The organism is Lentzea sp. NPDC004789 (genome assembly GCF_053601075.1).
The window spans coordinates 162,803-218,567 of sequence record NZ_JBSGBE010000007.1 but is presented as its reverse complement, the minus strand read 5'-3'; the positions used below and the strand labels follow the sequence as shown (position 1 = coordinate 218,567).

Here is a 55,765-nt window from a genome sequence, read left to right as displayed (position 1 = left end):
GTCAACTCGTTGCCGTACAAGGGCATTCCGGCTTCGAGGCGCAACGTGTCGCGGCAGCCGAGCCCGCACGGCCTGAGCTCGTGCGCCTCGCCCGCGGACAGCAGCGCGTTCCAGACGGCGGCGGCGTCGGCGGGCGCGAGGAACAGCTCGAAGCCCTCCTCGCCCGTGTAACCCGTGCGGGCCAGCAGCGCGTCGACGCCCGCGACCTTCGACGGGTAGGACGCGTAGTACTTGACCGTCGAGAGGTCGGTGTCGGTCAGTCCGGAAAGGATCTCCACGGACTTCGGACCCTGGATCGCGATCAACGCGTAGTCGGTGGACTTGTCCGTCACAACGGTGTCGAACCCGGCCGCGCGCTCGACGAGGGCGTCGGCGACCACCTGGGCGTTCGAGGCGTTCGCGACGACCATGAACTCCTCGTCGCCCAACCGGTACACGATCAGGTCGTCGATCACACCGCCGTCGGCCTGCGTGATCATCGTGTAGCGCGCCTTGCCGACCGCGAGCGCCGAGATGTGGCCGACCAGCGCGTGGTCGAGCGCCTCGCCCGCCTGCGGTCCGGTCAGCACGATCTCACCCATGTGCGTGAGGTCGAACAGGCCGGCGGTGGTGCGCACGGCGTGGTGCTCAGCGAGCTCGCTGGAGTAGCGCAGCGGCATCCGCCAGCCCGCGAAGTCGGTGAACATCGCGCCGAGCTGCTCGTGCTCGGCGTTCAGAGGCGTGAGGCGGGACATCAGAACGCTCCTCCAGGGTGCGCCGAAGAGCCGGACGGGGCCGGCTGAGGCAACAGAAGAATGACACGGTCCATCAGAGACTCCTCATCTGAGCGAGCCTCCCCCTCTGTCATGAGCCTGAGAGCTTCGCCACCGGAGTGGCTTGCACCGTGGGCGAGGCCGATGGGCCTGCTTTCCAGAGTTGCCTTCGTCGTGCGGTATCTGTGCCTGAGAGATTCCGGGGAGGAGTTGCTCCTTCGGCGCTCCGACTCAACGGAGCTCTCCCGCGCGACATCGACGGCCGTGTTCAGTTGGTAGCCCCAGACGCTAGCAGGCCAAACGTCACAGCGGCACGCCCTGCGCCGTCTTCTCGACCACCTTGCGCTCCGCCCAGAACGACAGGAACGGGATCGTCCCGGCGAGCAGCACGAGGGCGGTGCCCTTCATCGACCAGCGCAGCTTCAGCGCCAGGTCGACGGAAATCACCAGGTAGATGGCGTAGAGGAAGCCGTGGATCGGGCCGACGACCTTCATGAACTGGCCCATGTCCGCGGCGTACTTGAGCACCATCGCCACGCACAACAGCAGCAGGAAGACACCGACCACGTAAGCCATGACCCGGAACCGGGTCAACGCACCCTTCATCTGCCCGCCTTCGTTCAGCGACCGTCCCGCGCGTTGAGGTCCGCGAGCATGCGGTTGTAGGCCGCGAGCTCCGCGTCTTCTTCGTCGTCGAACTGCTCGACAGGCGCGGGTTTGACGGCGTCAACGGTAGTCACCGGCGTCGCGGCGGGTCCAACCGGCTCCGGTGCGGAGAGAGGCTCGTCACGGCGCTGGCGCGCCAAGCGGCGGAAGCGCCACACCATGAAGGCCGGGAAGAGGCCGAAGAGCGGCCACTGGAGCACGTAACCGAGGTTCTGGAACGTGCCGCTGGCGGACTCGAAGCGCTGCCACTGCCAGTACGCGAGCCCGCAACAGGCGATCAGAGCGACCAGGCAACCGAGCCCGATCAAGATTCGCTGGGGGGTGAGGAGGCCGCGCACGACCTCAAGACTACTTGGGTGAGGCCTCCGACAAGGAGGCCGACCCGGTTGGGGGTCCGGGGGCTCGCCCCCGGCTGGGGTGTGAGGGCTCGGCCCCCACAAGACACGCGGAACGATCGAGGTGAGCGATTTCCGCGAACAAGGGGGCCCCAATCGTGGAGCCCCGTTCCTACTACGCCACGCCGTCCCGGCGCTGCCTCTGCAGACGTGCGACGCACCAGGCAGCGGCGGAACCGCGGCGAAGGTGCTGGAGAACCGTCATCGGACCCAAGCGCCGTCCGAGGTCGGCAGGCGTGAGCCCAGCCGCGCGGTAGTCGAGCGCGCGCTGGTCCAACGGGCTGATGCCCGCGTCCCACCACTGCTCGGCCTCGGCGACGTCGCCCACCAGCTGCCAGTAGCTCGCCGCGGCGGCGAGCAGTGCCTCGGGTGCCTCCGGCGCCCGCTTGCGCATCGCGGCCACGTAGGCCGGATCCGCCGAGTCGACCTTGACCAAGCCACGCGACCCGCCCTTGTTGCCTCCCCGCTGCACGGGGATGCCGGGCGCCGAGGGGGGAGCCTCCGCGAGCCACGCGTTCTTGATCCGGTTCACCTCCTGCATCTCTGCGTCATCAGACCGTTCAGCCGCCCACTGCTTCAACAGCTCGTGGACCCCGGAGTCCTCGACCATCCATGCCTCCTCGTCGGTCGGGGATCGGCCATTGCAGCGGAAGGTATTCGGTAGGTCTGACAATCGCCAGACCCTGAATCCCCAGAACACCCGTTACCAGTGCGTGATTGGCCTCATTCCACCCATCCGGCTCAACGCGAATGGCCGAGGATCACCCGCTGTCACTAGCTGATCGGGGTGGCCGTCCCGAAGAGGCTCCTGATGAAGGTGATGATCGACTCCGCGCCCTGCCGCAGCCAGCCGAGCACCGTCTGGACCGCGGCAGCGGACTCCTGGGGCCGGGTGATCAGGAGGAACAGCACCAGCGCGACGCCCGCCAGCACTAGCACCTTCTTGAGGTTCACAGGTACCTCTCCGTCCATGTCGGTCACAGGTGGGGCGGCGGACCGCCCGTGTCACTCGACATGGTCCCTCATTCACCCGTGCGATGAACAACGACCACGCCCAACTGGGGTCAGGATCCACCAGCCACGCACGCCTGCGCGACGGGGAATGTCACCCGAATGGCGGCTAAAGAGGGCGATGTGCAGCGCCGATGTCCTGGGCACGAGGTGAACACGGACACCCTCGCATCCCACAGCTTGGACCAGACACTGTTGCACCGGGCCTCACCCGGATGCCGACCACCCGGCATCACGCTCTGTCACCCCGTCGTGTCCTTATTAATGCGCACCCAGGCATTCATCCAATAACTCCTGACCGACGCAGTTCCATAATTTGGGCATCCGCCACACCCATGTCGGCAAGCACTTCCCCGGTGTTCGCGCCGGTCGAAACCGGAGCCGTCGGAACCGACGTCGGGGTGCGGTCGAAGCGGGGCGCCGGCGCCGGGTGCTGGGCGCCGGAGACGTCCACGAACGTGGCCCGCGCCGCGTTGTACGGATGCCGCGTCGCCTCCTCGGGCGTCAGCACGGGTGCCAGGCACGCGTCGGTGTCCCGCGCGAGGTCGGCCCACTCGTCCCTGGAACGGGTCTTCACCGCCGCCGCGATGCGTTCCCGCAGCTCAGGCCAGTTCGCCGGGTCGTCGCGCGACGGCGCGTCCGCCAGGCCCAGCACGCGCACGAGGTCGGCGTAGAACCTCTCCTCCAACGCCCCGACGGCCACGTACTTCCCGTCCGCGGCCTCATAGATGTCGTAGAACGGCACGCCGCCGTCGAGCAGGTTCTCCCCGCGGCCGCCCTGCCACATGCCCGCGGACCGCATCCCGTGCAGGAACGTCGTGAGCAGCGCCGCCCCGTCGACCATCGCCGCGTCGACGACCTGGCCGCGCCCGGAACGCTCCCGTTCGTACAGTGCGGCGAGCACGCCGACGGCCAGCAGCAGCCCTCCCCCGCCGAAGTCGCCGAGCAGGTTGATCGGGAACGACGGTGGGCCACCGGCGCGTCCGAGCGGCTCCAGCGCGCCCGCGACGGCGATGTAGTTGATGTCGTGCCCGGCCCGGTCGGACAGCGGCCCGTCCTGACCCCAGCCGGTCATGCGCCCGTAGATGAGGCGCGGGTTGCGCGCGAGGCACTGCGCCGGACCGATGCCCAGCCGTTCGGTGACGCCCGGCCGGAAGCCCTCCACCAGCACGTCCGAGCGTTCGACCAGCCGCAGCACCAGCTCGGCGCCCTCGGGCCTGCGGGTGTCGATCGCGACCGAGCGCCGGTTGCGGGTCAGGAAGTCGCCGGGGACCGTCGGGCGGCTCCCCGGTTTGTGCACCTGGATCACCTCCGCGCCGAGGTCGGCGAGCACCATGCAGCCGAACGGCGCGGGCGCGAGGCCGGCGAGCTCGACGACGCGAAGTCCCGCGAGAGGCCCACTCACAGGGACCTCGCGATGATTTCCTTCATGATCTCGTTCGTGCCGCCGAAGATCCGCTGCACGCGGGCGTCGGACCAGGCACGTGCGATCGGGTACTCGTTCATGTAGCCGTAGCCGCCGAAGAGCTGCACGCACTCGTCGACGACCTTGCCGAGCCGGTCGCTGGCCCACCACTTCGCCATCGCCGCGGTCGGCACGTCCAGTTCGCCGCGCAGGTGCTTCTCGATGCACTCGTCGATGAACGCCCTGGTCACGGCCGCCTCGGTGGCGCACTCGGCGAGTTTGAACCTGGTGTTCTGGAACTTGATCAGCTCCTTGCCGAACGCCGTGCGCTCCTTCACGTACTTCAGCGTCACGTCGACGGCGGCCTCGATGCCCGCGACGCAGCAGACGCCGATGATCAGGCGTTCCTGCGGCAGCTGCTGCATGAGCTGGACGAACCCGAGGCCCTCCTGCTCGCCCAGCAGGTTCGCGACGGGCACGCGCACGTCGTCGAAGAACAGCTCGGCGGTGTCCTGGCCCTTCATGCCGGCCTTGTCGAGCACGCGGCCGCGCCGGATGCCGTTCTCCACCACGATCAGCGAGATGCCCTGCGCGCCCTGCGCCGGGTCGGTCTTCGCGACCACGATCACGAGGTCGGCCTGCACGCCGTTCGTGATGAACGTCTTCGAGCCGTTGACGACGTAATCGTCGCCCTCGCGGATCGCCTTCGTGCGGATGCCCTGGAGGTCGGAGCCCGCACCGGGTTCGGTCATCGCGATCGCGCCGACGTACTCGCCGGACGCGAGCTTGGGCAGCCAGCGCCGCTTCTGCTCCTGCGAACCGTAGGAGTTGAGGTAGTGGGCGACGATCCCGCTGTGCACGCTGTTGCCCCAGGCGCTGTCACCGGCGCGCGCCTGTTCTTCGAGCAGCACGGCCTCGTGCGCGAACGTGCCGCCGCCGCCTCCGTACTCCTCGGGGATGCTCAGGCACAGCAGGCCGAGGTCGCCGGCCTTGCGCCACAGGTCCCGGTCGACCTGCTTCTGCTCGGCGAAGCGTTCCTGGTGCGGCGCGACCTCCTTCTCCATGAACGTGCGGGCGAGCCCGCGCAACTGGTCCAGGTCGCTGTCCATCCACCGCGATCGACGCTCTGCCATGCGTTCCACACAACCACCGGGCAGTGATCCACGCCATGACCGGCGCGCCAGGCCGTCCCCCGAAAAAGTGAGCAAAAATCCCACCCCGGTCGTCCAGACTGCACGGCATGCAGATCCACCAGGTCACGCCGGACGAGTGGCGGCTGTGGCGCGACATCCGCCTGGAGGCGCTGGGCAGCGATCCCGAGGAGTTCGGGTCGGCGCTCGCGCGCGAGCAGGAGTTCGGTGAGGACGAGTGGCGGGCGCGTGCCGCGGAAGGGCTGAAGGTCGTCGCACTCGATCCTGATCCCGCCGGCCTGGTCGCCGCCACCGCGGAACCCGACGGGCTGTACCTCTACTCGATGTGGGTGCGGGAGTCGCACCGCGGCCGCGGACTGGGAGAAGCCCTGGTCAGCGCCGTGCTGACGTGGGCGGCAGCGGAAGGCTGGAAGGTCGTGCGGCTGCGCGTCTGGGAGGACAACCTGCCCGCGCGGCGCCTTTACAAGCGGCTCGGGTTCGTCGAGTCCGAAGACCCGGAACGGATGGAGTTCCGGGTGAGCTAATCGGTCACCCTTCACGGTCATGGCCAGCTCCACCGCGCGGTCCTAGCGTGGGTGCCATGAGCGAAGCCTTGATCTTCGACGCGGTGCGCACGCCGCGCGGCAAGGGGAAGCGCGGGTCGCTGCACAGCGTCAAGCCCGTCGCGCTGGCCGCCGGGGTGCTGCGCGCGCTGTCCGAACGCAACTCCCTCGACACCTCCGCGGTGGACGACGTCGTGTTCGGCGTGGTGTCACCGCTCGGCGAGCAGGGCGGCGACATCGCCCGCACCGCCGTCCTGGCCGCCGGGTGGGACCAGCGGCCGGCGGGGGTGCAGCTCAACCGCTTCTGCGCGTCCGGCCTTGAGTCGGTGAACCTGGCCGCCGCCAAGGTCGCCTCGGGGTTCGAGGACCTGGTGGTCGCGGGCGGCGTCGAGTCGATGTCGCGCGTGCCGATGGGGTCCGACGGCGGCGCGTGGGCGATCGACCCGCAGACGAACTTCGACCTGTCGTTCGTGCCGCAGGGCGTGTCGGCCGACCTGATCGCGACGCTGGAGGGCTTCTCCCGCACGGACGTCGACACGTGGGCCGCGCGGTCGCACGCCCTCGCGTTCGAGGCGCAGAAGAACGGGTTCTTCGAACGCTCGGTCGTGCCGGTCGTCGACCAGAACGGCACCGTGGTGCTCAAGGAGGACGAGACGATCCGTCCTGAGTCCACTGTGGAGTCGCTCGGCAGGTTGAAGCCCAGCTTCCAGTTCCACGGCGACCTCGGTTACGACACCGTGGCGATCGACCGCTACCCCACCGTCGAGCGCATCGACCACGTGCACACGCCGGGCAACTCGTCGCAGATCGTCGACGGCGCGGCGGCGATGCTGATCGGGTCGGCGGCCGCGGGCAGGGCGCTCGGCCTGACGCCGCGCGCCCGGATCGTCTCCGTCGCGGTGGTCGGCACCGAACCGACGATCATGCTCACCGGGCCGGCGCCGTCCGCGCGCAAGGCGCTGGACAAGGCCGGGCTCTCGGTCGAGGACATCGACCTGTTCGAGGTCAACGAGGCGTTCTCGTCAGTGGTGCTGAAGTTCCTGCGGGACATGGACATCCCGGAGGACAAGGTCAACGTCAACGGCGGCGCGATCGCGCTCGGCCACCCGCTGGGCGCCACCGGCTGCATGATCCTCGGCACGCTGCTGGACGAGCTGGAGCGCCGGGACCTGCGCCGCGGCCTGGCCACGTTGTGCGTCGGCGGCGGCATGGGTATCGCGACGATCATCGAGAGGGTCTGAGATGCCGTTCCACTACGAGAAGGACTCCGACGGCATCGTCACCCTGACGATGGACATGTCCGGCTCCGCCAACGTCATGAACGACGAGTACCGCGAGCTGATGGGCGACGCCGTCACGAAGCTCGAAGGCGACGACATCACCGGCGTGATCATCACGTCCGCCAAGAAGACGTTCTTCGCCGGCGGCGACCTGAACGTGCTGATCGCGATCACGCCGGAGAACGCGGCCCTGGCGCTGGAGGGCGTCGAGGAGCTCAAGTCGCAGCTGCGCCGGTTGGAGAAGCTGGGCAAGCCGGTCGTGGCGGCGATCAACGGTTCCGCGCTGGGCGGCGGGTTCGAGATCGCGCTGGCCTCGCACCGCCGGATCGTGCTGAACGACGACGGCATCCGCGTCGGCCTGCCGGAGGCCACCCTGGGCCTGCTGCCCGGTGGCGGTGGCGTGACGCGCATGGTGCGGCTGCTGGGCGTGCAGAAGGCGTTGCCGTTGCTCATGGAGGGCAAGCAGCTGCGGCCGGAACGCGCGCTGCAGGCCGGAATCGTGCACCAGCTGGTGTCGTCGCGCGAGGAACTGCTCTCCGAGGCCCGCGCGTGGGTGCTGGCGAACCCGGCTCCGGTGCAGCCGTGGGACGTGCAGGGCGCCGGCGTGCCGGACCTGAAGTTCGGCGACCCCAACAGCTACGGGTTGCTGGGTGCGGCTCCTGCCGTGCTGCGCAAGAAGTCGCACGGTGCCTACCCGGCGCCGGAGAAGATCATGGCGGCGGCGGTCGAGGGTGCCTACGTCGACTTCGACACGGCGCTGAAGATCGAGGGACGCTACTTCGTGGAGCTGGCCTCCGGTCAGGTCTCCAAGAACATGATCACGGCGTTCTGGTTCAACCTCAACGAGGTCAACGGCCGCGCGTCGTCGTCAGGCAAGCGCGTGGCCAAGCTGGGCGTGCTGGGCGCGGGCATGATGGGCGCTGGAATCGCCGAGGTGTCCGCGAAGGCCGGTATCGAGGTGGTCCTGAAGGACGTGACGCTCGAAGCGGCCCAGAAGGGCGCAGGGGGCCTGGAAGGCATCACCCCGACCGACTCCGACGACGACCTCGCGGGCTGCGACCTGATCATCGAGGCGGTGTTCGAGAACCGCGAGCTGAAGAACAAGGTGCTGGCCGCCGCGGAGGCACAGGCGCTGCCGGACGCGGTGATCGCGTCCAACACCTCGACGCTGCCGATCACCGGGCTCGCCACGGCGGTCCCGGACGCCGAGCGGTTCATCGGCCTGCACTTCTTCTCGCCGGTGCCGAAGATGCGGCTCGTCGAGATCATCCGCGGCGCGCGGACGTCCGAGGAGACGTTGCAGCGGGCGCTCGACTACGTGCGGCAGATCGGCAAGACGCCCATCGTCGTCAACGACTCGCGCGGCTTCTACACCTCGCGGACGTTCGGCACGTACGTGGTCGAGGCGATCACCATGCTGTCCGAGGGGGTCGCGCCGGCGTTGATCGAGAACGTGGCGCGCAAGGCCGGCATGGCGGTCGGCCCGCTGGCGGTGTCGGACGAGGTGACGCTGTCGTTGCAGCTGAAGATCCACGACCAGACGCTCGCCGACGACCCGTCGCTGGTGTCGGACAGCCCGGCCTACGACCTGATCCGCGAGCTGGTGTCGTTGGGGCGCACCGGAAAAGCCGGCGGAGCGGGCTTCTACGAGTACCCGGAGGGCGGCAAGAAGTTCCTGTGGCCCGAGCTCACGACCCGGTACGTGAAGGCCGATGCCGGGGTCTCCGAGCAGGACGTGCGGGACCGGCTGCTGTTCGTGCAGGCGCTGGAGACCGTGCGGTGCCTGGACGAGGGCGTGCTGACCTCCGTGGCCGACGCGAACATCGGCTCGATCTTCGGGTTCGGGTTCGCGCCGTGGAGCGGTGGCACGTTGCAGTTCATCAACTCCTACGGCGTGCAGGCGTTCGTGGAGCGGGCGGACTACCTCGCGGACACCTACGGGGAGCGGTTCCGCCCGCCCGCCTCGCTGCGGGAACGCGACAGGTTCTAGGCGCGGTAGGAGCCGGGTGAGGACCCGGTCCACCGCTTGAAGGCCCGGTGGAAGGCGCTCGCCTCGGAGAACCCGAGGCGCAGCGCCAGCTCCTCCACCGACTCACCGCCGCGCACCAGCGACGCCACCGCCTGGTCGCGCAACAGCTGCTCGCGCACCTCGCGGAACGACGTCCCCTCGGCGGCCAGCCGCCGCCGCAACGTGGGCGCCGAGACCCCCAGCCGTGCCGCGACGGCCTCCAGCCCGCTCACCCCGCTGCCGAGCAACCGGCGCACGTGCCCGGCCGTGTCCGCGCCGTAGTCCCGACGCGACAACAACTCCGCCGGCGAATGCCGCAGGAACCGGCGCAGCGCCGCCTCGTCCTGCACCACCGGCATGCGCAGGAACCTCGGGTCGAACGAGATCGCGGTGGCGGGCGCGCCGAACGCCAGCGGACACCCGAAGATCAGGTGGTATTCAGCGGCGTGCGCCGGTTCCGGATAACCGAACTCGGCCTCCCGCAACGGAATCCGGCGTCCGATCAGCCACGACGAGAACCGGTGCCACAGCACGAGCAGTGACTCCGTCAGAAAATGATCCGGGTCGCCGGGCACCTCCAGCGAAAAGCGACCGTCCGCGAGCGACAGGTGCAGCGGCTCGTCGAACAACGCGTAGAACGCGAGCCCGCGCCGCAACGCCGACTCGAGGTCCGGACAGTGCACCGCCAGCAGGCACATCATCGCGAACGTGCCGCGCTTCGACGGCCGCGGCCCGAACCCCATGAACTCGTCGTCGAGAACTTCCCACAGCGTCTGGATGAACTTCGTGTACTGGGCGGGCGTGACCCGCGCCCGGTCGTCCGCGAGCAGACTCGCCGGAATGCCCGCACCGGCCAGCACCTCGGACGGCGAAGGGCACGCGCGCAGTGCCGCGCGCACGTAGTGGATCGCCACGGTCCGGGTGTGCACGATCCAGCCTAAAACGCCACCGGCGGTGACGCGGCTCCGGGGAGAGTTGGAGTCGCGTCACCGCCGGCAGAAGGCCCACCCAGTGAGCCGTGCTCCTCACCAACGGGGCTTCCGCACGCCCATCGGCAAGGGACGATGTTGTGTCCTACGTCAACATTATGTGGTCTAGACCAGAAAAGTCAATAGTGCGAACAGAGCAGGTCCGAATCAGATGTTTCAGGCTTGTTCCAGCGGTGCTACGGCAAAACCCGCGGAGAAGCGCTGACACCAGATCACCACACTCCGAATGGACGACACATCCACACCTGAAGGAATTTCGTAGACCTGGTCGCCACGATTTCCCTTCAACTTGCCGAGACTGGTAAATCCCTGACCAAAGCTTTTCTCCGGCGCGCCCGCAGGATGCGGCGACAGGTAAACGTACAGGTCAGGCCCATCACTGGTGTTGAGCGCGGCGAACTGCACCGAGTGTGCACCACCCGGCAACTTGATCAGACTCGCCTTACCGGTGGTCGCATGCTCAAGCGACCGCCACTCACCCGCCGCGACCTCCTTCGGCGATTCCACGACGGGCGCCGCGACCGCGGAAGACGTCGAAGTCGTCGCAGAGGTGGACGTGGACGTGGGCACGAGCAGCGCTTCGTGCGTTTCGCGGACGGTCAGCAGTCGCCACGGCTGGAACAGGTACAACCCGACCCCGAGCGCGACCACCAGCACGACGGCGACGGGAACCAGAATTCGACGTTGCGGCATACCGAAAATACTGGTCGAAACCGGACCGAAAAGTCCTTACGGAGTTGTTAGGGTCCTGCCCGTGGCGACGCAGGCGAGGATCGGCCAGGCCGTGCTCGGTGTCCTGATGATCGGCTGCGCCCTGACGGGCCTCTTCCCCAGACCCGTACCGCTCCTCTTCGCCATCGCAGCAGTAGGCACGGCCAACGCCGCGTTCCCACTGATGCGCACCTTCGGCTCCGCCCTTCTGGGCGGCGTGGCGGCCGCCTCCATCGCCCTCTCCTCGGTCCCGTTCGTCACCTGCTCCTCAGAGCGCTTCACCGAGGTATTCACCTGCACGGGTGACGCTCCGACGTGGCATTTGACCGGAACCGTGCTGGTGGCAGGCCTTTCCGGGGCCAGTTTGGTACTCGCCCGGATCACAGATCAGTGACAGCGATCACTCAACCGAGGACATCAAGGAGCCGATAAGGCATCCAGGCGAGCGTTCTCCTGCGACCGGCCCAGCCGGTAATCTGCGAGAGGCGTAATCGCCTGGATTCCAACCGTGAGCATCAAGGAGGACTCTGTGCGCGCACTGTGGGCCGCGGGTGGTTCCGCCGTGCTCGGGTCCGCGTTCCTGGGGGTGCTGGTGGGAATGGCGATCCACGGCGTGTCCGACGCGCCCCCGCCGAACCGAACACCCGCCTCCACCTGGATCAGATCGACCCCGAACTCCACTCCGAGCTCATCCCCGGAGAGCTCGACCTCCCCTGCCGGCGAACCACCGAGCTCCAGCTCGACCCCGGCAACGCAGCAACCCCAGAAGAGGACCACCACCCCACCCCCGGCCGCGACCAACCCGGCCGCCCCGCCCCCACCGGCGGCAACCACCACGCCCCCGCCGGAGACGTCGGGCTGGCCGTGCAGCCCGCTGAACCCACTGCCACCGCCCACCTGCAAGAACATGGGCAACTAGCCGCGCCGTTCCGCGAGGTGGCGAGCACCGGCGGGCGAAGCGCGACGAAGACCGCAGACAAGCCGCGCCGGTACCCCCAACGGCGCAGCCAAGCCGTACCGCCGAGCCAACCCGGCACCCCAGACCCCGCGAAGGCGAAACCCAGCCGTACCGCTGCACACTCAGCGGCACCCCAACCCACCCGCGAAGGCGAAGCCGAGCCCGTCTAGCAACAGGGGTGCCATCAACCCGCGTAAGGCGCTGGCCGGTCCTTGATCAGATTGGCGGGGTCCGGGCCGGAGCCCCGAAAGCCCTAAAACCCGCAAAGGCAGCGCCCTCAGGCAGACTCCCGCCGAACCAACACAGTAGGCAACATCTGCTTCTTGGTCTTGACCGTCTCATCCCGAAGCAGCTTCATCAAATGCTCGACCATGTGCTTGACCTGCGAATCCGAGTCCTGCCGCACCGAAGTCAACGGCGGCGAAGTGTGCTCCGCAATGGCCACGTGATCGTCGAACCCGACCACCGCGACATCCTCGGGAACCCGCCGCCCGGCCTCCTGCAACGCCTCCAACGCCCCAGCCGCCATCAAGTCGGACGCCACGAACACCGCATCCAGCGACGGCACCTTGGCCAGCAACGCCGCCATGGCCTTCCGTCCACCCTCGCGGGTGAACCCGCCGTCTTCGGTGACCTTCAACGCCCCCTTGTCATCCAGACCAAGAGCAGCCTTGAACCCGTTCAACCGATCAATGGCGGACAGCTCGTCCAGCGGCCCGGAAACGTGCACGATCTTCCGCCGCCCGAGCGACTTCAGGTGCTCGGTGGCCAGAACAGCGCCGCCCTCGTTGTCGTTGTCGACGAGGTGCATGCCCCGCAACGACCCCCACGGCTTGCCGGCGTACACGACCGGCAACGGCAGCTTCTTCACGACGGAGACCAGTTCGTCGTTGCGGTGCGGCGCGAACATCAGCGCTCCGTCGACGTGGCCGCCGGCGAGGAACCGGTGTGCGCGTGCCTGGTCGTCCGGTGAGTGCACGAGCATCAGCACCATCTGCACGTCGGCGTCGGCCAGCGCACGCGCGCCCGCGCGGATCAGGCGGGCGAAGTGCGGGTCGTCGAAGATCTTGGGCTCCGGCTCGGAGAACACCACGGCGACGGCGCCCGTGCGGCGGGTGACCAGCGCTCGTGCGGCGCGGTTCGGCTGGTAGCCGAGTGCCAGCACGGCGGCGTTGACCGCCTCCAGTGCCTCCGGGCTGACCCGCGGTGACGCGTTCAGCACTCGTGACGCCGTGGCGCGGGAGACTCCAGCCCTCGCGGCCACGTCCTCCAACGTCGGACGCGCGTGGTTGGACACGTGCACCACCACTCCTCGATGAAAACCTTTGAGCCGCCGGTCAGCTTAGCTGCAAGCGATCTCCGAGGAGGGTTTCCGCGCTGTTCATCGTGTTTTTTCGGCCACCACCGTTGCAATTGGGGTCTTCACGGCGTGCCCGCGGGGTGCGATGGACACCCTGAGCAGGCCGTCCTCCCGGCGTGTCGTGGTCGGCAGGCCGGCCCGGGCAGCGGCGCGCACCAGAGCGGTCTCGGACGGCAGGCACCACGCCACGAGCTCCGAACAGCCGGCCGCGCGGGCGTCGGAGGCCAGGGCGCTCAGCAACGCCGTGCCGACGCCGCGGTGCTGCCACGCGTCCTCGACCAGCAGCGAGATCTCGGCGCAGTCCGGGGTGCCGGTGTGGATGAGCTGGCCGAGCGCGACCACCTGGTCCGCGCACTGCGCCAGGATCGTCGTGCCGCGCGGCGGGTTGAGCAGGCGGTGCAGCCAGCGGCGGGGCACCGTGCGCATGCCGGAGTGGTAGCGGTTGAACAAGGTCTTCATCGAGCAACGCGAGTGCAGGCCGGCGACGGCCTCCTCGTCCGCGGCGACCCCTGGGCGCAGCACCAGGGCCACGCCGTCGTCGCTGAGGATTCCCCGGATCGCGTGGGCCGGTGCCTCCACGAGGTCGAGCAACGCCTGCGCCCGCGCCAGCTCGACCTGGGTGAACCTGGCCCAGCCGCGCCTGGCCACCAGGTCGCCGAGCTGCACCTGGTCCTCGGCGGCCTCGCCGTGGGTCACCGAGTCGGCGGCGAGCACCTGGCGGAGCGCCTCCGCGGTCTTGTCCGGGTCCATCAACGCCATCTTGGCGGCACGCAGGGCCGCCGTCGGTTCGTCCACGAGATCCCTCACGTCGGCACCCGTGATCCTGACGCGCTTGGCGCCTTCGCTGCGCACGGCGTCGACGAGGTCGGCGGGCAGCACACCCTCGCCCGCCTGCACGACGATCTCGTCGAGGACTCCGCCGGGAACGGGGATCACGTGCAACGCGAGGACGTTGCAGTCGGCTGAGGCCAGCCGGACGGTGACGCGGGCGAGCGCGCCGGGGCTGTCGCTGAGTTCGAAGCGCATGCGCCAGGTCGTGGTCATGCACCCAAGAGTTCACTCGGCTTGTTGCCGCGAGGCGAACCACGGGTAAAACGCTCGTCATAGGGTTCGCGCATGAGGAGAACACTGGCCGTAGGCCTCACCCTGCTCACCGTCACCGCGCTGGCCACTCCCACCACCGCCGCACCGGGAACCGCGCCGCGTCAGGCGACGTTGACGAACTTCGCCTCACTCCCCGCGGAGACCTACCTGCCCGGCAGCGAACCGAGCGGCGCGGCACTGGGCACGAACCCGATCAACGGGATCACGCCGCCGTTCGCCGACCAGCCGATCCAGGGCTTCAGCGGCGTGGTCCGCAACAGCGACGGCACGTTCGACGCCATCTCCGACAACGGCTACGGCACCAAGGCCAACAGCGCGGACTGGCTGCTGCGGATCAACCGCATCGCGCCGGACTTCCGGACCGGCGAGGTGGACGTCGTCGGCGGCCTCACGCTCACCGACCCGAACGGCCACATCCCGTTCCCGCTGACCAGGCCCGACCGGGTGATCACCGGTGCGGACATCGACATCGAGTCGGTCACCAGGGTCGCCGACGGCACCTACTGGATGGGCGACGAGTTCGGCCCCTACCTGCTGCACTTCGACCGGGCCGGCCGCCTGATGGCGCCACCGGTGCCGTTGCCGGGCGTGCGCGCTCCGGAGAACCCCGAGGGCAACCCGAACCTGCCGAGCAGCAAGGGTTTCGAGGGCATCACGCTGTCCCCGGACGGCAGGACGATCAACGCGCTGCTGGAGGGCACGGTCGCCGGTGACGAGCCGGGCACCCTGCGGCTCAACGAGTTCGACATCGCGTCCAACGCGTTCACCGGCAAGAAGTGGCTCTACCAGCTGGAGAACCCGGGCTTCGCGATCGGCGACGCCATCGCGGTCGACCGGAACCGCCTGCTGATCATCGAGCGCGACAACGCGCAGGGCGATGCCGCGAAGCACAAGAAGGTCTACCTCGCCGACAAGCGCGACCGCGACCACGACGGCAAGCTCGACAAGACGATGATCGCCGACCTGCTGAACCTCGCGAACCCCGGCCACGTCGGCGGCCAGGCCGACCCGTTCCGGTTCCCGTTCATCACCATCGAGGACGTCACGATCCTCGACGACCGCACGATCGCGATCCTCAACGACAACAACTTCCCGTCGTCGTCGGGCCGCACGCCGGGCAAGCCGGACAACAACGAGTTCATCACCATCCGGCTCGGCGAGAACCTGCACGCCGACCCGAGGGTCCTGCGCAGGCGATAGCCGAGAGAGCGCTCTCACCTGCGGCACAGCCGTGTCCGCGGGTGAGAGCGCCGAGGCCCCCTCGGCCTGACCTGTGGGCTAAACGGTGTAACCGTGCGCGGGAAGCCCGTTCTGCCCGATGATCCGCGACAGCGTGACCGCGCTTTCCTTCACGGTGCGCCGCTGCGTCTCGAAATCGACGTGCACGATCCCGAACCGCTGCGAGTACCCGGCCGCCCACTCGAAGTTGTCGAGCAGCGACCACGCGAGGTACCCGCGGACGTCGGCACCCTCGGAGATCGCCCGGTGCACCGCGCGCACGTGGTCCACCAGGTAGCGCGTCCGCTCGACGTCCACGACCCGGCCCATCGGGTCCACGACGTCGGGGAACGCGGACCCGTTCTCCGTGACCACCAACGGCACCCCGCCGGCGTCGCGCGACAGCCGGAGCAGCAGCTCGGTGAACGCGTCGGCGTTCTGCTCCCACCCGAACCCGGTCAGCTCGCCCTGCGGCGGCTGGATCGACGCACCGCGCAACCCCGCGTGCGGTCCGAACGGCACGAAGCCGGGGTCGGCGGCAGCGACGCGGGTCGGGCTGTAGTAGTTCACGCCGATCCAGTCGATCGGGGTCGCGATGATCTCCATGTCACCGTCGCGCACCACGTTCGTCCAGTCGCCCAGCCACGCCGTGTCCTGCAGGACGTCGAGTGGGTAGCCGCGGCCGCAGATCGGGTCGAGCAGGATGCGGTTCTGCAGCCCGTCGACCTTCCGCACGGCTTCTTCGTCGTCGCCGTAGACGGTGCTGAAGTTCAGCACGATCGACAGCCGGTGCGACTCGGGTGCCTGCGCCCGCAACGCCTGCGTCGCGAGCCCGTGGGCCAGCAGCAGGTGGTGTGCCGCTTCCAGCGACGCCACCGCGTCGGCGAGGCCCGGCGCGTGGATTCCGTTGCCGTAGCCCAGGAACGCGGACACCCACGGCTCGTTCAGCGTCGTCCACGCCTGCACGCGGTCACCGAGCCGATCGTGCACGAGGGCGGCATAATCGGCGAAGCGGTAGGCCGTGTCGCGGTTGCGCCAGCCGCCGAAGTCCTCCAGGACCTGCGGCAGGTCCCAGTGGTACAGCGTCACCAGCGGCTGGATGTCCTTCTCCAGCAACGAGTCCACCAGCCGGTCGTAGAACGCGAGCCCGCGCTCCTCCACCTGGCCGCTGCCGCTGGGCTGGATCCGGGGCCACGCCACGGAGAACCGGTACGCGGCCAGCCCCAGCGAGGCCATCAGGTCCACATCGGAGGAATACCGGCGGTAGTGGTCGCAGGCCGGGTCACCCGTGTCGCCGGCCAGCACCTTGCCGGGCGTCGCCGCGAACGTGTCCCAGATCGAGGCGCCGCGACCGTCCACTGTGGTCGAACCCTCGATCTGGAACGCCGCGGTCGCCGCTCCCCACAGGAAGTCCGGTGGGAAGGTCAGCACCTCCCGCCCGACCTCGACGTCCGAGTCGGTCGTCATTCACTCATCCCTTCACCGCGCCCTGCATGATGCCGCCCACGATCTGGCGCGACAGGAGGACGAAGATCGCGATCACCGGCAGCACCGCGAGCGAGGCACCGGCGAGCATCAGCGAGTAGTCCGTGTAGTAGCCGCTGGCCAGCGTCGACAGCGCCACCTGGACCGTCGGGCTGTCGTTGGGGTCCAGCACGATCAACGGCCAGAAGAAGTCGTTCCACGCGGTCATGAACGTGAACATGCCGAGCACCGCGGCCTGTGGACGCACCGCCGGGAACCCGACGTGCCAGAACGTCCGCAGCACCGAGCACCCGTCCACGCGGGCCGCCTCGATCAGCTCGTACGGCACCGTCTCCTCGCACGCCTGGCGCATCCAGAACACGGCGAACGACCCGATCAGCGCCGGCACGATGACCGCCTGCAGCGTGCCGTACCAGTCGAGGTCCGACATCAGCATGTACAGCGGGATCACCCCGAGCTGCGTCGGCACCATCGCGGTGCCGAGCACGACCAGGAACAGCGCGTCCCGTCCCTTGAACCGCAGCCGCGCGAACGCGAACCCGGCCAGCGTGCCCAGCACGACGTTCGAGATCGCCACGGTCGCCGCCACGACGAACGAGTTCTGCATGGCGAGCCAGAAGTCGACGGTGTCGAAGACGCGGGTGATGTTCTCGACCAGGTTGCCGCCGGGGACCAGCGGCGGCACCTTCTCGCCGAGGACCGAGTTGTCCTTCGACGCCACGATGAACGAGTAGTACAGCGGGAACACCGACGCCGCGAGCACGGCGACCAGGAACCCGTAGAGCAGCGGACCCGCTTTGGCGTTCTTCATCGCCTGATCACCCCTTGCCCGCGATGCGCCGGGTCAGCGAGAAGTTGACGATCGCGACCAGCAGGACGACCACGAAGAGCATCCACGCGATGGTGGCCGCGTAGCCGGCGTCGAACAGCCGGAAACCCTTCTCGTACATGTAGAGCACCAGCGTCTGGAACTGCCGGTCGGAACCGCCGGTGGAGTTGTTCGCGGCGAACCCGGGGTCGAACAGCGCGGGCTCGGCGAACAGCTGCAGGCCGCCGATCGTCGACGTCACGACGGTGAACAGGATCGTCGGCCGGATCGACGGCACGGTGATCGACCAGAACAGCCGCCAGCGCGACGCACCGTCCAAAGTGGCCGACTCGTACATGTCCTTCGGCACCGACTGCATCGCCGCCAGGTAGAGCAGCGCGTTGTAGCCGGTCCAGCGCCACATGACCATTGTGGACACCGCGAGGTGCGACGCCCACGTCTCGGCGCGCCAGTCGATCGGGTCGATTCCCACCAGCCCCAGCAGGTAGTTCACGATGCCGAAGTCGCGGCCGAAGAACTGCGCGAACACCAGCGCCACCGCGGCGACCGAGATGACGTTGGGCAGCAGCACACCCGCCCGCCAGAACGCGCTTCCGCGCAGCCCGCGGTCGAGCACCGCCGCGAGCCCCAGCGCCGCCAGCAGCTGCGGCACGGTCGACAGCACGAACAGGCTCAGCGTGTTGAACAGCGCGTTCCAGAACTTGGCGTCCGCGAACAGCTCCGCGTAGTTCGCGAACCCGATGAACCCCTGGTCGCCGTCGATCAGCTGCCAGTCGTGCAGCGACACCCAGGCCGTGTACACCAACGGGTAGAGGCCGAAGATCCCGAACACCACGAAGAACGGCGCGATGATCAGGTACGGCGTGTACTTGGCGTCCCAGCGGCTCAGCACGAAGCGCTTCGACTGCGTGGAAGAAGGAACCGAGGCGGCCGGAGCCGCCTCGGTCCTGGTGCGCAGGTCCGTCACTTGACGGCGTCCTGCGCTTCCTTCAGCGCCTGCGTCCACGCGTCCGCGGCGGACTGCTTGCCCTGCTCGACGCGGGTCAGCGCGGTGCCGAACACCGGCCCGACCTTCGAGTCCTTCGTGCCGCGGTAGGTCGGCTTCAGCGACTGGGCCGAGGAGGCGAAGATCTGGCCAACGGGAGCCTTGTTGAAGTACTCGTTGACCGTGGCCTGGACGTCGGGGTCCTGGTAGACCTTCGGCTGGCTGGGCAGGTTGCCGGTCTCCTTGAAGATCCGCTTCTGCTGTTCGGGAGCCGTCAGCCACTTGGCCAGCTCGTAGGCCTCCTTGGGGTGCTTGCCCTGCTTGGGGATCGCGAGGAACGAACCACCCCAGTTGCCGCCGCCACCGGGCGCCGTCGTCACGTCCCACTTCCCGGCCGCCGCGTCACCGGCACCCGCCTTGATCAGCGCGAGCGCCCAGGCCGGGCACGTGGTGGTGGCGAACGAGCCCTGCTTCAGCGCGACGTTCCAGTCCTGGCTGAACGGTTCCAGCGCACCGGTCTGCTGCTTCGTGCCGAGCGCCGCCGCGGTGTCGAACGCCGTCTTGACCTTGTCGTTCTTGTCCGCGATGTAGGAGTCGTCCTTCGCGAAGTAGCCCTCCTCGGTCTGGTCGAGGATGGCCTTGTAGACGTTGCGGCCGGTGTCGACGAACTTCACGTTCGGCGTCTTGGCGGTGAACTGGTCGGCGACCTTCGAGTAGTCCGCCCACGTCGGCCACAGCTTCGCGACCTCGGTCCGGTCGGTCGGCAGGCCGGCCGCCTCGAACAGGTCGCGGCGGTAGCACAGGCCCAGGCTGCCCATGTCCGTGCCGAGCCCCAGCACGAAGTCGCCGCCGTCCGCGGTGCCCTGGTTCCACTTCCAGTCGGCCCACTGCGACTTGAGGTCCTTGGCCCCGTACTCGGCGAGGTTCACGAACTTGTCCTTGGAGGCGCGGAACTGACTCACCACGCCCTCTTCGAGAGCCACGATGTCCGCCGCGCCACGACCACCCGCGAGCTGCGTCGCGAGCTGCGTGTTGTGCTGCTCCATCTTGACCTTGCGCTGCTCGATCTTGATGTTCGGGTGCGCGGCCTGGTACTCCTCGATGAGCTTGTCGTAGCCGAAGTCGGAGAAGAGGCCCAGCGACAGCTGCACCTTGCCGTCGGCCTCGGAACTCCCGCCGCACCCGGCGGCCAGAACCATCACGAGGGTCGCAGCGACGCTGCCGACCAGCCTTCTGCTCATCCGTCCTCCTCGACGACGCCGTGAGCGGCGCTTAACTGTGATGAGAGCGCTCTCACACTCAACCGGAGACGCGCGGGTGTCAAGCGGTCGACATCGTTCCGTAACTTTGTCGGGGCGGGCAACAAAAACCTGTGCCGGAACGCGCGGCAGGCCCCGAGGACGACGAAGAGGGACGACCGGGCCCTCGCTCCGGTCGTCCCTCACCCCAGGTAGAGGGGGTTGCGCGGCAAAAGTGACGCGTGCTCTCGAACTTTTTTCGCGGCTTCCGGTTGGAAGCTCACAGAGCGGGTAGGAGCACGCTCAGCGGGTGGACGCACATGGCGCCTCGCGTTTCGACCTTTGACGAATCTGCGGAACCTCCTGATCACCGAAACTCAGCCCGCAGTCGTGGAAGAAGGTTCGTTCAGGCCTTGCGAACCGTGCGATCGTTGAACGAACCGGGAAGACATCCGAGGAGGCGGCCATGTGGTCCAGCATCGCGACACTGGGACCGCTGGCCGCACTTGGTTTCCTGGCCTTCCGCTCATTGAGCAGCAGCCGAGTGCTGGCCTTGTTGATCGCCCTGCGCGGCACTCGTCCCGAGGAACGTCCGGAGATCATTCACGCGCTCAACGCGGGCATGGAGCCCTCACCAAGCCGGCCTGGTCGCAAACCGACCGCGGCATAGCGAAACGCAGTGGAGGCCCGGCGCCCCGACAGCACCGGACCTCCACCGATCCCCCGGCCGTGCGGCCCCTGTTTCCGCACGTCCGAACCCGCCTGGTTCGGCCCCCGGCCGCCGGAGCCAGGCGGGACGTCCCTAGGCCTCCGCCATGCCCGCGACCACGGAGTTCTTGGCCGCGCGCCGGGCGGGCAGAGCGGCGGCGATGATCGCCGCGGCCACCGCGAGCCCGAGCATGGCCGCGATCTGGCCGAACGGGATGGAGAAGCTGATCTGGAACTCCGCGTTGGACATCGCCTTGACCAGCACCCACCCGAACCCGGCGCCGAGCAGCACGCCCACGACCGCGCCGATCAGCGCCATCAGGATCGACTCGACGACCAGCATCTGCCGCAGCTGGCCCCGCGTCAGGCCCAGTGCCCTCAGCAGCGCCGACTCACGGGTGCGTTCGAGCACCGACAGCGTCAGCGTGTTCGCGATGCCGAACAGGGCGATGATCAGCGCCAGGCCGACGAGGGCCCAGATGAACAGCAGCACCTGGTCGATCTGCGAGTTCAGCTCGGCCTTGGTCTCCGCGGCGGAGTTGAGCACCGCGACCGGCGAGGTGGCGATGACGCGTTCCAGGTCGGCGCGCGCCACCGTGATGTCGGTGCCCGGCGCCAGCTTGACCAGCAGCTTCTGGTAGCCCTTCATGGGCTCCTTGAGCAGCGACTCGGCCGTGCTCAGCGTGACGATGCCGGTGCCGTAGCTGTTGTCGTTGATCAGGGCGACGACCTTGAAGTCCTTGCCGCTGATCTTGACGGTGGAACCGACGGCGAGGCCCGCTTCCTTGGCCTCCTTCTCGCGCATGCCGATCTCGTTGTCCTTGAGGCCGGTCAGCGTGCCGCTGGTGACCTGTGGGCGGACCAGCGACCCGATCGCGTCGGCCGGGTAGCCGACGACGTCGGCGTACTTGAGCTGGTCGGACTCGCCGTACGCGGTGAGCTCCGGCGCGATCTTGGCGACGTTGCGCACCTTCGCGAGCTCGTCGGCGAACTTCTGGGTCAACGGCTGGCTGTAGACGTTCGACGTGACCTCGTAGTCGGCCGGGAACCGCTTGTCCACCTGCTGGTTCATCGTCGCGCGGCCACTGCCCGCCACGACCGCCACCATCGCCACGATGGTCACGCCGATCATCAGCGCCGCCGTGGTGGCGGCCGTGCGCTTCGGGTTGCGGCCCGCGTTGGCCGAGGCCAGCTTGGCCGGAACACCGTGCAGCGCCTTGCCGAAGAGGCGGTTGATCGGGCCCACGTACAGCGGTCCGAGCAGCAGCACCGCGAACAGCAGGACCATCGTGCCGCCACCGGCGATGAACAGGGCGGTTTCTTCCTTCTCCTGGTGCATGCCGAAGTAGACGGCCGCGCCCCCGATCAGGCCGATCACCAGGGCGATCGCGATCCGGACCTTGCCGGTGCGGGCGACGTCGTCGTGGCTGTCCGGCTGCGAGCGCAGGGCGGCCACCGGGGCGACCTTCGTGGCACGGCGGGCCGGCAGCACGGCCGACAGCACGGTCACGAGGACACCGACGGCGAAGCCCGCGGCGATCGTCACCCACGAGACCGGCAGACGGATCGCGACGTCGTCCCCGCTGGGGCCACCGACCGTGCCCACCAGTGCCTGCAGGGCCGCCGAGACGCCGAGTCCACCCAGGATGCCCAGCACGGACGCCGCAAGGCCCATGAAAACCGCTTCGGCGAGCACGCTGCGGAACACCTGGCCGCGTTCCGCTCCGACGCAGCGCAGCAGCGCGAGTTCCTTGGTGCGCTGGGCGACGAGGATGGTGAACGTGTTGTAGATGACCATTCCGGCGACGACGAGCGAGATCGCGGCGAACGCGAGCAGAAAGGTTTTGATCTCGCCGGCGGCATCACCCACCTGCTCCAGCGTCTTCTGCGTGAGCTGCTCGCCGGTCTGCACCTGGTAGCCGGAACCGACGGCCTTGTTGATGTTGTCGACGAGCTGCTGCTGCGACACACCGGCGTTGGCCACGGCGACGATCTCGTAGATCCGCTGGTCCGGGATCACCGTGCGCAGCCCCTCCGGCGAGACCACGACGTGGTCGCTGCCGGACATCGACACGCTGCTGGTGCCCTGCTGGTAGGTGCCGACGATGGTGAACGCGTGCTCGGCGTTGTCCTTGTCGAGCAGCTTGAGCTTGTCGCCGACCTTGAGCTTCGCGACCTGCGCGGTCTTGACGTCGACCGCGGCCTCGTCGGCCTTGGCCGGGAACCTGCCGTCCTTGAGGTCGAGGTCGCGCAGCTTCTCCGTGGTGGGCAACGGCTGCACCAGCGCGTTGCGCGCCTTGCCGTCACCGCCGAGCAGTGCCGCACTGCCGAACTCGCGCGAGTCGGCGCCCGCGACACCAGGGGTGTTGCGGACCTTCTGCAGCACGTCGGCCGGGATGCCGTTGTCCTGCTTGCTGTTCTCCGCGAGGTGCACCGCCGCGTCGACGTTGCGGGCACTGCGCGCGAAGTTGTCCCTGGTCTGCTCCTCGACGGCGTCGCCGAGCACGAGCGTGCCCGTCACGAACGCGACGCCGAGCGCGATGGCGATGCTGGACAGCACCAGCCGCGCCGTGCGGGCGCGCAGGCCCGCGAGGATCGTCTTCAGCATCTTTTCTCACGCCCCCAGGTGCGTGAGCGCGTTGACGACGGACTCGGTGGTGGGCTGGTGGATCTCACCGGCGAGACGCCCGTCGGCGAGCAGCACCACGCGGTCCGCGTAGCTCGCGGCCACCGGGTCGTGCGTCACCATGATCACGGTCTGGCCCAGCTTGCGGACCGACATGCGCAGGAAGTCGAGGACCTCGGCACCGCTGCGGGAGTCCAGGTTTCCGGTCGGCTCGTCGGCGAAGATGACCTCGGGACGGGCGACCAGGGCGCGGGCGCACGCCACGCGCTGCTGCTGGCCACCGGACAGCTCGGTCGGACGGTGGGTCAACCGGTCGCGCAGGCCGAGGACGTTGACGATCGTGTCGTACCACTGCTTGTCGGGCTTGCGGCCGGCGAGCTCCAGGCCCAGCAGGATGTTCTGCTCGGCGGTCAGCGTCGGCAGCAGGTTGAAGGCCTGGAACACGAAGCCGACGCGGTCGCGGCGCAGCTTGGTCAGGTCCTTGTCGTTCAGCTTGGTGATCTCGGTCTGTCCGATGTGGATCGCGCCGCTGTCCACCGTGTCCAGTCCCGCGAGGCAGTGCATCAGCGTGGACTTGCCGGAGCCGGACGGGCCCATGATCGCGGTGAACTTGCCCGCCTGGAACGCGACGTTGATGCCGTCGAGCGCCCGCACCGCGGTGTCACCCTTGCCGTAGACCTTCACCAGATTGTGGGCTGTCGCGGCGGTAGTGCCGACAGCGCTCGCATCGGACACCAGTGCAGACATGGCTCGTGCCTTCCTCACAGGGGATGTTCCTTGATGAGGAAGAAGCTAAGAGTCAGCTGAGTACGCGGACATCAACTCCGCGACGCGTCGCGCATCAGCCTGAGGTATGACAACCGGGGCTACTCCAGCAGACCTCGGTCGTACGCGATGGCCACCGCCTCCGCACGGCGCGACGCCCCCAGCTTGGCCATGATCCGCGTGAGGTGCACGGAAACGGTCTTCTCGCTGATGTACAGCTCCTCGCCGACCTCGCGGTTCGTCCGCCCGGCGGCGACCAGCGCGAGCACGTCGCGTTCACGAGGGGTGAAGAGGTCGAGGTGCTCCCGCACGGGTTCCTCGGCCCTGAGGGTGATGCGGGCGCGCTTGGCGCACGACGCCACGGCTTCCTGCAACGGCACGGCCTTGAGCCTGGTCGCGACCTCGTCGGCCAGCCGCAGCTGTTCGGCCGCCTCCTCACGCCGGTCCGCCCCGAGCAACGCCTCCGCGAGCCGCCACCGGCACAGCGCCTGCTCGAAGACGAGCCCGTAGCCGAAGGCGTCGACCGCCTGCCGCCACAGCTCGGGGTCACCGGCACCGGTCAGCCTGGACTCCTCGGCGTGCGCGCGGATCAGCCACGCCCTGCCCTCCGGTCCGAGCGAACCGGTGCGCGGTACGCCGTTCGTCGCGGTGAGCCTGACGTGCTCGGCCAGCTCGTGGCCGGACTCCACGGCCTGCCGCTCCGCCGCGGCGTCCCGCTTGCGCCGTGCCTTGGCCGCGATGTCGGCGTGGCCGGCGACGCCGACCGCGCCGATCCTGATGTCCGCGAGCACCCACGGCCCGCCCAGCTTGCGGGTCCACTCCAGCGCGTCCGCGACCCGTTCGACCGCGAGCTCCGGACGACCCCGCCACAACGCCAGCTCACCGCCCGTACCACCGGTGATCAGCGCGATCTGGATGTCGCGGTGCCAGTCGCTGCGCAGCTTGGTGATCATCCGCTCGGACTCGGCAAGGTCACCGCGCGAGACCGTGAGGTGCGTGCTCGCCGCCGCGAGCCTGGCGAGCACCGTCGACGACACCGTCATGCCAGGCGGTTCGCTGGCCCAGGCCGCGTAGTCCCAGTCGCCGATGTAGTAGTGCACGAGCACCTGCAGGATCCGGATCTCCAGGCCGAACGAGCTCCACGTCAGCCCGGTCTCCTGGGCGCGGTCGCCCGCCTCGTTGTAGACGCGGGCGGCCTCGGTCAGCTGGCCCGCGTCGTAGTACATCAGGCCGAAGTAGTACCGGGCCCGCAGCTCGGTGTTGACCGCGCCGACCTCGCGGGCGCGCTCGATCGCCCGCTCGAAGTTGCGCCGCGCCTCCTCGTGCCGGTCCGCGTAGTCGTCGAGAAGGCCGAGCGTGCCGAGGGCGTCCGCCACCGCGCCCACCGCGTTGGTCTGCTCGCCGTCCGCGATGGCGTTCTCGGCGAACTCACGCGCGTCGGTCCACTTCCGCTGCTGGCGCAGCATGGACGCCATGCCCGCGAGCACGCGGGCGCGGGTCGGGCTCGCCTCCCGTTCCTGCACCAGCTCCCACGCCTTGGTCATCGCCTTGTGGTGCTCCAGGTCGTTGCCGTCGAGCACGGACAACGCCTGGGCGACCCGGAGCAGCACCTCCGCCTGCTCCTCCGGCGACTGGTCGGTGAGCGCCTTCACCGCACTGCGCCCGAACGCGACGGCGCGCTCCGGCTGGCCCGCGGTGCCCGCCACCCAGGACGCCCTGCGCAGCAGCACCGACTCGTCCACATCGGACGGGCGGTCCGCCGCGGGCACGGCGTTCCACAGGTTGAGCGCCTTTTCCAGGTGCTGCAACGACTCCGCGGGCGCACCCGCTCGTTCCGCCTCCTTGGCGGCCTTGATCGAGGCCTTCAGGGCCTGCGGCAGGTCGTGGCTCTGGAACGCGTGGTGGGCCAGCGCGGCGGCGGCACCGCGTTCGTCGAGGTGCTGGGCCAGGTAGTGCGCATAGCCCGCGTGCAGCCGCACTCGTTCGCCGGGCAGGAGATCGCCGTAGACGGCTTCCCGCAGCAGCGCGTGGCGGAAGATGTAGACCTCGTCGTCGTTCACGACGAGGAGGTGGTGCTGGACGAGCTCGCGCAACGCCGTGTCGAGCGCGACGTCCGACATGCCGGCCACCTCGCGCAGCCGATCGTGGCGGACCCGGCGGCCGCGCACCGAGGCGACGCGCACGACGTGCTGCGCCTCCGGGCTCAGCCGTTCGACGCGGCTGAGCAGCACGTCGGCGAGCGCCGACGGCAACGCCCTCGCATCGCCGCACGTGGCCACCGCGATGAGCTCCTCGGCGAAGAACGCGTTGCCCTCCGACCGTTGCGCGACCTGGCCGACCACGTCCTCGGGCAGGTCGTCGGACAGCGCCTCGACGAACCTGCGGGCGTCCGCCGCGTTGAACGGCGAGAGGTCGAGGCGGTCCACGGCGGGCAGCCGGACCAGCTCGGACAGCAAGGGGCGCAACGGATGACTGCGGTGCAGGTCGTCCGCGCGGTAGGTGCCGACGACGAGCAGCCGCTGGGAGCGCAGGCGGGACAACAGGAACGACAGCAGGTACCGGGTGGATGCGTCCGCCCAGTGCAGGTCCTCGACGACCAGCAGCACGCGCTGCCGTTCGGAGAGGTCACCGAGCAGCCCCAGCACGGCGTCGAACAGCTGCAGCTGCCCGACGTCCTGCTCTGGCCTGCGTCCCGGGATCAGGCTCGGCGCGATCATGCCCTCGGTGCCGGGCTCGCGTTCGGCGGGAAGTGCCAGCTGCGGCAGCAACATCGCGAGCGCCGGCCGGTTCGCCACGTCGTTCTTGAGCGCGCTCAGCGCCTCGGCGAACGGCAGGTACGGCAGGCCGGTCTCCCCCGCGTCCAGGCACCGTCCCATGAGGACGAGGGTGTCGTCCGCGCTCGCCGCCAGCTCGTCGACCAGCCGCGTCTTGCCCACCCCGGCGTCACCGGCGAGCAGCACCGCCCCCGCGGTGCCCTCACCCGCCTTCGCCAACGCGGCGCGCAACCGGTCCAGCTCGCGATCGCGCGCGACCAACGGGATTCCGGAACCGAGACGCGCCACAAGTGGCATGCTCGCACAGGTCAGCGTCTTTTCACGAGTAACTTGATCAGGACGGCGTTGCCCCAAGTGCGCCGGGGCGCCAGCGCGGGGCAATGCGCTCATCGTTTGGTCGTGCGGTGGATCACTCGGAGCAGCCACGACGGCCTGCGTCCGTTCGACCGCCGCCAGTTGCACACCGCGTTGCCGCGCCGGTACTCGATCTCCGCCTTGATCGCCTCAGGGGTCCATTCCGTCATGACCACGAGGTTCGTCCTGAGGCCTCAGCCCGGGCATCGGACGATCACGCAGTCTCCCGCCGCGAACCCCTTACCCGACGGTGACCGCCCGCGCGCGGGCCAGCCGCGCCCTTATCCCGTCCGCCTCCGGTGCGCCGAGCTCGGTGAACAACGCCAGCGCGCGCTGCCAGTGCGCCGCCGCTCCCGCCGCGCCGAGCCGGTCGAACACCGCCGCGAGCCGGTCGTGCGCCAGTGCCTGGTGGTACGGCGACACCGCGTCGCACGCCACCGCCAGCGCCGTGCGGGCGGACGAGAGCGCGCCCTCGGTGTCACCGGTCTCCAGCAGGGCCGTGGAGATGTCCACGTGACACGACGCCTCACCGCACTGCTCGTCGACCTCGTGGTACATCCGCAGCGCGACCCGCAGCCACGGCATCGCGTCGTGGTACCGCTGCGTGGTCAGGTACAGAATGCCGAGGTGGTGGTGGGCGTTGGCCTCCGCCCACTTCGAGCCCGCGATCCGGGAGATCTCCATGGCCTCCCGGTAGTGGGCCTCGGCCTCGGTGGAACGGCCCAGGTCCATCAGCGTGCCGGCCACCGTGGTCAGCGCACGGGCCTGCTGGTGCACGTCTCCCTTGCGCCGCGCCACTTCCAGCGCGCCGCGCTGCGCGTGCAGGGCCTCCTCGTGGCGTTCCAGCTGCAGCAGGGCCACGCCCAGGTTGAACTGCATGACGAACCGGGCGTCGTCGTCGTTCAGCGCGATCGCGGCCTGCAGCGCGGCTTCCGTGATGCGCAACGAGGTCTCGCGCTCGGTCCGCAGCCACAGGTACCGCGACAACGTGTAGGGCAGTTGCCAGGCGTGCACGTGCCAGCCCGCGCTCGAAGCGAGCTCGGTGGCGGCGATCAGGTTGGCGCGTTCGGTGTCGAACCACGCCATCGCGTCCGCCGCGCCGGACAGGACCGGCACGTGCGCCGGACGGTGCTCGGGCGTCACCAGGACGCTGCTGCGGTTGATCGGCAGCAGGCCGTCGGCCAGATCGGCGCAGTGCAGGTAGTAGTCGAGCATCCGGCCGGTGGCGGCCCGGCGTTCCGGTTCGGACAGCTCACCGGCGAGCGTCTTGGTGTAGACGCGGACCATGTCGTGGGCCACGTGCCGGCCGGGTTCGCTGACGGTCAGCAGGTTGGCAGCGGTAAGCGCGTCCAGCGCCCGTTGCGCCTCCTGGAGCGGCACGTCCCCCATGGCGGCGACGACGTGAGCGGACAGGTCGGGGCCGGGGTGCAGGCCGATGATCGCGAGCAGCCGGGACGGCACGGGCGGCAGCGCACGCCGTGACGCGTCCAGAGCCGCCCGTACGGTGCCCTCACCGTCCTCCAGACCGAGCGCGGCGAGCCGGCCGTGCTCGTCCTGCAGTTCCTCCACCAGCTCGGCCACGCGCAAACGCGGGGACACGGCGAGGCGGGCCGCCGCGATGCGCAACGCCAGCGGGAGGCCGTCGCACAGCTCGGCGAGCCGGCGCAGCGCGTCCGCCTCGATGTCCGCCCGGCCGGCGATGCGGCCCAGCACGTCCACCGCGGCGTCCGGATCGAGCATGTCCAGCTCGACCAGCTTGGCCTCGACCTGCGCGACCAGGCCGACGAGCCGGCGGCGGGAGGTCACGACGACGCACGACGGCGCGCCGGGCAGCAACGGCAGCAGATCGGCGGAGCTGCGGACGTTGTCGAGCATCACCAGCATCCGGCGGTCGGCCAGCAACGTGCGCAGCAGCGCCGAACGTTCGTCCACCGCGAGCGGCGTCTCACCGGCCGGGACGCCCAGGGCGCGCAGGAAGCGGTTGAGGACCTCGCCGATCTCCAGCGGCTCGCGGTTCGGGTCGTAGCCGTGCACGTCGACGTAGAGCTGGCCGTCCGGGAACTCGTCGCGCACGCGGTGCGACCAGTGCAGGGCCAGCGCGGTCTTGCCGACCCCCGCCGGGCCGGTCACGAGCAGCACGGGACCGTCGTGGTCGCGCAGCACGGCGTCCATCTGCGCCAGCTCCGCGTCCCGTCCGACCAGCGCGGCGGGCGCGCGCGGGAGCTGCGCGGGGATCGTCACGGGCGGCGGTTCCGGGGCGGCGGCCTGCTGCGGCAGGCGGACCGGCGCGCGTTCGGGCTCGGGGCTGTCCCCCGCCAGCACGGCCTGGTGCACGCGCCGCAGTTCCGGTCCGGGTTCGACACCGAGCTCCTCGATCAGCACGCGCCGGGCCTCGCGGTACGCGGCCAGCGCCTCCGCCTGCCGGCCCGCCTGGACCAGGGCCCGCATGAGCAGCCCGTAGCCGCGTTCCCGCAACGGGTGCTCCGCGACCATCGCGCTGAGCTGCGACACCAGCTCCGGCCCCTGCCCGATCCCGAGGCCCAGCTCGGCCCGTTCCTCCAGCACGGCGAGGCGCCGCTCGACGAGGCGGCCGCGTTCGACGTCGAAGAAGAGGCCCGAGACGCCGCCCAGCGGCTCTGCGCGGAACAACGCCAGCGCGTCGTCGAGCTCGACCGCGGCTCCGGCGAGGTCACCGGCCGCGCGCATGCGGTTCGCGAGCAGCACCTGACGTTCGAACACGTCGAGGTCCAGCGCGCCGGACTCGACCCGGAGCAGGTAGCCGTCACCCACCGACGTCAGCAGCTCGGCGGGAGCCCGGCGGGCGCGGGCGGGTTCCAGCGCGCGTCTCAGTCCGGCCACGTAGGTCTGGACCAAATTCACCGCGCTGGAGGGCACGTTGTCGCCCCACACCGCCTCGATGATCTGCCCGCGGCTGACCGGGGTGTTGCGCGACAGCAGCAGCACCGCCAGCACGGCGCGCTGCTTCGCTGCACCCAGATCAACCTCGTGACCTGCGCGAACGACCCGGAGTAGGCCGAGAACCTCGAACCGCAGGGGTTCCTCGCCGTGCGTCACCGACCTGTCCTTCGCCTGGTGGCCACCTGGAGCTTGAAGATCACTTCAGTCGGGCTCCAGTCGTGCTGTAGAAGCCATTCTTACGCTTAGCGTGTCCAACCAACCACAGACGGCGAGATCAACGGAAACCGGAGATCGAGCAGTCGGCGCAGGTTGGACCGGACAGCGGAACACCCGCTGCTCCCCATGATCGACGTGGGTCGGCCGGCGTGCAAGGGGCATCCAGCCCGCGGCGGCGGAACGCCGGCCGGCCCACGTCCCCTAACGCGAGATCGCCCCGGCCGGGTTCCCGGCCGGGGCGATCTGCATGTCGTGCTCAGCTGACAAAAGACCCGTTCTTCGCGGCGGCGAGGAACGTCTCCCATCCGGCGTCGCCGAACGTCAACCGCGCTCCGTCCGCGTTCTTGCTGTCACGGACGGCCGCGCCGGCCGAGACGAGCGCGATCTCCACGCACTCCGGCCCACCGGCGGACGAACGGCTGCTCTTGCGCCAACGCAAGCTTTCCACTGTGTGTTCACTCCCGGTCGAAGTCACGCGAGAGTGCGAGCGATCTCCGTGATCAGGGTTGCCGAGTCCCTGCAGTTGAGGGCGGATCTCACAAGACGCTCGAACATCTCGGCGTACCAATGGACGTCCGACTGCTGTTCCAGGTAGACGCCACTTCTTGTGCTTTCGATGTAGACGACGTCGGGGTCGAGCTGCTCCGGAAAGCTCAGGATGACGAACGGCCCGTCCATCGCAGCGTGACCACCGGCGCTGAACGGCACGACTTGCATCGTGACGTTCGACATTGCACCGACCTCGAGGAGACGCGCCATCTGGGCGCGCATCACCCCGGCGCCGCCGACGAGCCTGCGCAGGGCGGCCTCGTCGATCACGACGTGCAGGCGCAACGGGTCGTCTTCGCTCAGCAAGGCCTGCCGGGCCTTGCGCAACCGGACCCGCCGGTCGATCTCCGCCGGGCTCGCGTCGGGGAGCACCTGGGAGATCAACGCTCTGGTGTACGCCTCGCACTGCAGCAGACCGGGGATCATCAGGCCCTGATAGGTCCTGATCGAGTCCGCATCGGCCTCGTACCCGACGTATCGGCCGGGCACGATGTCGCCGAACTCGTCCCACCACGCCTTGCGGCGGGCCTCCCTGGCCAGCTGGACCAGTTCGTCGAGGGTGGCGGAGTCCGCACCGTAGGCCGTGAGCATGTCCCGCACGTCGCGCGGGCTCACCCCCACGCGTCCCGTCTCGATGCGGCTGATCTTGGAGGCCGAGCACTCCAGCCGCTCGCCCACCTCCTCGATCGTCAGCTCGGCCGCTTCGCGCAGACGCCTCAGCTCGCTCACGAGCCGCCGCTTGCGCAGGGTCGGGCTGCTGCCCCGTGCCATCCACACCTCCTGGTCGGACTCTCAGTTTGAGAGCAAAGGAGCGAGCCGCAAAGGGACGTCATCCATTCGTGTACTGCAACTTGCAGATCGCGGGGAGGGCGGGACAGGCTGCATGGGTTGCTCACGCAAGGACTGGAGCTCTGAGCCTGATGGCCGTCACGGTGTTCAGCCAACTGGACAAGTCGCTGCACTCCCACCTGGCCACGCTCACCGAACTCGCCCAGCACGGCGACGACCAGACCGCCCTCGTGCTCGCCAGGGTAGAGCTGCCGAGGGTGGTGGCCGTGGTCAAGGCGTTGCTCGACGAGCACCAGCCCGACGAGCACGGCCGGTGCGCGACCTGCAAGCGCGGCTGGTTCTCCCGCAGGATGCCCGCACCGTGCCGTGCCTACCTGGCGGCCCAGCTGATCCTGACCGTGGTGGGCCAGGAGACTTCGCACGGCAAGCACCTGCGCTCGGTCGGCTGAACCCGAGAAACCCGACAGTTCTTCGGCTCCACCCTGACCTGGGCCGGCTCCGCACCCCCGACCGGAGCCGGCCCGTCTTCTTCTTGTTCACGTCGCGTGACGTTGCGGGCGAAGATCAACACGGTTGGCTGAAAGATCTGCCACGGCGGCGATTTCGCCGTCATCATGGTGGCGACGCGGCCTGATCGAGAACCCGATGCCTGTGCCGACACGGAGGTGTACCCGTGCCGACCCCGCATGACCGCGCCGACGCGCTCGCTGCCGTTCGGCCGCGCCGTCTGCTGCCCTTAGGGCACCTCTGACCAACTCTCCCCTCCCCTCGCCCTGTGCTCCTTTCCGCACAGGGCCATGTCGCTGTTCCACGAAAGGTGAACGCTCGTGAACCATCTGCAGAGGTCCAACGCAAGCGACCACACCCCGCACGGCCCTCCGGTGGTCCTCCGGCACGACCTGCCCGCGAGCTTCGTGCTGTTCCTCATCTCGATCCCGCTGTCGCTGGGCATCGCGCACGCCACCGGCGCGCCGCTGATGGCCGGGATCATCTCGGCGGTCATCGGTGGTGTGGTCGTCGGCGCGATCAGCGGGGCGCCGTTGCAGATCAGCGGTCCCGGCACCGGGCTCGTGGTGATCGTGGCCGGGCTGGTGGCGCAGTACGGGTGGGCGGCCACCGCGGCGATCACGCTGGCCGCCGGTGTGGTGCAGCTGGCGTTGGGGCTCACCGGGATCAGCCGGCTGGTGATGTCGCTGTCCCCCGCCGTGGTGCACGGAATGCTTGCCGGTATCGGCATCTCCATCGCCGCGGGACAGCTCGTGGTGGTGCTGGGCGGGACGGCGGCGTCGTCCGTGCCGGGGAACCTCGCGCTGCTGCCGGGAGAACTCGCGTCGACGCACCTCGGGTCCCTGCTGGCCGGTGCGGTCGCGATCGCGGCTTTGCTGCTGTGGCCCAGGGTTCCGCGCGCGTCACTGGTGCCGGCGCCGCTGGTCGCGGTGGGCGCGGCGACGCTGCTGGCGTTCGTGCTGCGCCTCGACGTCGCGCGCGTCGACCTGCCGGACAGCCACACGCTGGTGTTCCCCGAGATGCCGCGCGGCAGCGTCGGGGCGGTGGTCACGGCCATCGTCACGGTCGCGCTGGTGGCGAGCATGGAGTCGTTGCTGTCGGCGGTCGCGACGGATCGGCTGCACGACGGGCCGCGGGCCCGGCTGGACAAGGAGCTCATCGCGCAGGGCACCGGCAACGTGCTCGCCGGCGCGCTGGGCGGCCTGCCGATCAGCGGTGGGCTCGCACGGAGCTCCACGAACGTCGCCGCGGGCGCGAAGACCCGCTACAGCGCGATCCTGCAGGGCATCTGGATCGCGGTGGCCGTGCTGGCGTTCCCGTCGGCGCTGGAGATGATCCCGCTGGCGGCGCTGGCCGGTGTGCTGTTCGTCGTCGGGCTCAAGCTCGTCTCGGTGGACCGCATGCGGACGCTGCTGCGGCACCGGGAGTTCCTGGTGTACGCGGGCACCGCGCTCGGCGTCGTCCTCTTCGGACTGCTGGAGGGCGTGGTGGCCGGTCTGGCCATCGCGCTGCTGCGTGCTTTGTACCGGTTGACGCACTGCTCGGTGCGGGTCGAGGGCAACCGGGTGTGCGTGCGCGGGTCGTTGGTGTTCCTCGGGGTCGGCCGGCTCGTGCGCGAGCTGCGGCGGTTGCCGCTGGGGCAGCAGGTGGTGCTGGAGCTGCACATCGACTACCTGGACCACGCGTCGTACGAGGCGATCAACGACTGGCGCGAGAACTACGAACGGCTCGGCGGCCGGGTGGAGGTCGACGAGGTGCACGACACCTGGTACGACCGGGCCGACCAGGGCAAACCGGGGCGCCGCAAGACGTTGCCCGGACCGCTGCCGCGCTGGTTCGCGCCGTGGTCGCACTGGCAGGGCGGTTCACCGGTGACGCTGCCCGCCCAGCGCTCGTCGGCCGAGAGCGATCCCATGATCCTGGGCATGCACGAGTTCGAACGGCGGTCGGCGCCGTTGGTGCGGCCGTTCCTGCACGACCTGGCGGTGCACGGACAGCGGCCGCAGCAGCTGTTCATCACCTGCGCCGACTCGCGCGTGGTGCCGAACCTGATCACCACGTCCGGACCCGGTGACCTGTTCTGCGTGCGCAACATCGGCAACCTGGTGCCGACGTCCACTTCGGACGACAGGTCCGTCGGCGCGGCGATCGAGTTCGCGGTCGAGGCCCTGAACGTCAGCACGATCGTCGTTTGTGGACACTCGGACTGCGGCGCGATGAAGGCGCTGGTGAAGGGATCCGCCGCGCGCGGCTCGCACCTGCACTCGTGGCTGCGCAACGCGGAACCGTCGCTGATCCGGTTCCACGCGCCGACCTCGCCCGGCTGCGCGGAACTGCCGGTGGCCGACCGGCTCGCGGTCGCGAACGTCGCGCAGCAGCTGGACAACCTGCTCGGCTACCCGAGCGTGCGGGAGGCGATCGCGGCGGGCACGCTGACGTTGAAGGGCATGTACTTCGACATCTCGAACGCCCGCGTGTACCTCGTCGACCCGGACCGCAACGGCCTGGAGCCCGTGCCGGCGCCGGCCTAGAAAACGCTGGAGCCGCCCCGGTCTCCCGGGGCGGCTCCAGTTCGTTCTCACTCTGCTAGCAGGCGTTGACCCACGAGCACTCGACGTCGAAGCGCTCCTTGGCCGGAACCTTGGTGGGCTTCTCCGCAGGAGCCTTGCGCTGCTGCGGAACCGTCTGGGTCTTCTGCTGCGTGGCCGCGACCGAGGCACCGCCGTCGTTCGCGAGCCGCACCGCGACCTGGTCCTCGATCGACTTGGGGTTGAACCACAACACCAGGTTGTTCTGCACGATCGAGAACACCAGCTGCCGACCGGCCTGCGTGGTGACGTAACCGGTCAGCGCCGAAACGCCGGACATCGAGCCGGACTTGGCCACGACGTTGCCCTCGGCCTTGGTGCCCTTCATGCGGTTGACCAGCGTGCCGTCGCGGCCCGCCACCGGCAGCGACGACTGCCACGTGCCGAACCACGGCTTGGTCTTCGCCTTGACGAAGATCGACGACAGGTCGTCCGGCGAGATCTCGTCCATCCTGGACATGCCGGAACCGTCGAAGATCTCGACCCAGTTCGGGTCGATGCCGAGGCCCGCCCACTTGCGGCTGAGCTGGTTGACACCGTTGGTGAACGAGCCACCCGCGGTCTTGACCAGCGCCTCAGCCAGCATGTTGTTGCTGTTCTTGAGCAACGGGTTCATGACCTGGCCCAGCGTCATGGACTGGTCGGACGCGAGGACGGTGGCACCCTGCGGCGCCTTGCCCTTGCGCACCCCGCCCTGGACCTGGATCCCGTTCTGCTCCAGCGCCTTGCGGAACACCGACCCGACCACCGCGGTCGGGTCCGTGACGGTGACGAGCGCCGACGCGTCGGACGTCGTCGAACCGCTGACCCTGACCACGTTCGTGCCGTGGTCGCGCTCGATCGACACACCGTCGTTGCCGGTGGTCGCCGTGTTCACGATCTGCAACTGGTCGTTCGGCGGGAACACGCTCACCTGAGCGGGGCTGCCCGCCGAGGCGCCCGGCGACACCGTGACCACCACCGTGCCGGCGCTGAACTTCGCGTCCGGCGACAGCGTCAGCGCAGAGGTCACCGCGTTGTACGCGAACGGCTCGTCGTCCCACGCCCAGCCAGGACCGTACGGCTGGGAGTCGAACGCCGTGTCGTCCAGCACGAGTGCGCCGGTGACCTGCGTGACCCCGTTGTTCTTCAACGTGTCCGCCAGCGCCTTGTAGCGCGACGCGGACATCGTCGGGTCGCCGGTGCCCCGCAGGACGAGGTCACCGTTCAGCGTCGCCCCCGAGCGGGTGCCCGACGACTGCAACTCGGTCTTCCACCGGAAGTCCGGTCCGAGCAGGTCGAGCGCCGCCGTCGTGGTGAGCACCTTCAGGTTCGACCCCACCTGCGAGCGCCTGCTGCCCGACCGGGTGTAGACGACCTCACCGGTGTTGGCATCCCGGACGGTGACGCCGACGTCGGCGCCCTGGAGTCCGGGATCGGCGAGGATGGCGTCGAGATCGCGAGTCAGCGCCTCGTTCCCGCCCGCCACCGCGCCGCCGCTGGACGTCAGGGTCAACCCTGTCGCGGCAGCGACGACCGCCCCCAGAATTCGAAATTTCACGCTTCCACCTCTGATCGATCACCCGACCACAACGTGTGGAAGCTACCCGGCCGGTCGGTGCGCCTGTACGTGTGTGCCCCGAAAAAGTCCCGTTGTCCTTGAACGAGCGCGGCAGGCAACCTTTCCGAGCGAAGCGCGTCGTAGTAGGCCAAAGCGGACACGAAACCAGGAGTCGGAACCCCGGATTCGACCGCACGGACCACAACCCTGCGCCAAGCGGCCTCAGCGTTCTGCACGGCGTCGCGGAAGTAGTTGTCCACCAAAAGAGACGCGAGGTCCGGGTTGGCGTCGTATGCCTCGCGAATGCGGTTGAGGAACTGCGCGCGGATGATGCAGCCACCGCGCCAGATCGTCGCCATGGCGCCGAGGTCGATGTTCCAGTCGAAGTTCTTCGAGGCCTCGCGGATCATGTCGAAGCCCTGCGCGTACGCGACGACCTTCGACGCGTAGAGCGCCTGGCGCACGTCGTCCACGAGTTCGGCGTCGGGCTTCGCGACGACCTCGTTGGCACCGAACGCCTCGCGCACGGCCTTGCGCTGGTCGGTGTGGCCGCTCAGGCTGCGCGCGAACACGGCCTCGGCGATACCGGTGACCGGGACGCCCAGCTCCAGCGCCTCCTGCACGGTCCAGCGGCCCGTGCCCTTCTGCTCGGCCGCGTCCTCGATGACCTCCACGAGCGGCGTGCCGTTCGCGTCGACGTGCTTGAGCACCTCGGCGGTGATCTCGACCAGGTACGACTCCAGGTCGCCCGAGTTCCACTGCGTGAAGACCTCGGAGATCTCGGCCGGGCTCTGCCCGCCGACGCGGGACAGCAGGTCGAACGCCTCGGCGATCAGCTGCATGTCGGCGTACTCGATGCCGTTGTGCACCATCTTCACGAAGTGCCCGGCGCCGTCCGGCCCGACGTGCACGCAGCACGGCTGACCGTCCACCTTGGCCGCGATCTCCTCGAAGACCGGACCGACGTGCTGGTACGACTCGGCCGGACCACCCGGCATGATGCTGGGCCCGTTGAGGGCGCCCTCCTCGCCACCGGAGATGCCGGCGCCGACGAACAGCAGCCCCTTCTCCTTCAGCGCGGCCTCACGGCGGCGCGTGTCGGCGTAGTGGGCGTTGCCGCCGTCGATGACCATGTCGCCGGGCTCCAGCAGCCCGCTCAGCTCGTCGATGACGGCGTCGGTCGGGCCACCCGCCTTGACCATGATGATGATCTGGCGCGGCGTCTGCAGGCTGTCCACGAGGTCCTGCAGCGTCTCGGCGCCGACGAAGTCGCCTTCGTGACCGTGCTCGTCGAGCAGGGCCTTCATCTTCGCGGGCGTCCGGTTGTGCACGGCGACTTTGAAGCCGTGCCGCGCGAGGTTGCGCGCGAGGTTGCTGCCCATGGTGGCGAGACCGGTGACCGCGATACGTGCTTTGCCTTCCGTCATACGCGACAGCCTGCCGTGTTCTTCCTGTTTACGCGAGACGTCACAGGGTGTTCTCAGACTCCGTTTTGCCAGGTGAACCGCGTCACGCCGCAATACGTATGGCTAGGCGTAAGTTGGCTTCATGACGGAATTCACGAGCGTGGGACGCTCGGCGACCGACCGTGCCTCCAGGTACGGATCGCAGCTGGTGAAGCACTTCACGCACAAGGACCTCGAAGGGTCCTGGGAGGACTCGCGCGGCTACGTCCGCTTCTCCGCGGGCCTGGCCGAGTTCGAGGCTTTGGACGACGCCCTGGTGATGCGCGTGGCGGGTTCCTCGGAGGAGGACGTGGCGCGGTTGCGCGACGTCGTGGAACGGCACCTGGTCCGGTTCGGAACCCGGGACGAGCTGACCGTGACGTGGTCCTAGGCGGCCAGGACCGACGCCGCCATCCCGATGAGAGCGGTACCACACACCCGCTCGAACGCGGCCCGGATCCTGGGCCTGCTCAGCAGGGAGCCCAGCTGACGCGCTGACGGCACGACGATGACCCAGAACAGCGCGAAGACACCGACCGTGACGGCGCTGAGCAGTGCCGCCTGCGGCAGCGGTGCGCTGTTCGGGTCCATCGCCTGCGGGATGAGGCTCAGGAACGTCAGCATCACCTTGGGGTTCAGCAGATCGCACAGCAGGCCGCGCAGGAACACGTTGCCCTTGCTCGGCCGCGCTTCCGCCGGCTTGTTCGCGGTCTTGAGCGTCATGAAGCCGACGTAGGCCAGGTACAGCGCGCCGATCACCTTCACCACGAGCAACGCCGTCGGCACCGCCGCGACGAGAGCACTCAGGCCGATGGTGGCGAGCGTGGCGTGGATCAGCAGCCCGGTGACGACACCGAGCGCCGCCTCGGTGCCCTTGCGCAGGCTGCGCACCGCGTTGCCCATGATCAGCACGAAGTCCGGCCCCGGCACGATCATGATGATCAGCAGAGCGGCCAGGAACGACGTCCACGCGATGTGCATGGCCAGATCGTCGTGCGTTGTTCTGCCGCATTCCAGCTGGTCAGTACGATGTTCGCTTATGCGCGAACAAGCCGAACTGGATTCGGTCGACTGGCACATCCTGGAGGAGTTGCAGAACGACGCGACCATCCCGAACCGGTCGCTGGCGGAGATCGTCGGCCTGGCGCCGTCCTCGTGCCTGCAGCGGGTGCGGCGGCTGCGGGAGCTCGGCGTGATCACCGGCTGCCACGCCGTGGTCGACCCGGCCACCACCGGGCTGCCGCTGGAGGCCGTGGTGTCGGTGAACGTGCGGCCGCACACCCGGCCGGTGGTCGCGGCGTTCCGGGCGTTCGTGATGGCTCAGCCGGAGACCCGGTCGATCTTCCACGTGTCGGGGCAGGCGGACTTCCTGATCCACATCGCGGTGGCGGACTCCACGCACCTGCAGGCGTTCCTGATGGACAAGATCGCGTCGCGGACGGAGGTGCGGAACCTGACCAGTTCGGTGGTGCTGGAGCGGGTGGAGACCCGTGCGCTGACGCCGCCGGCGAACCTGCGGCCCACGCACCGGCGGCGCCGCGCCGACTAACGCCGTCGAATCAGCGCATCCAGGTCCAGCGACATCGGCGCCGGATCCACCACGTCGATCCACCGCGAACCGCCCACCGCGAGCTCGTACCGCCCGTCCGCCAGGCTGTACGCCGCCATGCTGACCGGATCGTCCAGAGCGACGACCCAGTAGTTCGGGATACCGGCCGCCGCGTACTCGCGCAGCTTGACGCGGAGGTCGACGTCCTCCGACTCCTCCGAGAGGATCTCGGCCACCAGCACCACGTCCGCGGCGTCGAACCGGGTCACGTCGTCGTGGAACAGCTTGTGCGGGGCGACCACGACGTCCGGTTTGCGCATGAGCGGGCGGGCGCCGTCCTTCAGCAGGACGTCGAACGAGTGCACCACGTCGAGGTCGTCCGGCAGCTGTTCGGCGAACTGGTGCACGAGCTGGACAAGGGCGCGTTGGTGGGGCACGTCCCGCGCGGGCATCTCCACCAGCGCGCCGTCGACGAGCTCGTGCCGCCGGCAGTCGTCCTCGGACATCGCGTCGTAGTCGGCCAAGGTGATGATCACGACCTGGTCATCGACCGCACGCGGACCGACCTTGATCACTCGAACAGCGAACTCACTCGCCGTCGGGTGACGGCTTGAGCACCCGGATCAGGCCCTCCTGCACCACCGTCGCCACCAGCTGCCCGTCCTGCGAGAAGAACCGCCCGGTGGCCAGCCCGCGGTTCCCGGAGGCGGACGGCGAAGTGGTGTCGTACAACAACCACTCGTCGGCGCGGAACGGCCGGTGGAACCACATGGCGTGGTCGAGAGAAGCGCCGAGGACCTTGTCCAGTCCCCAGTAGACGCCGTGCTTGGCCAGAACCCCGTCCAGCAGCGTCATGTCCGACGCGTAGGTCATCACGCAGATGTGCAGCATCGGGTCGTCCGGCAGCTTCCCGTCGGCCTTCATCCACACCTGCGAGGCGGCCTCGCCCGGACCGTCCTCACGCGACTCCCACGGCGGCTCGGTCACGTACCGGACGTCGATCGGCCGCGGGAACTTCAGCGAGTGCAGCGGGTAGCCCCGCGCCACCTCGTTCCACGTCGGCAGCGTCTCCGGGTCCGGCACCGAGGGCATGGGCGAGGAGTGCTCGACACCCTGCTCCTCCAGCTGGAAGGAGGCGGAGAGGGCGAAGATCGCCTTGCCGTGCTGCACGGCGACGACGCGGCGGGTGGTGAACGACCGTCCATCCCGGATCCTGTCCACCTCGTACACGATCGGCACGCGCGGGTCGCCGGGGCGGATGAAGTACGAGTGCAGCGAGTGCACGCGGCGTTCGACGGGCACGGTGCGACCGGCGGCGACCAGGGCCTGGCCCGCCACCTGGCCGCCGAAGACGCGCACGGGCGACTCGGCGGGCGACACACCGCGGAAGATGTTCTCCTCGATGCGTTCCAGGTCGAGCAACGCGACCAGGTCGTCCACTGCGGATTGTCCGCTCAGGCCGGAGGGCGAGGAAGCAGCGGCGCGGGCGGCCTCAGTCACGGCGGAACTCTCCTAGTGCCAGCTTCGGGGTCTCAGCAGGGCGCCGGCCCCGCTCCCCCAAGTATGAGGGCGCGGGGCCGGTATCACGACGTACCCGGCTGAGAGCCGGAACACGCTAGGCGTGGTCGTCCTCGCCCAGCCGGTGCACCCGGATGAGGTTCGTCGACCCGATGGTGCCGGGAGGCGAGCCGGCGACGACCACCATGAGGTCACCGGCGGAGTAACGGCCGATCTCCAGCATCGAGGTGTCGACCTGGCGGACCATCTCGTCGGTGGACTCCACGCGCGGCACCAGGAACGTCTCGGTGCCCCACGTCAGCGCCAGCTGCGAGCGCACCGAGGGCTCCGGCGTGAACGCCAGCAGCGGGAGGTGCGTGTGCAGGCGGGCCAGGCGGCGGACCGTGTCACCGGACTGCGTGAAGGCGACCAGGGCCTTGGCGTTGAGGCGCTCGCCGATGTCGCGGGCCGCGTAGGAGATGACGCCGCGCTTGGTGCGCGGGACGTGGGTCAGCGGCGGCACGACCACGGACTCGGTCTCGACGGCCTCGATGATGCGGCCCATGGTCTTGACCGACTCGATGGCGTAGCGGCCGACCGAGGTCTCACCGGACAGCATCAGGGCGTCCGCGCCGTCCAGGACCGCGTTCGCGACGTCGGACGTCTCGGCGCGGGTCGGACGGGAGTTGGTGATCATCGAGTCCAGCATCTGGGTCGCGACGATGACCGGCTTGGCGTTCTCGCGGGCGATCTGGATCGCGCGCTTCTGCACCAGCGGCACGTGCTCCAGCGGCAGCTCGACGCCCAGGTCACCGCGGGCGACCATGACGCCGTCGAACGCGAGGACGATGGCCTCGAGGTTGTCCACGGCCTCCGGCTTCTCGATCTTCGCGATCACCGGGAGGCGCTTGCTGCCCGAGCGGTCCATGACCTGGTGGACCAGGTCGATGTCGGCCGGGGAGCGCACGAACGACAGGGCGATGAAGTCCACGCCCAGCGAGAGCGCGAACTCCAGGTCCTCGATGTCCTTCTCCGACAGCGCGGGCACGGAGACGTCCATGCCGGGCAGCGAGAGGCCCTTGTTGTTGCTGACGGGTCCGCCCTCGACGACCTCGCACACGACGTCGGAGCCTTCGACCTCGACGACCACGAGCCCGACCTTGCCGTCGTCCACGAGCAGGCGGTCGCCGACCTTGGCGTCCTTCGCGAGCTCCTTGTACGTCGTCGACACGCGGTCGTGCGTGCCTTCGACGTCCTCGACGGTGATGCGGACCACGTCGCCGGTGTTCCAGTCCACGGGACCCGCGGCGAACCGGCCGAGCCGGATCTTGGGGCCCTGGAGGTCGGCGAGGATGCCCACGGCACGGCCGGACTCGTCGGCCGCGGCGCGAACCATGTCGTAGACCTGCTTGTGGTCGGCATGGCTGCCGTGGCTGAAGTTCATCCTGGCCACGTCCATACCGGCCGCTACCAGGTCGCGGACCTTGTCCGGCGTGCCAGTGGCGGGACCGAGGGTACAGACGATCTTTGCGCGTCGACTCACGTCATGCAGACTAGTCCTCGTTCCTGGACCGATCCCGAACTACTCCTCGGTAATGTTCGGGAATGGGCCGAGTCCTCCCGTTCGTGACCGCAGCGTTGCTCAGCGTCGTCGTGTTGTTCACCCCCGAGTCAGGTGTGCCGACCACCCCGCCCGGCACGGACAAGGTGGTTCACACGCTCCTGTTCGCGCTGCTCGCCGTCACCGGCCTTTACGCGAAGGTTCCTCGCATTCTGCTGTGGCTGGTCGTCTACGCGGGCGTGTCCGAGGTCCTGCAGGCGCTCATCACGCCGCTGCACCGCAGCGGTGACGTGCTCGACGCGCTGGTCGACGTGCTCGGGATCGGGCTCGGCTGGGCTATCGCCGCGGCGATTCGCTCACGCCGACGTGGTCCTCACACCACGCGTTGAAGTCCTTCAGCTGCCGCCACGACTTGCGCACCCGGTCGAGGCACCCCGGCTCGTGCAGCACGTCGTCGGGCTCCCAGACCTTCCGCACCCAGATCGACCGGTGCTTGAGCAGGTCGAGGTGCGGGTGGTCGTCGGCGAACCCGCGCGGTTTCGACTTCATCACGTCGCCGTGCAACTCCCAGCCCTGCTTGAGCAGCTTGTCGATGATCCTGCGCAGCAGCACGCCGTGCGCGTCGACCGAGGCGCGGTAACGGGCGAGCTGGTCGGGGGCCATGTGGTACGAACCGCCACCGACCGCCAGCCCTTCCGAGCTGACCTGCGTGTAGTACGCGCCCCCACCGCGGCCCTTCTCGATCACGCCGCCGCAGTGCGTCTTGTAGGGCGTCTTGTCCTTCGAGAACCGCACGTCCCGGTACGGCCGGAACACCTTGCCCACGCCGAACTCCTTCTCCAGGTCCGCGAGCAGCGCCTCCATCGGCGCCTTCACGTCCCGCAGGTAGGTCTCCTTGTGGTCGTCCCAGTAGGCCTTCGAGTTGTCCAGCTCCAGGCCGTCGTAGAAGTCGATGGCGTACTCGCCGAAACCGCTGAACGTCACCGGGTCAGCCTAGGCTGATCGCCCAAGTGCGTGAAATTCGTTTGAGTGCACACAATTTCGGCCATAATCAGCCGAATGGCCCGCCGTATCAACGCGCTCGCGACCTGGCTTCACCGACTCGAGCCGGACGAGGTGGCCGCGATACTCGTGCACCGCCGCGACGTGGCGGACCGCTACCTGCGGACGTTGAAGGACCTCGCGACGCAGCTCACCGACTCGGACTCGGTGCACGCCGCCGAGGACACGCTGGACCAGGGCGCGCTGGACCTCCTCGGCGCGATCGTGGCGCAGGGCAACCTGGGGACGATCGACTCGGTGTGCGCGGCGCTGCGGTGCTCGACGGACGACTTCGAACGCGCCTTCGGCCGGCTCAGGCAACGGGCGCTGGCGTGGCCGGACGGGGCGAAGCTCATCGCGGTGAACTCGGTGCGGTGCAACGGCGCCCAGCACGACCAGCTGACGTTGCCGCCGAAGAAGCCGGGCAGGCGCAAGGCCTCCGCGGTCTCACCCGTCGTGGCCGCGATGTCCACTGTGGACGGTGTGACGCGGCTCCTGGCGCACTGCGAGCAGGACAGCTTCGACGCCCGCTACACCGGTGGCGTGGCGACGGTGGAGATCCGCCGGGTCGCACGGGCGCTGCGGGTGACCGACGGCGTGCTGCGGTTGTGGCTGGAGCTCGCGGTCGAGGCGCAGCTGATCGGCATCGAACGCGCCCGGCTGCTGCCGACCAGGCAGGCGGACGCGTGGCTCGACTCGCATCCGGGCGTGCGGCTCGCGGCACTGGCCGGTGCGTGGCGGAGGATGGACTGGCGGCCGGAACCGGACCAGGCGCGGGCCGCGTTGCGCGACTACACCGGTGCCGCCGGTCTCGCGTTGCGGCGCACCGCGCTGGAGCGGTTCTCGGCGCAGGAGGCCTTCACCGACGTCGAGGAGGTGGTCGCGGACCTGGTGTGGGAACGGCCGGCGGTGCACGACCTGCGCGCGACGGCGGCGGTGATCGGCGAGATGGAGTCGCTGGGACTGGTGGCCGCCGGTGCGCTGACGCCGTTGGGCGCGGCGGTCCGGGACGACGGCGACGTCGTGGCCGCGGCGACCGAGCTGATGCCTCCCGCCGCCGACACGGCCGCGTTCCAGACGGACATGACCGCGGTGGTGAACGGGCTGCCGTCGCCGCAGCTGAGCGCCACGCTCAACCTGGTGGCGGATCTGGAGGACAACGACGCCGCACGGGTGTGGCGGCTTTCCGCCGGGTCGGTGCGGCGCGCTCTGGACACCGGGCTCAGCGCGGACGAGGTGCTCGCCGAGCTGGCCGCGGTGTCGGAAGCGCCGTTGCCGCAGGTGATCGAGTACCAGGTGCACGACGTGGCACGGCGGCACGGGCAGCTGACGGTCACGGACGTGGCGAGCTGCGTGCGGGCGGAGGATCCGGCGCTGCTGCAGGAGATCGCCACGTCCAAGCGGCTGGCGTCGCTCAAGCTGCGGTTCCTGGCGCCGACCGTGCTGGCGTCCGCGCACCCGATGGCGGAGACGCTGGCGGCGTTGCGCCGGGCGGGTTACGCACCGACCGGGCTCGACTCGAGTGATCAGTCCATTGTGGAGCACGTCGAACGACGGCGGGCGCCGGCGCGCGGTGAGCGCAAGCCGGAACGGTGGTGGCGCACCGAGCTGGACGACCTGGAGCTGACGCAGCTCGCGGTCCGGCTGGTGGAGCAGGAACGGCCGGCCGTCGGACGCGGCACGCCGCGGGCCAGCGCGGCGCGGATGCTGCGCGACCAGAACGTCTTCCTGCGCGACGAGGAGGTGCTGATCCTGGCGGCGGCGCTGGTGGACGGCAAGCGCGTCGAGATCAAGTACGCGAGCGGCCCGCGGCAGATGGAGACGCACGTGATCACGCCGGCCAAGCACCTCGAAGGCGTGCTCAGCGCGGAGTGCGAGGACGGCTCGACCCGTGAGTTCGCCATCGGTCACGTGCGGAAGGTCGCCGTGCCGGCGTAAGCGTCACAAGACCCGCCACGGCACCGAGAAGGCCATCTCCAGTCCACCACCCCGGCGTGGCACGGCCCGCACCGAGCCGCCGTGCGCCTTCGCGACGGACGCGACGATCGAGAGCCCGAGCCCGACGCCCCTGCCGGGCCCGGTGGGCTGCTTGCGCAGCTGCCGGAACGGTTCGAACAGCCCGCTGACCGCGTCGGCGGGCACCTCGGGCCCGGTGTTGCTCACCTCCAGCGCCGCCTCCCCGCCGGTGGCCACCGTGACGAGGCCGCCCTCGTGGTTGTAGTTGATGGCGTTGTCGACGAGGTTGACCACCAGTCGTTCCAGCAGCACCGGATCACCGGACACGATCTGGGGCAGCAACCTCGACTCCAGCCGGACGCCGGCCTGGGCGGCGACCTGCCGCCGGCTGTCGACGACGGCGCACGCGATCTCGTCCAGCCGCACCGGTTCCTCGTGTTCGAGCCCCCGGTCGCTGCGGGCGAGCAGCAACAGCCCCTCGATGAGCGCTTCGGTGCGCACGTTCATCACGAGCAGCCGCTCGCCGAGGTCGCGCAGGTCGGCGCCCGCGCTCCGGCGCGCCATCGCGATCTCGATCATCGTGCGCTGGGTGGCCAGCGGTGTGCGCAGCTCGTGCGAGGCGTTCGCGACGAACCGCCGTTGACTGTCGAACGAGGCGGCGAGCCGGTCGAGCATCCCGTCGAACGTGTCGGCGAGCTCGGTCAGCTCGTCACGCGGTCCCGGCATCCTGATCCGCTCGTGCAGGCTGTCCGCCTCCAGCCGCCGTGCCGTGGCGACCACCTCCTGCACCGGCCGGAGCATCCGCACCGCGGCGAACCAGCCGAGCGCCAGCGCGACGACCGCCATCACGGCCAGCGCCACCCCTGACTGCACGACGAGGGTCTGCAGCACCTCCTGCCGGTAGTGGGAGAGGTCCGTGCCCACGCTGCCGACCACCGGCGACGAGCCGGGTGCCGGCGCGATGACCTCGGCGTCCGTCGACTGGCCGGGAGGTGGTCCCGCCTCCGTCGGCGGCAACGCGGTGCGCACCAGGAAGTAGTTGGTGGCCAGCAGGATCGCGCCGCCGAGCAGGAACAGCCCGCCGCACAGCAGTGCGAGCCGGAGCTTCACCGACATCCTGGCCGCTAGTCGCGCAACTGGTAGCCGATCCCGGACACCGTGTGGATGACCTGCGGTTCGCCCAGCTTGCGGCGCAGGGTCATCATGGTGACCCGCACGGCGTTGGTGAACGGATCCACGTTGACGTCCCATGCCTTCTCCAACAGCTCCTCGGCGCTGACCACCGCTCCTTCGGCGCGCATCAGCACCTCCAGCACGGCGAACTCCTTGCGCGACAGGTTCACGAACCGCTCGTCGCGGAACACCTGGTGCCGTCCGACGTCGAGGCTGATGCCCGCACGCCGCAGCACCGGGGGCAGCGCCGGCCGGGCACGCCGGCCCAGTGCCTGCACCCGCGCGAGCAGCTCCGCCCACACGAAGGGTTTCGTCAGGTAGTCGTCCGCGCCGATGCCCAGCCCGTGCACGCGTTCGGCCACGTCGCCCGCCGCGGTCAGCATGATCACCCGCGTGTCCCCGCCGCCGTCGACGATCGCGCGGCACACGTCGTCGCCGTGCACGCCGGGCAGGTCCCGGTCGAGGACCACCACGTCGTACCGGTTGACCGCGATGAACTCCAGCGCCTGCTCACCGTCCCCGCAGATGTCGACCGCCATCGAGGCGTCCCGCAGCCCCTCCGCGACCGCGTCCGCGAGCATCTCCTCGTCCTCGACCACCAGCACCCGCACGTTCGACCCCCTCATTCCAGTCCAAGTGTGGCGTGCGGGGCCATAAGACGGCCATAAGCGACCGCGCTTACGACGGCGGAATCACCCGCCCGGTAGACATTCAGCCATCCGCAGGAATAACCCTGAGGGGGAATCATGAAAACTGCCGGTCTGCTGGGCGCGATTGTGCTCACCGCATTGCTCACGACGGCGTGCGGGAGCCAGTCCGACCCGAATGTCGCATCCACTGGCGGCACCAATCAAACGAACCCTGCGCCGACCGACGAGGACGCCTACTCCAAATGCATGCGGGACAACGGCGCTCCGGTGCTGTCCCAGGAAATACCGAACGACGGCAGCGGATCGGGCACGGCACAGCAGGGCAACCAGCCGCAGGCCGACCAGGAGAAGCAGCGCGCGGCCCACGAGAAGTGCCGCCAGTACCTGCCGGACGGCGGCAACCTCAAGCCGATGAACCCCGAGCAGCTGGAGCAGGCCCGCAAGTTCGCGAAGTGCATGCGCGAGGCGGGCGTGCCGTACCCGGACCCGAAGCCGGAGGACGGCGGGAACGGGGCCATGAAGCTGCCGGACGGCGTCGACGTGGACAACCCCGCCGTGAAGGAGAAGCTGCGGCGGTGCTCGGCCGAGACCAGCGGTGACTCCACCAGTCCCACGGGCTCCACGAAATGACCGAGGAGGCCGGGCCCTCCGCCGCCAGGAGACGGCGGCGGAAGCGGGCGGTCTGGATCGCCGTCGCGCTGGCCGTCGCCGGGACGGCCGGGGTGGTGACGTTCACCAGGCTCGTCCCGACGCAGGCCTCGTCGGCGCCGGAGACCCCACCGCCCGCCACCACGCGGGTGGAACGCACGACGCTGGTCGACCGGATCAAGGTCGACGGCGACCTGGGCACCGGCACGCCCGTGCAGGTGACCGGCCGCAGACCCGGCACGATCACCCGCCTGCCGACCCCCGGTGAACAGCTCGAACGCGGAAAGGTGCTGTACGAGGTGAACGCGGTCGGCGTGCCGGTGTTCTTCGGCGGGACACCGCTGTACCGGGAGATGAAGGACGGCGTCCCCGACGGTGACGACGTGAAACTGCTGCAGGAGAACCTCCTCGCGCTCGGCTACTCCGAGCTCGGGGCGGCGAGCGGCAAGTTCGGCCCGCGGACCGCGAGTGCCGTGAAGCGCTGGCAGAAGTCGCTGAAGGCCGAGCCGACCGGGGTCGTGCAGCCGGGCGACGTCGTCGTGGTGGCCGGCCCGGTGCGGGTGTACGCGGTGACCGCGCAGCCCGGCGCACCGGCCGAGGGCCCGCTGCTGACCGTCACCGGGCTGGACCGGCAGGTGTCGGTGGAGCTCACCGACGCGCAACGCCGGCTCGCTCGCGTGAACGCGAAGGTCACGGTGTACCTGCCCGGCGGGAAGACCACTCCCGGCACCGTCCGCGAGGTCACCGTGAAGACCGTGGAGGACAAGCCCAAGCAGGTCGCCGCGATCACGCTGGACGACCCGGCGTCGACCGAGCCGGGCCGGGTCACCGTCGAGTTCGACGGTGACAAGCGCGAGAACGTGCTGGCCGTGCCGGTGCAGGCGCTGCTGGCCCTGCGCGAGGGCGGGTACGCGGTCGAGGTCGTCGAGGGCGGCAGGAGCCGCTACCTCGCCGTGCAGACCGGGATGTTCGCCGGTGGGATGGTCGAGATCTCCGGCCAGGGCCTCAGCGAGGGCATGACGGTGGTGACGACGTCATGACGGCGGTGCTGGAGCTCAGCGGGGTGTCGAAGACCTATCCCGGCGGAGTGCGCGCTCTGCGGCCGTGCGACCTGCGGGTCGAGCCGGGCGAGATGCTCGGCATCGTCGGGCCGTCGGGGTCCGGCAAGTCCACGATGCTGAACCTGATGGGCACGCTGGACCGTCCGTCGACGGGAAAGGTGCTGGTCAACGGCCACGACACGGGCACGCTCACGGACCGGCGGCTGTCCGCGCTGCGGGCGTGGTGGATCGGGTTCGTGTTCCAGCAGTTCCACCTCACCGAGGGCTTCACGGCGCGGGAGAACGTGATGGCGGCCCTGGTCTACCGCGGTGTGCCGGCCCGCGACCGGCGGCCGGCGGCGGACGAGGCGCTGGCGCGCGTGGGGCTCGCTCATCGCGCCGACCACCTGCCGACGGAGCTGTCCGGCGGCGAGAAGCAGCGGGTGGCGATCGCGCGGGCGCTGGTGAACCGGCCGAGCATCGTGCTGGCCGACGAACCGACCGGCAACCTGGACACGAGGTCGGGCGCCGAGGTGCTGCGGTTGCTGCGGGAGCTGCACGCCGACGGCACGACGATCGCGGTCATCACGCACGACATGGGGATCGCGGCGGGGCTGCCGCGCCGGGTCGAGATGCTGGACGGCGAGCTGCGGGTGGACACGGGAGGCGGCCGTGCCTGAGGTCGTTGTCCCCACCAGGCCGACGCGGCACGACGTGCTGCGGACGATCTCCGGAGGCGGCCGTGCCTGAAACGTCCGCGCCTGAAGCACCCGCGAGCGAAGTCCCCCTCCCGCGCGCCACCCGGCTGCCCCTGCCCGACGTCCTACGCCTCGGCACCGTCGGCGTGCGAACCCGCCCGGTCCGCACGGTGCTCGCGGCGCTCGGCATCGCGATCGGCATCGCCGCGCTGATCGCCGTGGTGAGCATCCCGGCCTCGAACCAGGCAGCGCTGCGCGCCCGGCTGGCCGCGCTCGGCCCCAACCTGCTCACCGTCTCGCCCGGCACCTCCATCGCGGGCGGCGGCAAGGCGAAACTGCCCCCGGTCGCGGTCGACATGATCCGGCGGATCGGGCCGGTCCGGTCGGTGAGCGCGACCGGCGACACCGGTGCCACCGTGCGGCGCACCGACCTCGTGCCCGTGCAGGAGACGGGCGGGCTGAGCGTCAAGGCCGCCCGGCTCGACCTGCTGCCGGTGCTCGGCGGACGGGTCAGGACCGGCCGATTCCTCGACGAGGCCACCGAGTCGTTCCCGGTCGTCGTGCTCGGCGCGCGGGCCGCGCGGTTGCTGGGCACCGAGCTGCAGCCCGGGCTGCCCGCGCCCGCCGTGTGGATCAAGGACCGGTGGTTCACCGTGATCGGCGTGCTGCAGGCCAACCCGCTCGCGTTCGAGGTGGACAACGCGGTGCTGGTCGGGTGGAAGGCGGCCCAGGACCTGCTCGGGTTCGACGGCACGCCCGGCCAGATCTACGTGCGGGCCGACGACCGCGCGGTCGAGGCCGTCAAGGCCGTCCTCGGCCGGACCGCCAACCCGAAGAGCCCCAACGAGGTGCTGGTCAGCAGGCCGTCGGACGCGCTCGCCGCGCAGCAGCTCGTCGAGCAGGCGTACTCGGGGCTGTTCCTCGGGCTCGGCGGGGTCGCGTTGCTGGTCGGCGGGATCGGGGTGGCCAACACCATGGTCATCTCCGTGCTCGAACGCCGCCGCGAGATCGGCCTGCGGCGCGCGCTCGGCGCCAGCAGGCGGCAGATCAGCGGGCAGTTCCTGGCGGAGGCCGTCGTGCTGGCCGGCATCGGCGGCGGCATCGGACTGCTGATCGGGGTGGCGGCGACCGCCGTCTACTCCGCGTCGCAGGGCTGGCCCGCCGTGCTCCCCCTCGCCGCGCTCGCGGGCGGGGTGGGCGCGGCCGTCGTGGTCGGCGTACTCGCCGGGGTCTACCCGGCGGTGCGGGCGTCCCGGCTCACCCCCACCGAGGCGCTGGCGACCACCTGAAAAAACCGCACCCCCGGCGGAAGAACGCCGGGGGTGCGGTCGGTGGTGCGATCAGCCTGCGCTGTTGAAGCCGAACGACAGGAGGTAGTAGCTGCCGCAGTCGACCCACAGGTGCCAGCGGCCGACACCGACCCACGGCGTGTAGTAGGTGCCACCGTTGGAGCAGCGGCCCCACATGCGCACGTACCCGCTCGCCACGGAGCAGTCGGCGTCGACCCGGCGGGACGTCGCGGTCCAGTCACATCGCCAGTTGGCCTGGATTCCGACCTGGTCGCCGGTCTGCGTGCCGCTCTGCACGACGGCGTGCGGTGCGGCCACCGCCGCCGCGGCGTTCATCGTCGCGACTCCACCGAACAGACCGAGAACGAGCAGCAGAGCGCTCATGATTCGCTTGGTTGCGGACATCTGACTTCCCCTCTTGCTTGTGGGCGGCAGAACACGGGAAAGCCTCTTCCGAACAACGCCTTTATCCCAGAAGTGGAACGAAGAACTTCCACTCGGATTCGCTTAGCACAACCGAACACGACGACCCAGCAAGGGAAGAAACTCCTTCCAGTTGATCACGAGGGGGCCGGAATCGACTTATGACGCTCTTATAAACGCGATGCGAGACTTGTTCCCCAGGGGTTGGGCCCGAGGTTGTGCCTCTTCGGCAGCGGGCCGTGACAACAGGGGGATAACTCAATGCGCCAAATCTGGAAGTGGGGCCGGTGATGCAGCACCGTCCCGCCAGACAGATGACGATCGACGAGTTCGCCGCAGTGATCGGCATGACCACCCGCACCGTCCGCTCCTACCAGGCGCGTGGCCTGCTGCCCGCACCGAAGCGGCTGGGCCGGTCACCGATGTACGACGGCTTCCACCTCACGCGCATGCGGACCGTGCTCCGGCTGCAGCACAAGGGGTTGCCGCTGGAGGCGATCAGGGCACTGCTGGAACCGGACCTGGTGCTGCGGCAGTTCATGCCGACCGGCGCCGCGCTCGTGTGCGCATTGCGCGACAACCCCGAGCTGCTGCACTCGGCGATCGAGTGCGGTGTCGTCACCCAGCTGCCGGACGGGTCGCTGGAGCTGCGCAACGCGCGGGCCGTGCTCGCCGCCGGACGCAGGGGCGCGTCGATCGCGCACACGGTCAACGTGCTGGTGCAGGCCGTCTCCGTGCTGCGGCCGCACGCCGAGTCGGCGTTCGCCGACGTGCAGCGGTCCACACCGACGGTGCCGGCGGAGAACCTCGTGGAACTCGTCGTCGAGGCCTTTCGGATCGCGGTCGCCGCGGTCGCGAGCCACGAGGTCTCCCGCACCGCTTCGTGAGCTTCAGCCGCCGGAAGCGCGCGTCACCACCTGATGTCGGCGAGGCTGTCGAGCGGCTTGCGCTCCGTGGTGTCGAGCAGCTGCACCGACGCGGTGTCGGCGGCGTGCAGCTCGGCCGGGAAGGTGAAGCTCACGCGCTTCTCCAGCTCGGTGAGCGACACCTGGAACACCCGGAACTCGTCCAGGTCGAGCGCCTCGGCCAGGACGAGGTTCTGGGTCAGCAGGAACGCGCTGCAGCGCAGCTCCCCGTCCACCACGAACGCGATCGCCTTGTAGAACTCGCGCGGGATCGCGACGCCGCGGAACACCCTGTCGTCGGCGTTGAAGACCGGCCCGCCGTAGACGCTGACCTTGAGGTTGTCCACGTCGACGTCCTCGAGGACCGCGTTCTCCAGCCGGCCCCAGAGCCCCTGCTTGGCGCTCTGGTTGAAGTCGTCCATCTGCGGCGTGATGTTCGTGAAGAAGAACGAGTCCTTGTTCCCCCTCTGCGCCTCCGCCTTCGTACCCCAGCACAGGTCGGCGCGCCGGGCGATGTGGCCGCGGTCGAGCCGGTCGTCGCGGTAGAGCTCGTCGCCGGTCTGGAACTCGGCCGGGACCCGCGGGTCCTTGACGAACTGGAGGTTGCTGCGGCTCAACGCCTTCAGCTTGTCGCCGTCGATGTTCCACGCGACCCAGATCGCGAACTTGCGCGACTTGCTCAACGCGAGCGAGAAGTGCGTGTAGTCGATCGTGGTCGAGCCGTCGAGCTCGACCGCGTCGGCCGTGCCCGAGTCGGTCAGGACCGGGGTCCCGGCAGCGGTGCCGAGGAACTTCGGGTCAAAACCTGCGCTGGTCATGTGTCGCCCCCTACTGGTTCACCTGCTTGGTCGACACATGCCGCGAAGCCGTTAGCCGGATACACCCGAACGGCCCAGCGTTCATCAGCTCTTCCCGACCAGTGCGCCGTCCGGGGCGACCGCGAACCACTCCCCGTCGACACCCTGGCCGTTCAGGTCACCGGCGACCTGGTCTCCCACGTAGTAATAGAGCGGCCACTTTCCGTACACGGCCTGCGAGCTGTCCTCGACCCGGGAGACCAGGCTCGCGTCGGCACCGCCCTTGGCGTCCACTGTGGACTGAGCGGTGAGGGCGGGCCAGACGGCGATGCAGTCGGCGTCGCACGCGCTGGGCTTGTTCTCGTCCTTGGTGAACGCGTACAGGGTCCGTCCCGATTGGTCGACGAGGATCGGGCCCAGGTCGGACTGCGCCACCTTCACCTCGGCCCTGGCGGGAACTTCCTGTTGCGGTGCCTCGTTCCCGCAGGCAGCCAGTCCGGCGAGCAGGGCGGGCAACAGCAGAATTCCCATACGTGCGCGCATATTCGTCTCCTAGCGGTGTGTCTTGTTCCGCCGTCGACACGTCTGCGAGCCTCGTTCGGTTCACGAACGAACTTTCTTCGAACCGGATCACGCCGGCATCCGTGTTGGTGGTGTCGGGTCCGCCAGACCCCCCCGACTCCCGCTGAGGAGCCTTGGAGCACATCCCATGTCTCGCAACAGAACTTTCGCTGCCGCATGCCTGCTGGGCACCGCGCTCGGACTGGCCGCGGCGACGCCGGCGTCCGCCGCACCGGACGCCGTGACTGTGAAGATCACCAACCAGGCCGGCTACGAGGCCACGTTCTGCGCCGCCGACGTCCTCGAAGGCAGGTGCCTGGACGGCGCGAAGAAGGGCGAGTCGCGCACCTTCACCGTGCGGCCGAACAAGGGGCCGATCGAGGTCCGCGTGGTCGTCAAGAACGGTGGCTCGGTCTTCCAGAACTTCACGCCGGACGGGCCGACGCTGAACATCGACGCCGGCGGTTCGGCTGCCAGCCCGACGGCAGTTGAGGCCGGTGGCGGCGAGCACGGTGGCCACAACCCCGCGCCCACCCCTCCCACCCCGACGCAGCCCGCTCCCGCACCCGTGAAGGGCAAGCCCTCCTACTTCTCCGCCGACCTGGACGGCAAGCAGGAGGTGCCCACCCCCGACGGCCCCGCCGTCGGGGACCCGGACGCCTCGGCGAAGGCACTGGTCGAGGTGCGCGGCGACCGCGTGACGTTCGCCGTCGAGTGGAAGAAGACGTCCCAGCTGACGCTCGGCCACATCCACCAGGGCGCGGCCGGGCAGAACGGCCCGGTGAAGGTCAACCTGTTCGGCACCCCGATGCCCGAAACGCTGTCCGCGGCAGCCGGCCAGACCGTCGTCGACCAGAAGCTCGCCGACGACATCCGCTCGAACCCGGCCGGCTTCTACGTGAACCTGCACAGCACCGAAAAGGGCGGCGGCGCCGTCCGCGGCCAGCTCAAGCCCCTCGGCAGGAACGTCAACCCGCTCGACATCATCAAGGGCGGCAAGCTGCGCGCGTTCTCCAACGGCCTCAACGAGGTTCCGGTGAAGGACGGCCCGAAGGTCGGTGACCAGGACGGTCAGGCCATCACGTTCGTGCAGCCCAACGGCAGCGGTGTCGACTTCTCACTGGCGTGGGTGAACATCGACGCGCCGACGCTGGGGCACGTCCACCAGGGCGCCAAGGGCGTCAACGGGCCGGTGAAGATCACCTTCTTCGGCACGCCGATCCCTCAGGGCGTCTTCGCGGTCTCGGGCACGGCCGGCGCCGACAAGGCCACGCTGGACGCCCTGCAGCACTCGCCGAAGGACTTCTACGCGAACCTGCACACGGCGTCGTTCCCCGGTGGAGCGGTGCGCGGCCAGTTCACGGGCCGCTGATGACCAGCTGAATGACGGTGCCGCGGCCGCGACCCCCTCGGCCGCGGCACCTACCGCACGATGCCGAACTTCTCGCCGACCATGTCCCAGAACGCCTCGACGGCGTTCTCGACCAGGTACTGGCGGTACTCCAGGCGACGGCGGTCGCTGTGGAAGGCGAGCCCCATGTGGCCGCGCAGCAGCGGGTAGTTCGCCGGCGAGACGACGAGGATCGACTCCCACACCCCGGCCTCCGCGTTCGCGGGCACGATCACGAGGTCGTGCATCGACGTGCTCACGAGCAGCTGGTCCGACACGCCGCTCGCGACGACGCTGTCGATGATCTCCGCCAGGTACCCGTAGCCGGCCGCGGCCAGCGGACCCGTGACGTACCGCTCCCGCACGTCACCGCCGACCCGCTCCCACCCCACGCTCCGGAAGCCGTCGTCGACGGGCTGATACGGCCACTCCAAGCTCTCCATCGCCAGAACGCTACTGACAGGCGAACGCCCCGGTCGACTCCGTTGTCGGCCGGGGCGTCATGCTGCTCTCCGCTGATCGGACGCCGTTGTCAGACCACAGCGAGCGGAAGCTGGTTCGGGATGACCGGAGAAGGCAGGTTGGACGAACCCGTGAGGAACTTGTCCACGGCGTTCGCCACCGACCGGCCCTCCGCGATCGCCCACACGACAAGGGAAGCGCCCCGGTGCGCGTCGCCGCACACGAAGACGCCCGGAGCGGAGGTCTGCCAGTCGGAGC

General features: G+C 69.5%; 55 protein-coding genes and 2 riboswitches (2 of these 57 cut by a window edge). Of the genes, 19 read left to right on the top strand and 36 right to left on the bottom strand.

What is annotated here, in order from left to right:
- The 7 genes from gcvT to ACWEIJ_RS18575 form a co-directional block, all read right to left on the bottom strand.
- Positions 1–734, bottom strand: partial view of a glycine cleavage system aminomethyltransferase GcvT gene (gene gcvT / locus ACWEIJ_RS18605; RefSeq protein WP_449838403.1) — the 5' portion only. 361 nt of this gene lie to the left of the window's left edge; only the first 734 of its 1,095 coding nucleotides appear in the window; its start codon is at positions 732–734; the stop codon falls past the left edge of the window.
- A gap of 99 nt (positions 735–833) precedes the next feature.
- A riboswitch (glycine riboswitch) is annotated at positions 834–918 on the bottom strand.
- 1 nt (position 919) lies between these two features.
- A riboswitch (glycine riboswitch) is annotated at positions 920–1,010 on the bottom strand.
- Positions 1,011–1,055: 45 nt separating this feature from the next.
- Entirely contained in the window at positions 1,056–1,358 is a 303-nt protein-coding gene (locus ACWEIJ_RS18600) for a DUF3817 domain-containing protein (protein ID WP_449838402.1), read from the bottom strand.
- Between the two features lie 14 nt (positions 1,359–1,372).
- Positions 1,373–1,756, bottom strand: coding sequence for a hypothetical protein (locus ACWEIJ_RS18595; protein WP_449838401.1), 384 nt, complete (start codon positions 1,754–1,756; stop codon positions 1,373–1,375).
- 172 nt (positions 1,757–1,928) lie between these two features.
- On the bottom strand, positions 1,929–2,423 hold the full coding sequence (locus ACWEIJ_RS18590) for a helix-turn-helix transcriptional regulator (protein WP_355435851.1): 495 nt from the start codon (positions 2,421–2,423) through the stop codon (positions 1,929–1,931).
- A 164-nt stretch (positions 2,424–2,587) separates the two neighbouring features.
- On the bottom strand, positions 2,588–2,785 hold the full coding sequence (locus tag ACWEIJ_RS18585) for a hypothetical protein (RefSeq protein ID WP_355435848.1): 198 nt from the start codon (positions 2,783–2,785) through the stop codon (positions 2,588–2,590).
- Positions 2,786–3,104: 319 nt separating this feature from the next.
- Positions 3,105–4,229: a CaiB/BaiF CoA transferase family protein gene (locus ACWEIJ_RS18580; protein ID WP_449838400.1), complete on the bottom strand. Its 1,125-nt coding sequence runs from the start codon at positions 4,227–4,229 to the stop codon at positions 3,105–3,107.
- Positions 4,226–5,362: an acyl-CoA dehydrogenase family protein gene (locus ACWEIJ_RS18575; RefSeq protein WP_449838399.1), complete on the bottom strand. Its 1,137-nt coding sequence runs from the start codon at positions 5,360–5,362 to the stop codon at positions 4,226–4,228. The genes ACWEIJ_RS18580 and ACWEIJ_RS18575 overlap by 4 nt, the downstream gene beginning before the upstream one ends.
- A gap of 107 nt (positions 5,363–5,469) precedes the next feature.
- Between ACWEIJ_RS18575 and ACWEIJ_RS18570 the strand changes: the two genes are divergently transcribed.
- From ACWEIJ_RS18570 to ACWEIJ_RS18560, 3 genes are read left to right on the top strand one after another with little or no spacing between them, the layout of a single operon-like run.
- Positions 5,470–5,904, top strand: coding sequence for a GNAT family N-acetyltransferase (locus ACWEIJ_RS18570; protein WP_449838398.1), 435 nt, complete (start codon positions 5,470–5,472; stop codon positions 5,902–5,904).
- A 56-nt stretch (positions 5,905–5,960) separates the two neighbouring features.
- Entirely contained in the window at positions 5,961–7,163 is a 1,203-nt protein-coding gene (locus ACWEIJ_RS18565) for an acetyl-CoA C-acetyltransferase (protein WP_449838397.1), read from the top strand.
- Between the two features lies 1 nt (position 7,164).
- Positions 7,165–9,192 (top strand): 3-hydroxyacyl-CoA dehydrogenase NAD-binding domain-containing protein, encoded by a 2,028-nt coding sequence (locus tag ACWEIJ_RS18560; protein ID WP_449838396.1) that lies wholly within the window; start codon positions 7,165–7,167, stop codon positions 9,190–9,192.
- Here ACWEIJ_RS18560 and ACWEIJ_RS18555 read toward each other — a convergent pair.
- On the bottom strand, positions 9,189–10,139 hold the full coding sequence (locus tag ACWEIJ_RS18555; RefSeq protein WP_449838395.1) for an AraC family transcriptional regulator: 951 nt from the start codon (positions 10,137–10,139) through the stop codon (positions 9,189–9,191). The genes ACWEIJ_RS18560 and ACWEIJ_RS18555 overlap by 4 nt on opposite strands.
- Positions 10,140–10,355: 216 nt before the next feature.
- Entirely contained in the window at positions 10,356–10,892 is a 537-nt protein-coding gene (locus ACWEIJ_RS18550) for a DM13 domain-containing protein (protein WP_449838394.1), read from the bottom strand.
- 61 nt (positions 10,893–10,953) lie between these two features.
- On the opposite strand from ACWEIJ_RS18550, the gene ACWEIJ_RS18545 reads away from it, so the two are divergent.
- Entirely contained in the window at positions 10,954–11,304 is a 351-nt protein-coding gene (locus ACWEIJ_RS18545) for a hypothetical protein (RefSeq protein WP_449838393.1), read from the top strand.
- Positions 11,305–11,439: 135 nt separating this feature from the next.
- Positions 11,440–11,829 (top strand): hypothetical protein, encoded by a 390-nt coding sequence (locus ACWEIJ_RS18540; RefSeq protein ID WP_449838392.1) that lies wholly within the window; start codon positions 11,440–11,442, stop codon positions 11,827–11,829.
- A gap of 316 nt (positions 11,830–12,145) precedes the next feature.
- On the opposite strand, the gene ACWEIJ_RS18535 is transcribed toward ACWEIJ_RS18540, so the two are convergent.
- Together ACWEIJ_RS18535 and ACWEIJ_RS18530 are read right to left on the bottom strand one after the other, a co-directional pair.
- Entirely contained in the window at positions 12,146–13,171 is a 1,026-nt protein-coding gene (locus ACWEIJ_RS18535; protein WP_449838391.1) for a LacI family DNA-binding transcriptional regulator, read from the bottom strand.
- A 78-nt stretch (positions 13,172–13,249) separates the two neighbouring features.
- A complete protein-coding gene (locus ACWEIJ_RS18530) occupies positions 13,250–14,272 on the bottom strand; it encodes a GNAT family N-acetyltransferase (RefSeq protein ID WP_449838390.1) in 1,023 nt (340 codons plus the stop codon).
- Positions 14,273–14,344: 72 nt separating this feature from the next.
- On the opposite strand from ACWEIJ_RS18530, the gene ACWEIJ_RS18525 reads away from it, so the two are divergent.
- Entirely contained in the window at positions 14,345–15,532 is a 1,188-nt protein-coding gene (locus tag ACWEIJ_RS18525) for an esterase-like activity of phytase family protein (protein ID WP_449838389.1), read from the top strand.
- A 78-nt stretch (positions 15,533–15,610) separates the two neighbouring features.
- Here ACWEIJ_RS18525 and ACWEIJ_RS18520 read toward each other — a convergent pair whose 3' ends face one another.
- From ACWEIJ_RS18520 to ACWEIJ_RS18505, 4 genes are all read right to left on the bottom strand, one after another.
- Positions 15,611–17,017 carry a GH1 family beta-glucosidase gene (locus tag ACWEIJ_RS18520; protein WP_449838388.1) on the bottom strand — a complete coding sequence of 469 codons (1,407 nt, stop codon included), beginning with the start codon at positions 17,015–17,017 and terminating at the stop codon, positions 15,611–15,613.
- Between the two features lie 4 nt (positions 17,018–17,021).
- Positions 17,022–17,846 (bottom strand): carbohydrate ABC transporter permease, encoded by an 825-nt coding sequence (locus ACWEIJ_RS18515; RefSeq protein WP_449838387.1) that lies wholly within the window; start codon positions 17,844–17,846, stop codon positions 17,022–17,024.
- 7 nt (positions 17,847–17,853) lie between these two features.
- Positions 17,854–18,756 carry a carbohydrate ABC transporter permease gene (locus ACWEIJ_RS18510; protein WP_449838621.1) on the bottom strand — a complete coding sequence of 301 codons (903 nt, stop codon included), beginning with the start codon at positions 18,754–18,756 and terminating at the stop codon, positions 17,854–17,856.
- 71 nt (positions 18,757–18,827) lie between these two features.
- Complete coding sequence (locus tag ACWEIJ_RS18505) at positions 18,828–20,090, bottom strand: ABC transporter substrate-binding protein (protein ID WP_449838386.1); 1,263 nt, start codon at positions 20,088–20,090, stop codon at positions 18,828–18,830.
- A gap of 463 nt (positions 20,091–20,553) precedes the next feature.
- Here ACWEIJ_RS18505 and ACWEIJ_RS18500 point away from each other — a divergent pair, with 463 nt between their 5' ends.
- Positions 20,554–20,757, top strand: a complete 204-nt coding sequence (locus tag ACWEIJ_RS18500) for a hypothetical protein (RefSeq protein ID WP_449838385.1) — start codon at positions 20,554–20,556, stop codon at positions 20,755–20,757.
- 132 nt (positions 20,758–20,889) lie between these two features.
- Here ACWEIJ_RS18500 and ACWEIJ_RS18495 read toward each other — a convergent pair whose 3' ends face one another.
- From ACWEIJ_RS18495 to ACWEIJ_RS18465, 7 genes are all read right to left on the bottom strand, one after another.
- The gene (locus tag ACWEIJ_RS18495) at positions 20,890–23,403 is read right to left on the bottom strand and encodes an ABC transporter permease (RefSeq protein WP_449838384.1); all 2,514 of its coding nucleotides are present in this window, start codon (positions 23,401–23,403) and stop codon (positions 20,890–20,892) included.
- A 6-nt stretch (positions 23,404–23,409) separates the two neighbouring features.
- Positions 23,410–24,168: an ABC transporter ATP-binding protein gene (locus tag ACWEIJ_RS18490; protein ID WP_449838383.1), complete on the bottom strand. Its 759-nt coding sequence runs from the start codon at positions 24,166–24,168 to the stop codon at positions 23,410–23,412.
- A 119-nt stretch (positions 24,169–24,287) separates the two neighbouring features.
- Positions 24,288–27,257, bottom strand: a complete 2,970-nt coding sequence (locus ACWEIJ_RS18485) for a helix-turn-helix transcriptional regulator (protein WP_449838382.1) — start codon at positions 27,255–27,257, stop codon at positions 24,288–24,290.
- Positions 27,258–27,346: 89 nt separating this feature from the next.
- Positions 27,347–27,484: a hypothetical protein gene (locus tag ACWEIJ_RS18480; RefSeq protein WP_449838381.1), complete on the bottom strand. Its 138-nt coding sequence runs from the start codon at positions 27,482–27,484 to the stop codon at positions 27,347–27,349.
- Positions 27,485–27,554: 70 nt separating this feature from the next.
- Positions 27,555–30,389, bottom strand: coding sequence for an AfsR/SARP family transcriptional regulator (locus tag ACWEIJ_RS18475; protein ID WP_449838380.1), 2,835 nt, complete (start codon positions 30,387–30,389; stop codon positions 27,555–27,557).
- 316 nt (positions 30,390–30,705) lie between these two features.
- The gene (locus tag ACWEIJ_RS18470; protein WP_449838379.1) at positions 30,706–30,888 is read right to left on the bottom strand and encodes a DUF397 domain-containing protein; all 183 of its coding nucleotides are present in this window, start codon (positions 30,886–30,888) and stop codon (positions 30,706–30,708) included.
- 32 nt (positions 30,889–30,920) lie between these two features.
- The gene (locus ACWEIJ_RS18465; RefSeq protein ID WP_449838378.1) at positions 30,921–31,769 is read right to left on the bottom strand and encodes a helix-turn-helix domain-containing protein; all 849 of its coding nucleotides are present in this window, start codon (positions 31,767–31,769) and stop codon (positions 30,921–30,923) included.
- 149 nt (positions 31,770–31,918) lie between these two features.
- Between ACWEIJ_RS18465 and ACWEIJ_RS18460 the strand changes: the two genes are divergently transcribed.
- Together ACWEIJ_RS18460 and ACWEIJ_RS18455 are read left to right on the top strand one after the other, a co-directional pair.
- Positions 31,919–32,236: a hypothetical protein gene (locus ACWEIJ_RS18460; protein ID WP_355435730.1), complete on the top strand. Its 318-nt coding sequence runs from the start codon at positions 31,919–31,921 to the stop codon at positions 32,234–32,236.
- A 378-nt stretch (positions 32,237–32,614) separates the two neighbouring features.
- Positions 32,615–34,825 carry a SulP family inorganic anion transporter gene (locus tag ACWEIJ_RS18455; protein ID WP_449838377.1) on the top strand — a complete coding sequence of 737 codons (2,211 nt, stop codon included), beginning with the start codon at positions 32,615–32,617 and terminating at the stop codon, positions 34,823–34,825.
- A 55-nt stretch (positions 34,826–34,880) separates the two neighbouring features.
- Here the strand turns inward: ACWEIJ_RS18455 and dacB are convergent, their stop codons facing one another.
- Positions 34,881–36,422 carry a D-alanyl-D-alanine carboxypeptidase/D-alanyl-D-alanine endopeptidase gene (gene dacB, locus ACWEIJ_RS18450; protein WP_449838376.1) on the bottom strand — a complete coding sequence of 514 codons (1,542 nt, stop codon included), beginning with the start codon at positions 36,420–36,422 and terminating at the stop codon, positions 34,881–34,883.
- A complete protein-coding gene (gene gndA, locus ACWEIJ_RS18445) occupies positions 36,419–37,849 on the bottom strand; it encodes an NADP-dependent phosphogluconate dehydrogenase (protein WP_449838375.1) in 1,431 nt (476 codons plus the stop codon). The genes dacB and gndA overlap by 4 nt, the downstream gene beginning before the upstream one ends.
- A gap of 121 nt (positions 37,850–37,970) precedes the next feature.
- Between gndA and ACWEIJ_RS18440 the strand changes: the two genes are divergently transcribed.
- Positions 37,971–38,258, top strand: a complete 288-nt coding sequence (locus ACWEIJ_RS18440; protein WP_449838374.1) for a DUF2218 domain-containing protein — start codon at positions 37,971–37,973, stop codon at positions 38,256–38,258.
- On the opposite strand, the gene ACWEIJ_RS18435 is transcribed toward ACWEIJ_RS18440, so the two are convergent.
- The gene (locus ACWEIJ_RS18435) at positions 38,255–38,848 is read right to left on the bottom strand and encodes a LysE family translocator (RefSeq protein WP_449838373.1); all 594 of its coding nucleotides are present in this window, start codon (positions 38,846–38,848) and stop codon (positions 38,255–38,257) included. The two genes, ACWEIJ_RS18440 and ACWEIJ_RS18435, sit on opposite strands and share 4 nt — an antisense overlap.
- Before the next feature lie 58 nt (positions 38,849–38,906).
- Here ACWEIJ_RS18435 and ACWEIJ_RS18430 point away from each other — a divergent pair, with 58 nt between their 5' ends.
- Positions 38,907–39,416: an Lrp/AsnC family transcriptional regulator gene (locus tag ACWEIJ_RS18430; RefSeq protein WP_449838372.1), complete on the top strand. Its 510-nt coding sequence runs from the start codon at positions 38,907–38,909 to the stop codon at positions 39,414–39,416.
- Here the strand turns inward: ACWEIJ_RS18430 and ACWEIJ_RS18425 are convergent.
- The 3 genes from ACWEIJ_RS18425 to pyk all read right to left on the bottom strand — a co-directional run bounded on the left by ACWEIJ_RS18425 (position 39,413) and on the right by pyk (position 42,456).
- Positions 39,413–39,991 (bottom strand): Uma2 family endonuclease, encoded by a 579-nt coding sequence (locus ACWEIJ_RS18425; RefSeq protein WP_449838371.1) that lies wholly within the window; start codon positions 39,989–39,991, stop codon positions 39,413–39,415. The genes ACWEIJ_RS18430 and ACWEIJ_RS18425 overlap by 4 nt on opposite strands.
- A 13-nt stretch (positions 39,992–40,004) precedes the next feature.
- Positions 40,005–40,916, bottom strand: coding sequence for an acyl-CoA thioesterase II (gene tesB / locus ACWEIJ_RS18420; protein ID WP_449838370.1), 912 nt, complete (start codon positions 40,914–40,916; stop codon positions 40,005–40,007).
- 115 nt (positions 40,917–41,031) lie between these two features.
- Positions 41,032–42,456 (bottom strand): pyruvate kinase, encoded by a 1,425-nt coding sequence (pyk, locus tag ACWEIJ_RS18415; RefSeq protein ID WP_449838369.1) that lies wholly within the window; start codon positions 42,454–42,456, stop codon positions 41,032–41,034.
- A 62-nt stretch (positions 42,457–42,518) separates the two neighbouring features.
- On the opposite strand from pyk, the gene ACWEIJ_RS18410 reads away from it, so the two are divergent.
- A complete protein-coding gene (locus ACWEIJ_RS18410) occupies positions 42,519–42,863 on the top strand; it encodes a VanZ family protein (RefSeq protein WP_449838368.1) in 345 nt (114 codons plus the stop codon).
- Here the strand turns inward: ACWEIJ_RS18410 and ACWEIJ_RS18405 are convergent.
- Complete coding sequence (locus ACWEIJ_RS18405; protein ID WP_449838367.1) at positions 42,811–43,458, bottom strand: DUF2461 domain-containing protein; 648 nt, start codon at positions 43,456–43,458, stop codon at positions 42,811–42,813. The two genes, ACWEIJ_RS18410 and ACWEIJ_RS18405, sit on opposite strands and share 53 nt — an antisense overlap.
- A 75-nt stretch (positions 43,459–43,533) precedes the next feature.
- Between ACWEIJ_RS18405 and ACWEIJ_RS18400 the strand changes: the two genes are divergently transcribed.
- Positions 43,534–45,453 (top strand): helicase-associated domain-containing protein, encoded by a 1,920-nt coding sequence (locus ACWEIJ_RS18400; RefSeq protein ID WP_449838366.1) that lies wholly within the window; start codon positions 43,534–43,536, stop codon positions 45,451–45,453.
- Positions 45,454–45,456: 3 nt separating this feature from the next.
- Here the strand turns inward: ACWEIJ_RS18400 and ACWEIJ_RS18395 are convergent, their stop codons facing one another.
- Complete coding sequence (locus ACWEIJ_RS18395) at positions 45,457–46,587, bottom strand: sensor histidine kinase (RefSeq protein WP_449838365.1); 1,131 nt, start codon at positions 46,585–46,587, stop codon at positions 45,457–45,459.
- An 8-nt stretch (positions 46,588–46,595) separates the two neighbouring features.
- Positions 46,596–47,255, bottom strand: a complete 660-nt coding sequence (locus tag ACWEIJ_RS18390) for a response regulator transcription factor (RefSeq protein ID WP_449838620.1) — start codon at positions 47,253–47,255, stop codon at positions 46,596–46,598.
- 135 nt (positions 47,256–47,390) lie between these two features.
- Between ACWEIJ_RS18390 and ACWEIJ_RS18385 the strand changes: the two genes are divergently transcribed.
- From ACWEIJ_RS18385 to ACWEIJ_RS18370, 4 genes are all read left to right on the top strand, one after another.
- Positions 47,391–47,924, top strand: a complete 534-nt coding sequence (locus tag ACWEIJ_RS18385) for a hypothetical protein (protein ID WP_449838364.1) — start codon at positions 47,391–47,393, stop codon at positions 47,922–47,924.
- Positions 47,921–48,982: a peptidoglycan-binding protein gene (locus ACWEIJ_RS18380; protein WP_449838363.1), complete on the top strand. Its 1,062-nt coding sequence runs from the start codon at positions 47,921–47,923 to the stop codon at positions 48,980–48,982. Before ACWEIJ_RS18385 ends, ACWEIJ_RS18380 begins: the two co-directional genes overlap by 4 nt.
- Entirely contained in the window at positions 48,979–49,662 is a 684-nt protein-coding gene (locus tag ACWEIJ_RS18375) for an ABC transporter ATP-binding protein (RefSeq protein ID WP_449838362.1), read from the top strand. The genes ACWEIJ_RS18380 and ACWEIJ_RS18375 overlap by 4 nt, the downstream gene beginning before the upstream one ends.
- A 62-nt stretch (positions 49,663–49,724) precedes the next feature.
- On the top strand, positions 49,725–50,969 hold the full coding sequence (locus tag ACWEIJ_RS18370; RefSeq protein WP_449838361.1) for an ABC transporter permease: 1,245 nt from the start codon (positions 49,725–49,727) through the stop codon (positions 50,967–50,969).
- A 51-nt stretch (positions 50,970–51,020) separates the two neighbouring features.
- Here ACWEIJ_RS18370 and ACWEIJ_RS18365 read toward each other — a convergent pair whose 3' ends face one another.
- Complete coding sequence (locus ACWEIJ_RS18365) at positions 51,021–51,353, bottom strand: hypothetical protein (RefSeq protein WP_449838360.1); 333 nt, start codon at positions 51,351–51,353, stop codon at positions 51,021–51,023.
- Positions 51,354–51,706: 353 nt separating this feature from the next.
- Between ACWEIJ_RS18365 and ACWEIJ_RS18360 the strand changes: the two genes are divergently transcribed.
- Positions 51,707–52,279, top strand: a complete 573-nt coding sequence (locus ACWEIJ_RS18360) for a MerR family transcriptional regulator (protein WP_449838359.1) — start codon at positions 51,707–51,709, stop codon at positions 52,277–52,279.
- A gap of 23 nt (positions 52,280–52,302) precedes the next feature.
- Here ACWEIJ_RS18360 and ACWEIJ_RS18355 read toward each other — a convergent pair whose 3' ends face one another.
- Positions 52,303–53,115, bottom strand: a complete 813-nt coding sequence (locus ACWEIJ_RS18355) for a DNA/RNA non-specific endonuclease (RefSeq protein WP_449838358.1) — start codon at positions 53,113–53,115, stop codon at positions 52,303–52,305.
- Between the two features lie 84 nt (positions 53,116–53,199).
- Complete coding sequence (locus ACWEIJ_RS18350) at positions 53,200–53,637, bottom strand: COG4315 family predicted lipoprotein (RefSeq protein ID WP_449838357.1); 438 nt, start codon at positions 53,635–53,637, stop codon at positions 53,200–53,202.
- Positions 53,638–53,803: 166 nt separating this feature from the next.
- On the opposite strand from ACWEIJ_RS18350, the gene ACWEIJ_RS18345 reads away from it, so the two are divergent.
- Positions 53,804–55,027 (top strand): CHRD domain-containing protein, encoded by a 1,224-nt coding sequence (locus tag ACWEIJ_RS18345; RefSeq protein ID WP_449838356.1) that lies wholly within the window; start codon positions 53,804–53,806, stop codon positions 55,025–55,027.
- 50 nt (positions 55,028–55,077) lie between these two features.
- Here ACWEIJ_RS18345 and ACWEIJ_RS18340 read toward each other — a convergent pair whose 3' ends face one another.
- The gene (locus ACWEIJ_RS18340) at positions 55,078–55,488 is read right to left on the bottom strand and encodes a hypothetical protein (protein ID WP_449838355.1); all 411 of its coding nucleotides are present in this window, start codon (positions 55,486–55,488) and stop codon (positions 55,078–55,080) included.
- 89 nt (positions 55,489–55,577) lie between these two features.
- Positions 55,578–55,765: the 3' end of a glutamate synthase subunit beta gene (locus tag ACWEIJ_RS18335; protein ID WP_449838354.1), read on the bottom strand. Its footprint extends 1,318 nt past the window's final position; the window shows 188 of its 1,506 coding nt (coding positions 1,319–1,506); its start codon lies off the right edge, out of view — the gene reads right to left on this strand; the stop codon is at positions 55,578–55,580.

Bases quoted from the DNA above. Each gene is read 5' to 3' on its own strand.
- ACWEIJ_RS18480 (WP_449838381.1), bottom strand. From the start codon at position 27,484: ATGACGGAATGGACCCCTGAGGCGATCAAGGCGGAGATCGAGTACCGG.
- ACWEIJ_RS18530 (WP_449838390.1), bottom strand. From the start codon at position 14,272: ATGACCACGACCTGGCGCATGCGCTTCGAACTCAGCGACAGCCCCGGC.
- ACWEIJ_RS18385 (WP_449838364.1), top strand. From the start codon at position 47,391: ATGAAAACTGCCGGTCTGCTGGGCGCGATTGTGCTCACCGCATTGCTC.
- ACWEIJ_RS18525 (WP_449838389.1), top strand. From the start codon at position 14,345: ATGAGGAGAACACTGGCCGTAGGCCTCACCCTGCTCACCGTCACCGCG.
- ACWEIJ_RS18600 (WP_449838402.1), bottom strand. From the start codon at position 1,358: ATGAAGGGTGCGTTGACCCGGTTCCGGGTCATGGCTTACGTGGTCGGT.
- ACWEIJ_RS18560 (WP_449838396.1), top strand. From the start codon at position 7,165: ATGCCGTTCCACTACGAGAAGGACTCCGACGGCATCGTCACCCTGACG.
- ACWEIJ_RS18435 (WP_449838373.1), bottom strand. From the start codon at position 38,848: ATGCACATCGCGTGGACGTCGTTCCTGGCCGCTCTGCTGATCATCATG.
- ACWEIJ_RS18360 (WP_449838359.1), top strand. From the start codon at position 51,707: ATGACGATCGACGAGTTCGCCGCAGTGATCGGCATGACCACCCGCACC.
- ACWEIJ_RS18585 (WP_355435848.1), bottom strand. From the start codon at position 2,785: ATGGACGGAGAGGTACCTGTGAACCTCAAGAAGGTGCTAGTGCTGGCG.
- ACWEIJ_RS18350 (WP_449838357.1), bottom strand. From the start codon at position 53,637: ATGCGCGCACGTATGGGAATTCTGCTGTTGCCCGCCCTGCTCGCCGGA.
- ACWEIJ_RS18490 (WP_449838383.1), bottom strand. From the start codon at position 24,168: ATGTCTGCACTGGTGTCCGATGCGAGCGCTGTCGGCACTACCGCCGCG.
- ACWEIJ_RS18395 (WP_449838365.1), bottom strand. From the start codon at position 46,587: ATGTCGGTGAAGCTCCGGCTCGCACTGCTGTGCGGCGGGCTGTTCCTG.
- gndA (WP_449838375.1), bottom strand. From the start codon at position 37,849: ATGACGGAAGGCAAAGCACGTATCGCGGTCACCGGTCTCGCCACCATG.
- ACWEIJ_RS18495 (WP_449838384.1), bottom strand. From the start codon at position 23,403: ATGCTGAAGACGATCCTCGCGGGCCTGCGCGCCCGCACGGCGCGGCTG.
- ACWEIJ_RS18345 (WP_449838356.1), top strand. From the start codon at position 53,804: ATGTCTCGCAACAGAACTTTCGCTGCCGCATGCCTGCTGGGCACCGCG.
- ACWEIJ_RS18570 (WP_449838398.1), top strand. From the start codon at position 5,470: ATGCAGATCCACCAGGTCACGCCGGACGAGTGGCGGCTGTGGCGCGAC.
- ACWEIJ_RS18515 (WP_449838387.1), bottom strand. From the start codon at position 17,846: ATGAAGAACGCCAAAGCGGGTCCGCTGCTCTACGGGTTCCTGGTCGCC.
- ACWEIJ_RS18565 (WP_449838397.1), top strand. From the start codon at position 5,961: ATGAGCGAAGCCTTGATCTTCGACGCGGTGCGCACGCCGCGCGGCAAG.
- ACWEIJ_RS18485 (WP_449838382.1), bottom strand. From the start codon at position 27,257: ATGCCACTTGTGGCGCGTCTCGGTTCCGGAATCCCGTTGGTCGCGCGC.
- ACWEIJ_RS18410 (WP_449838368.1), top strand. From the start codon at position 42,519: ATGGGCCGAGTCCTCCCGTTCGTGACCGCAGCGTTGCTCAGCGTCGTC.
- ACWEIJ_RS18460 (WP_355435730.1), top strand. From the start codon at position 31,919: ATGGCCGTCACGGTGTTCAGCCAACTGGACAAGTCGCTGCACTCCCAC.
- ACWEIJ_RS18355 (WP_449838358.1), bottom strand. From the start codon at position 53,115: ATGACCAGCGCAGGTTTTGACCCGAAGTTCCTCGGCACCGCTGCCGGG.
- ACWEIJ_RS18400 (WP_449838366.1), top strand. From the start codon at position 43,534: ATGGCCCGCCGTATCAACGCGCTCGCGACCTGGCTTCACCGACTCGAG.
- ACWEIJ_RS18590 (WP_355435851.1), bottom strand. From the start codon at position 2,423: ATGGTCGAGGACTCCGGGGTCCACGAGCTGTTGAAGCAGTGGGCGGCT.
- ACWEIJ_RS18430 (WP_449838372.1), top strand. From the start codon at position 38,907: ATGCGCGAACAAGCCGAACTGGATTCGGTCGACTGGCACATCCTGGAG.
- ACWEIJ_RS18365 (WP_449838360.1), bottom strand. From the start codon at position 51,353: ATGAGCGCTCTGCTGCTCGTTCTCGGTCTGTTCGGTGGAGTCGCGACG.
- ACWEIJ_RS18550 (WP_449838394.1), bottom strand. From the start codon at position 10,892: ATGCCGCAACGTCGAATTCTGGTTCCCGTCGCCGTCGTGCTGGTGGTC.
- ACWEIJ_RS18520 (WP_449838388.1), bottom strand. From the start codon at position 17,017: ATGACGACCGACTCGGACGTCGAGGTCGGGCGGGAGGTGCTGACCTTC.
- ACWEIJ_RS18340 (WP_449838355.1), bottom strand. From the start codon at position 55,488: ATGGAGAGCTTGGAGTGGCCGTATCAGCCCGTCGACGACGGCTTCCGG.
- ACWEIJ_RS18575 (WP_449838399.1), bottom strand. From the start codon at position 5,362: ATGGCAGAGCGTCGATCGCGGTGGATGGACAGCGACCTGGACCAGTTG.
- ACWEIJ_RS18375 (WP_449838362.1), top strand. From the start codon at position 48,979: ATGACGGCGGTGCTGGAGCTCAGCGGGGTGTCGAAGACCTATCCCGGC.
- ACWEIJ_RS18440 (WP_449838374.1), top strand. From the start codon at position 37,971: ATGACGGAATTCACGAGCGTGGGACGCTCGGCGACCGACCGTGCCTCC.
- ACWEIJ_RS18505 (WP_449838386.1), bottom strand. From the start codon at position 20,090: ATGAGCAGAAGGCTGGTCGGCAGCGTCGCTGCGACCCTCGTGATGGTT.
- ACWEIJ_RS18500 (WP_449838385.1), top strand. From the start codon at position 20,554: ATGTGGTCCAGCATCGCGACACTGGGACCGCTGGCCGCACTTGGTTTC.
- ACWEIJ_RS18380 (WP_449838363.1), top strand. From the start codon at position 47,921: ATGACCGAGGAGGCCGGGCCCTCCGCCGCCAGGAGACGGCGGCGGAAG.
- ACWEIJ_RS18465 (WP_449838378.1), bottom strand. From the start codon at position 31,769: ATGGCACGGGGCAGCAGCCCGACCCTGCGCAAGCGGCGGCTCGTGAGC.